The sequence below is a fragment of the Neisseria montereyensis genome (assembly GCF_024834045.1).
GTDB lineage: Bacteria > Pseudomonadota > Gammaproteobacteria > Burkholderiales > Neisseriaceae > Neisseria > Neisseria montereyensis.
In genome coordinates, this window is sequence record NZ_JANUXW010000012.1 from 1 (window position 1) to 52,926 (window position 52,926).

The window sequence follows — 52,926 nt, forward strand, 5'->3', positions numbered from 1 at the left end:
ATTTCACCTGAATTATTGGCATGGTTGTAAGCCGGCATGTGGGCACCGCGGGCGGAAGCGAAAGAAGTGGCTAAAGTAGCTAAAGCGGCGAAAGTAAGCATGGTTTTTTTCATGATAATTGTCCTCACGGTGTATTTTTATTTAAGTTCGATAGTTAGGAAAAGTTTTAAACTGCTGTTTGCTCTGTTGATGTGTGTATTGTATGAAATGCCTAAAAATTGATAAATACCGATTTTATTTAATATTCGTTTCTCAATAGGAAATCTTAACTCAATATGGGCACACAATATAAATACGACAACCACTCACCATATGTAGGGGCGGATTGCATATCCGCCCGCTGTTTGGGATTGCACTACCGATAAGATCAGGCTGAAATTGTGTGGGTTTGGCATGTATGATAAAGGATTGTATTGTCAAATAGGCAGACACGGGCGGATATATCATCCGCCCCTACAAAAAAGGCCGTCTGAAAGATTTCAGACAGCCTTTTGATAGTATTTATTCAATATATTTTAACGGTGCGGTTTACGCTGGCCTTTCATATATTGTTGCGCCATTTGGTTCATTTCTTGACGCGTCGGGCGTTTTTTCATCATTGCATGTGCTTCTTCTACCGAGCATTTTTGTGACACGCAAAGAATGGTTATTACATCTTTTTGTGCCTGCCCGCCGCTGTGATACATACGGCGCAGGTTGGCTTCGTTAACTTTGCCTTTTTCGGGGTCGATGTCGAATTTTTTCAAACGCTCTAGAAATTGGCGTTGTTGGCGGCGCGACGACCAAATCAGGCCGCCGATCACACCGGCCATCACGGCAACGGCAATCAGGATGGCTAACGGCCATGAATCGGTAAACAACACAAGAATCAGGCTCAAAACGGCGGTTGCCAATATTGCCAATCCGGCTAATTTGAGTTTGGTTTTATTATCCATACGGTAATGTTCCTAAGGTTTTATTGTAGGCCGTCTGAAACGCGTTCAGACGGCCTGAAATCAAATACGGTTAAGAAGTTTTATTATAGCGTAAATTAATCTGTTCGGCCTATGGTATCCGTTTTAAGCGGCCAAGCCCATGACCAAATGCTTAAATTCCGCCCAAGCATTGCCGTCTTCCGCGCCTTTAATCATTCGGTCGATACGGGCGCATTCTTGAAGCGCGGCAATCAGGCGGTTGATGCTGATACGTTTGACTGCCTGCGGTGCCAGTGTTTGCTTATCGCCCCACAAACGCAAACTGTTGCGCACGGCCTGAACGCTCTGCCCCTGTTTTAAAGCGGCGGTTAAGCGGATAAGCGTGCGGATGTCTTCGGCTAAGGCCCACAATAATAAAACGGGTTCTTCTCCGCCGGCTTCCAAGCCTTCCAATAGGCGGCCTGTACGGGCGCTGTCGCCGCTCATCCATGCGCCTGCCAATTGGAAAACATCAAAACGGGCGACATTGGCAACAGCCGCTTTCGCATCGGCCAGATTCACCAAATGGCCGGCCGGATACAATAAGGCCAGTTTGTCGATTTCCTGTTTGGCCGCCAATAAATTGCCTTCGACCCGGTCGGAAAACAAAGCCAGTGCATCGTGTTCGATATTCAGGTTTAACGCATTCAGACGGCCTCTTATCCATTCGGGCAAAGCCGCGCCGGTGATGGCTTTAGCTTCCAAAACCACACCGTGTTGCGCCAACGCGGTAAACCATTTGGCTTTAAGCTGGGTGCGTTCGAGCTTGGGCAGCATCACAATCACAACGGTATCTTCCGGCAGCCGCTCGGCCAAGGTTTGCAAAGCATCCCCGCCCTGTTTACCCGGCTTGCCGTTCGGAATATGCACTTCAAGCAGTTTGAGATCGGCAAACAGCCCGATACTGCCCGCCGATTGCAATAATTCGTTCCAATCAAACGCATTATCGGCGGTATAGACTTCGCGATTGAGATAACCCTGCTTTTTCGCCGCCGCCCGCAATGTATCCAATGCTTCGATTCTGAGCAGGTCTTCTTCCCCGTGTATCACATACAGCGGTTTTAACGGCAAATCGGGCGAAAGCTCGCCGATACGCATTACCGGCATTTATCGGGCTTTCAGAAACATCAGGCGTTGCACAATCTGATCGGCCGCATCGGCACGCATTTCCGACCAAATCGTGGCTTCTTCTTCCTGTTTGCCCAATACTTCGCTGTCGGCAAAATCCATTTTTCGCTCAACCACCACCTGAATCGGTGCACCAAACGCTTTGCCGTCTACGGCCGCTTGTGCTTCTACGCGCAAGATAAGCAAATATTCATTGATATCTGCCGCGCGGGTGATGGTGTAGATATCGCGGCGGGTTTGCAGATCGGTAATCATAATCGCCGCCTGCGCATCCGAAGGGGATACTCTGCGGCCGTCGGCACGCAATAAGGCTTTTTCCATCGGCAACTGCATGATTTCTACGCCGCCGACATACCAAGATTGATAAGGCAATGTGCCCAACAGGCCGTCGTGGCCTTTCAAATGGAAACCGCAGGCGGTGAGTATCAGTGCGGCAACGGTGATAAGGATTTTTTTCATAAATGTATTTTTCATTGAATACAGGACAGGCTGAGATTATAGCCCATGCAGGCAAATGATGGAAAAAGCCGTCTGAATTTTTTCAGACGGCCTATCAAGAAAACCAACCGTTAACAGGCGGATAATCTGTTTTATTAGATAGAAGCGTTTACAAAAGCAACCAATTGGCCTTTGGCTAATGCACCCACTTTAGTGGCAACGTTTTCGCCATTTTTGAACACCATCAGCGTGGGGATACCGCGTACACCGAATTGTGCCGGGATTTGTTCGTTTTCATCAACGTTGATTTTCACCACTTTCAGACGGCCTTCAAACTCGGCGGCTACTTCGTCTAAAACGGGGGCAATCATTTTACAAGGGCCGCACCATGCTGCCCAAAAGTCTAACAATACGGGAACATCTGATTTCAAGACGTCTTGTTCGAAAGTGCTGTCGGTAGTATGCACAATTAAATCGCTGCTCATGTTTTTTTCCTTAGTGAGTGATTTGTTAAACCGAAACCATTTGCTCGGATGATGTTTAACAGCATAGGGGCTGGCAAGCAAAATTTCAAGGGTTGTAATAAGACAATAGCTTTTGTGTATAGTCTGCATCGGGTTTTTCAAACACACTTTCCAATACGCCCTGCTCGACCACATGCCCGTCTTTCAACACCATCACCCGATGCGACAATGCACGGATAACGGCCAAATCATGGCTGATAATGATTAAACTCAAACCGTATTTTTTTTGCAAATCAGCCAACAATTCCAAAATCTGCTGCTGCCGTTGCACATCTAAGGCACTGGTCGGTTCGTCGAGTACCAACACTTTCGGCCGCACAATAATGGCGCGGGCAATCGCCAGCCGCTGCCGCTGTCCGCCCGAAAAAGCATGGGGGTAGCGGTCGAGGATATCATCGGGCAGGCCGACCTGTTGCAACACGGCAACCACACGCTCGCGCATGGCTTGGCGGCTCATTTCCGGTTCATGCACCCGCAAGGCTTCCGAAACAATATCAAACACATTCATACGCGGGTTAAACGCGCCGAACGGGTCTTGAAACACCATTTGGATTTCTTTGCGCAACAGCGGCTGCCAATCCTGCCCGTTGATTTTCAGACGGCCTTCCGAACGCATTAAGCGCATCACGGCTTTGGCAAGCGTGGTTTTGCCGCTGCCGCTCTCGCCGATGATACCCAAAGTTTCGCCCGCCTTTAAATCGAATGAAAGCGGATGCAACAATACTTTACTGCGCTTTTTCAACCACCCCGCCCGCTCGCTGACGGCCACGCTGATACGGTCGGCTTCCAATACCGTTTTCGCCTGTTCCGCCAGCGGCTGCACCTGCCGAACCGCACCCGCATTCAACAGCATTTTGGTGTATTCGTGTTGCGGATTGGTGAATACCGTTTCGGTGACGCCCTGCTCGACAATACGCCCGTTTTGCATCACGGCAATATCGTCGGCAAAACGGCGCACCAAGTTCAAATCGTGGCTGATATACACCAAGGTCATATTATGGGCAACTTGCAAACGGGCAAGCAAATCCAAAATTTGCGCCTGCACCGCCATATCAAGCGCGGTTGTCGGCTCGTCGGCAATCAATAATTTCGGCTCGGCCGCTACCGCCATTGCAATCATCGCCCGCTGCCGCTGCCCGCCGGAAAGCTGAAACGGAAAAGCAAATATCTTTTCTTCGGGGTCGCGGATACCGGTTTCCGCCAATAAAGCCACCGCCCTTTCCCATGCCTGCTTGGCCGGTAAACCCAGATGCAGCGTTAATACTTCGGCAATCTGTTTGCCGACCCGCATCACCGGATTTAAAGCCGTCATCGGTTCTTGAAAAACCATACCGATTTCACGCCCGCGCAGCTTCTGCAATTGGCGCGGGGATTTATCCAACAGGTTTTCCCCGTTGAATTTCAGACGGCCTGTAAACGATACGGCCGGATTCAGGCGCATAATACCTTGTGCCAACACGGTTTTACCGCTGCCGCTTTCGCCCACAATCGCCAGTTTGCGGCCGGTTTTCACCTTGAGATTAATGTCGTGCAAGACTTCGTTACCGGGAAAGGCGGCGTTTAGATTTTCGATTTCGAGAATATTCATTTATTTTTTAAACTTTCTCCTTAATAAGAATCCTTTTCCAAATAAATAAACTACGAATAACAGAATTAAAATAAATATTAGCTTCCCGTAATAATTATAAGGTGAATGTAACGTCTCTTTATCCGCATAAAATTGAATATAGATACCCCAAAAGCCCGCCGCAACAAGAGAATTAATACCGAGAACAATAAATATATTGAGCAACTCTAACAAAATATTCTCAATAATTTTCAAAATATTCTTAATAAATTTTTTCCAACATGAATTTTCATTGACACCAACAGGTAAACTTTCGTGTGGCAGGTTGGAGTTAGGTTTCTTCTTCAAATCCTGGTCCTGGGAGTTTTTAGTTTTATTGAATAATTGACAAATAAATTTAATAAATTCAATAATAAATTCAATAATAAATTTAATAAATTCAATAATAAATTTAATAAATTCAATAATAAATTTAATAATTTTATAATTAGTTTTAATGTTTTTAATAAGTAAATAATTATTTTTAATATTTTTAATAAACTCAGGAAGTAGTTTAATCAATAATTTACAACCAATCCAGAGTAATGGCAAAAAGAATATTAAAACGAATATTAAAACGAATATTAAAACGAAAATAATATCTATTTCAGAAATAGAATCCATTCTACTTTTCATAAATTCTATTATATTTAATTCTATTACATTTGATTTATCACCCAGATCCAGAAATTTAAGCACCCAATTAAGCACCCAATCAGGAATGTATATTAAAGTAAAAAAAATTAATGCTTGTACAATAATTTTTATAAAAAAATCACACACTTCTGTCTTTACAAACTGACATATAGTTACTTGATTATTTTCATTATCACATTTACTACCAGCCCCTTTCGCAATATCATTATTCACTTCAGATACCTCTTCACTATTATTTTTTCAATATCACCACTCATTTCATATATTCCTTTGTTATTAGCCAATCTTACTTAGCTCCGCGCCCGAACATCAAACGCATAGCGCAAACCCTCGCCAATCATCACCAATAACAACAACATCACCGTTAGCGTGCCGACGGCCGACAAACCTATCCACCACGCATCCAGATTGTCTTTGCCCTGCGCCAAAAGCTCGCCCAAGCTTGCCTGCGATGCGGGCACACCCAAGCCGAGAAAATCCAAGCTGGTTAACGCCAGCACCGCACCGGAAATACGAAACGGCAGAAACGCCAATACCGGCGTTAGGCTGTTGGGCAGAATATGCCGCCACATAATCGTGCGGTTGCCCACGCCCATGCTTTTCGCCGCCAACACATAATCGGCTTGGCGGTTTTTCAAAAACTCGGCGCGAACATAATCGGAAAGCCCCATCCAGCCAAACAGTGTTAATAACACCAGCAATATCAGCAGACCGGGGTTAAAAAACGAAGACAAAATAATCAGCAGGTAAAGTTCGGGCAGACCGCCCCAGATTTCCAAAAAACGCTGCATCACCAAATCGACCTTGCCGCCGAAATAGCCCTGCACCGCTCCGGCTAAAACACCGATAACGGTAGTAATCGCAGTAAGTGCCAATGCAAACAGCAGCGAATCGCGAAAACCGTACACCAAGCGCGCCAAAACGTCGCGGCCGCGGTCGTCGGTGCCGAGCAGATGGCGTTCGGAAGGTTTGGCCGGATCGGGATCGGTATCGAAATCGTTGAGGGTATTGGCGGCATAAGGATTAGGCAGATAAACCGCCTGATTGCCGTTGGACGTGATATTGCTTTTAATCAACGGGTCAAGATAATCGGCCGGCGTTTCGAAGTCGCCGCCGAATACGGTTTCGTTATAGGTGTGCACCAGCGGAAAATAATATTGCCCCTGATAACGCACCCATAAGGGTTTGTCGTTGCTCCATAAAGGCGCAAGCACGGCCAGAACGAATAAAACAATCAACAGGCGCCATGCCAGCCAGCCGCGTTTGTGCTGTTTGAATGCCTGCCATGCGTTTTGGGAAAAATTGGAATGCATAGGAAATGCGCAGTTAAATATAAAGTGGTCGGAAGCATAACGTTTTTATCGCCGTATGACCATACCGTAAAACCATGAAATTTTACTATTTGATACAACCGTCAAAACGTTACGGATAAAGCCGGCATAGCGCCGGCTTTGCTTAAAAGGTTGGTATATATCGTTTCAGACGGCCTTTCTTTATCCTACCGTCTCATGTTTTACCGCCTTGTTTTATTGTTATTCCGATTCGGCTTCTTTTTTGAATAGACGCTTTGATTCTGCCAATAATCTATTCATCGTGCCGTCAAATTCATCCAAATATTCTTTACGCAGATAAGGCCGCAACAGGCTGAGGGTGCGTTGGATACCGCGTACTTTCGAATCTTCGGTGAGCTTGGCGCGGCCGTGTATCGAGCCGTCGAAATCAAACCAGTATTTGGTAATCACCCACATATTCAAAGCCAAATCGTTCATGGCGATTTCATCGGCCTGCATAATGCCCAAACTGTTCAAACGAGCCAGCAAATTCACCAACAACGGCGACACTTTGGCTTGGGTAAAATTATTATGTTCGCCCAAAAGCTCGGCACTTCTGGCCAACAGGGTATTCACATCGTTAAACAAAAAGCGGTACCGCCACATAATATCGTAAACACCCGACATATAATCTATGGCATCGCACACGCCGGCCGGTAGCTTGGCATCATGCAGATAACTCAGCAAATCCTGACTATACCGTTTGAAAAGCTGGACGATAATTTCATCTTTATTGCGAAAATGATAATAAAGATTGCCGGGGCTGATATTCAAATAGGCCGCGATATGGTTGGTACTGGTATTGCGTTCGCCTTCTTCGTTAAACAGCACCAAGGCGGCATCGACAATGCGTGTGTATGTGCTCTGTTTATGTTCTTTAACCATGGTATATATCCTTTTTCATACCGGAAAACCGGATACGGCTTTTCGATATGATCATGATAAAAATATTCACTTCATAGAATATACCTTTAATTCAGACGGCCTGAAACAAGATAATATAAAAATAAGTGAGATTTAAAAATTTTCCGGCAGCCAATTGGGTTCGGTATCCAATAATACGCCGAACTTTTCGCTAACGGTATGGCGGATATAGCGTGCCAATGCATCCACATCTTCGGCGGTTGCCTGATGTTTATTCACCAAAACCAATGCCTGTTTATCATGTACCGCCGCACCGCCGATACAATGGCCTTTCAGACGGCATTGGTCGATTAGCCAGCCTGCTGCCAGCTTAACCGAGCCGTCTGCCAACCGATAATGCGGCATATCCGGATAAGCCGACAGCAAACGCTCCGCTTCTTCGGCGGCCACCACCGGATTTTTAAAAAAGCTGCCGACATTGCCTAATATTTTCGGATCGGGCAGCTTGCCGGAACGGATGGCGCACACGGCATCGGAAACATCTTGCGCGGTAGCCTGCCTGCCTGCGCATTTTTCTGCCAGCATCGCCGCCAAATCGCCATAGCCGGCATTGGCGGTAAACTGCTCTTTCAGCGCAAAAACCACCGCAACAATCACATAACGCCCTTTGCCCTGCTGCTTAAACAGGCTTTCGCGGTAGGCAAAACGGCAATCGGCATTACTCAGGGTAATAAACGTTGAGGTATCCAAATCAAAACAGCGCACGCTATCAATCACATCTTTTACTTCTACGCCGTATGCGCCGATATTCTGTACCGGCGACGCGCCGACCGTACCCGGAATCAGGCTCAGGTTTTCCAAGCCGCTCAAGCCCATAGACAAGGTTTTCAACACAAAATCATGCCAAGTTTCACCGGCTTGCGCTTCTATATAAACGATGCCGTCCGAACGGGAAAGTTCATCTATCCCTTTGTTTTGAATATGAACCACCAAGCCGTCATAATCTTTCATCAGCAAAATATTGCTGCCACCGCCCAGCCAAAGCACGCTGTTGCGGTTAAATTCGGGCAGTTTCACCAATTCGGGCAACTCGGCGGCATTTTCCAACACCACAAAATCACGCGCACGGGCTTTCAGGCCGAACGTATTCAACGGGGTTAAATCCACATGATGCAAAACCTGCATTACGACATCCTTTTTTGTAGCGCAAACGAACGGCTGTATCTTTCCAAATACCACACCAAACACACGGCGGCAAACGTGAGCGAGAAAACCAATGCCGTCCAAAAGCCGTAAATACCCATATCGGCATGAAAAGCCAACAGATACCCAGGCACCAAACCGATACCCCAGAAAGCCACCGCATGAATGATCATCGGTATTTTCGTTAATTTATAACCGCGCAACACATAAGAAGATACGCATTGGGTCGCATCGGCCAATTGGAAGACGGCGGCAAACAGCAATACCGTTGCCGCAATCGCCAATACCTGCGTATCGTTTGTATACATACCCGCCAAGCGGTAGCGGAAAACAACCAATAACAATGCGGTAATAGCCGCCAATATCCAACCCATCACCAACGATACGCCCGCGATATAGCGCGCCCGCATATATTCCCTGCTCCCAATCGTCTGCCCCACCCGCACCGTGCCGGACGAACCGACGCTTTGCGGAATCATATAAATCAAACTGGTTAAGCTGATCACCACCTGCTGCGCCGCCACATAATCCTCACCCAAACGCGACACTAAAAAAATGATGAAAGAAAACAGGCTCACTTCCAAGAAAAAAGACAATCCGGTCGGTATGCCGATTAACCAAATCTGTTTAAACATTTCGGCATCGGGGCGGTCGAATTTATCCATCAATCCGAACGGTTTAAAATATTGTTGCTTGGCCACATAAAGCCACAAAGCGGCCGCATTAAACCAAAACACGATTGCCGTAGCGACACCGCAACCCGCACCGCCTAAAGCCGGCATACCGAATTTGCCATACACAAACGCATAATTCAGCGGCACGTTTAAGAAAAGGGCGGCAAAGCTCACCAGCATAATCACGCGCGGCTTATTCAGGCTCGACGCATACGCATGCAGCGCACGGTGTATCATCGCCGCCGGCATCGCCAGGCCGGTGAAAAACATATACAGCGCCATCATGTCTTTAATATCGTTATCCAAGGGCAGATAATGTTTAAACGGCCATATTGCCACCCACATCAACAACATACCGATAATCCCCAGCATCAGGCCGAACCAAATACCCTGCCGCCCCGTTTCACCGACTTCGCGCTTTTTCCCCGCGCCGAAAAGTTGGGCGATAATCGGGTTTAACGCCGTCATAATGCCGAGAAATGTCACATAGATAATCACAAACACACTGCTGCCCAGTGCCACGGCGGCCAAATCGCTTTTACCGGCACCGCCCGCCATCACCGTATCCACGAAGCTGACCCCCACCTGCGCCACTTGCGCCAACAGCATCGGCATCGCCAAGAGTGCCAATTTGCGTGCTTCTTTTATAAATACCGGAAAAGTATAACGGTTTAAATCAAAAAGCATGAATGCTCCAAAAATTTCAGACGGCCTGTTTCAGCGCAGAACAACCGTATCCGCCCGTTTCGCCGTCATATATCGAAACCTGATAGTGTATCAAAAAACCACCGTGGTAGTTAGTGTGAAAACGGCCAATGTGTTTGACAGGCCGTCTGAAAGCATAGACACTTTAGCGCTTTAAGCCCCGCTGCCAAGATATGAACTGGAACACCCGCCTGCAAGCCGCATTAGACAAACAAGCCGCACAATCGGCCTACCGCCGCCGCAGCGCCCGCCGTGCCGACACCCTGCCGCCTTATATGGAAAGCGGCGGCGTGCGCTATCTGAATTTTGCCGGCAATGACTATCTCGGCCTCAGCCGCGACCCCGACGTGATTGCCGCATGGCAGCAGGCATTGGCGCAATACGGCACCGGTAGCGGCGGCTCGCCTTTGGTAACAGGTTATACCGACGTACACCAAGCCTTAGAACATCAATTGGCCGACTGGCTCGGCTACGAATCCGCGCTGCTTTTCCCCAGCGGCTATGCCGCCAATCAGGCCGTTTTATTGGGCTTGCTGCAAAAAGACGATATTTTATTGGCCGACAAACTCTGCCATGCCTCCATGCAGGAAGCGGCCATGCTCGGCGCCGCCCGCTACCGCCGTTTCCCCCACAACCGCTATGACATTCTCGAAAAACAATTAAACGACCACCCCGAAAGCGCCGTCCTCATTGCCAGCGAAGGCGTATTCAGCATGGACGGCGACAAAGCCGATATAGGCCGTCTGAAAACCTTAAGCGAACAATACGGCGCATGGCTGCTGATTGACGACGCCCACGGCATCGGCATACTTGGCGAAGAAGGCCGCGGCAGTGCGGCCGCCGTCGGCGTTTGCCCCGATATTTTGGTGGTCACCTTCGGCAAGGCGGTCGGGCTGATGGGCGCGGCGGTTTTATGCAGCCAAACCGTTGCCGAATACCTCACCCAAACCGCCCGCCACCTGATTTACAGCACCGCTTTCCCACCCGCACAAGCCGCCGCCCTTGCCGCCGCGTTGAGGCGCATCCGCCATGCCGATGACTTACGCGCCAAATTGCGGCACAATATCCGCCGTTTTCAGACGGCCTTGGCTCAGGCAGGATTGGCCGATTATTTAATGCCGTCTGAAACCGCCATCCAACCCTTTGTATGCGGCAGCAACGAGCGCGCCTTATCCGTATCGGCCGAACTGCGCCGTAACGGGCTGTATGTACCCGCCATCCGCCCGCCCACCGTACCCGTCGGCAGCGCACGTTTACGGATTACCCTCACCGCCGCCCATGAAGATACCCATATCGACACCTTGGTAAAAGGCTTGCAAGATGCCGTCTGAAACCCTACACAAACAACACATCGCCCGCGCATTCAGCCAAGCCGCCGCAAGCTACGACAACGCTGCCGTACTGCAACAACACAGCGGCCTGCACCTGCTGCGCCTGCTCGAACAACAGTTTTCAGACGGCCTCGATAACCGTACCATCCTCGATATCGGTGCGGGCAGCGGCTGGACAAGCCAGCAAATCCGCCGTTCCGGCGGCAAGGTATGGGCGCTCGATTTGGCCGAAGGCATGTTGCGCCATATTGCACAACACCAGCGCGCCGACGCCTGCATCCTTGCCGATGCCGAACGCCTGCCGCTGGCCGACCACAGCGTCGACGCCTGTTTCAGCAATCTCGCCGTACAATGGTGCAACCTCGACCAAGCCGCCGCCGAAATGCAACGGGTTATCCGAAAAAACGGCACCGCCGCCGTCGCCACCCTCGGCCACGGCAGCCTGCACCAACTCAAAACCGCATGGCAGTCGGTCGGACAACCCGCCCCCGTGAATCCGTTCCTCACCGAAAGTGAAATTCAGACGGCCTTTCAAGCCTTTGCCGATGTGCAGATACACACCGAAACCTACACCCAAACCTTTCCCACTCTCGAATCGCTGCTGCGAAGCCTGAAAAACATCGGTGCCAACCATGTTTTGCAACGCGGCAACAAAGGCCTAACCGGAAAACAAAGCTGGCAGCGTTTGCAGACGGCCTATGAACCCATGCGCGACCCAAACGGTATGCTGCCGCTGGATTATAAGATGGTTTATATTGTCGCGACCGGACACCGTTAAAGCCTTCCGATAGCAGAATCATTGTGCCGTCATTGTTCTCACCGGTATTTACCGCTACAATCCCCCAACTATAAAAACGTTTCAGGAACCGCCGTGCTACCGCTCGAATACTGCCGCCAAAAAGCCGCCGAAAGCCAATCCAGCTTTTTGGCGGGTTTTCGTTTTCTGTCGCCCCCGAAACGCGACGCGATGACCGTGTTATATGCGTTTTGCCGCGAGCTGGACGATATTGTCGACGAGCATTCCGACGCCCATGTCGCACAAACCACGCTCAATTGGTGGCGCGGCGATTTGGCAAAAGTGTTTTCCGGCGAAATGCCCGAACACCCCGTTTGTCAGGCATTAAAAATCGTGGCTGCCGATTTTTCGCTGCCGCACGAAGAGCTGGAAGAAATCATCAACGGCATGCAGATGGATTTGGAACAGGCGCGCTATGCCCGCTTTGAAGACCTACAACAATACTGCTACCGCGTCGCCGGCGTGGTCGGCCGTCTGATAACCCGTATTCTCGGTTTCACCCAAGCGGCCACCTTAGACTATGCCGAAAAAATGGGCTTGGCGCTGCAATTAACCAATATTATCCGTGATGTCGGCGAAGATACCCGCAACGGCCGCATCTATCTGCCTACCGAAGAAATGCAACGTTTCAACGTGCCCGCCCAAGTGATTATGCAGCACACCCCCACCCCGGAATTTGCCGCCTTAATGGCCTTTCAAACCGAACGCGCGCGCAATCTCTATCGCGAAGCTGTCGCCCTGCTGCCGCAACAAGACAAAAAAGCCCAGAAACCGGGCTTGATTATGGCCGGCATTTACTATGCCTTATTGAACGAAATCATTGCCGACGGTGCCGAAAACGTATTGAAATACAAAATCGCCATTCCCTCGCCGCGTAAAAAACGCATCGCCCTGAAAATATGGCTGTTCGGATTCAACCCATGAAACCATCCCCCCGCCCGCTGCCCAAAGTTGCCGTTATCGGTGCCGGTTGGGCGGGTTTGTCGGCCGCCGTAGCGCTGGCACCGCACACCCGCCTAACCTTATTCGAAGCAGGCCGACAGGCAGGCGGACGGGCGCGTACACTCAATACCGACAGCCACGGTTTCAGCTTTCTCGACAACGGCCAACATATCCTCATCGGCGCCTACCGCAGCGTAGCCGCCATGCTGAACAAAATCGGCGTATCCGAACAAGACGCCTTTCTACGCCTGCCCCTGCAATGGCATATTTCAGACGGCCTGCAATTTCAGACGGCCGCCCTACCCCCGCCGCTGCATATCCTCTACGGCCTGCTCACCGCCAACAATATCGGCTGGAAAGAAAAAATCAGGCTGATTAACGATATGCGCACCCTGCAAAGCCGACACCGTAGCCACCCTGCCGATACCACCGTCGCCGCATGGCTGCACAACCGCCGCGTTTCAAGCAAATTAACCGCCCAGTTTTGGCAGCCGTTGGTTTGGGGCGCATTAAACACCCCGCTGGAAACGGCTTCCTTAAATACCTTGTGCAACGTTTTGCAAGACGGCGTTTGGTCGGATGCCGCAGGCAGCGACTACCTATTGCCCAAACGCGATCTCGGCAGCCTTGTGGCCGAACCGGCACTGGCCTTTTTAGCGCAACACCATGCCGATATCCGTATGGAAACGCGGGTCGGCCGCCTCAGCACGCTGCCGGACGGCAAAGTATGCATCAACAACGAAACCTTTGATGCCGCCATTCTCGCCGTCGCCCCCTATCATGCCGCCGCCCTGATGCCGTCTGAAACGCCTGATGATATTCAGACGGCCTACCGCAATATGCGCTATCACGCCATCACCACCGTTTATCTGCGCTATGCCGAAAGCGTGCGCCTACCCGCCCCGCTCACCGGCTTGGCGGAAAACACCGCCCAATGGTTTATCGACCGCGGCGCATTAGGGCTGTCCGAACATGAAACCGCCGCCGTTATCAGCGTATCCGACCTTGTCGGCCCCTATAAAAACGAAGAATGGATAAAACGGGTACACCACGACCTCAAAACCCTCTGCCCCCATCTCGGCGAACCGACGGCCGCACAAGTGATTACCGAAAAACGCGCCACTGTCGCATCAAGCGTTAACCGGCAACTACCCGATTTGATGTATTTGCATCAACGGTATATATACCCCTGCGGTGATTACCTGCACCCGCGTTATCCCGCCACCCTCGAAGCGGCCGTACAATCGGGCTTAACCGCCGCCGAACAATCTATCAATGATTTAAACGGATTGAAAAATGCCGATCGGGCACCAAGCTGATAAAATACAGAATTATTTTTGCCGTACCCCCTCAAATAACCAACCACCCTACTTTCAGACGGCCTGCCGCCGATAGCGATTGAGACGAAAAGGAAGAGAAACATGCCCCAACTTCAAGACAAAACCATTCTGATAACCGGCGCATCGCAAGGTATCGGCGAACAAGTGGCCAAAGCCTATGCCGCCGAAGGCGCCACCGTGATACTGGTAGCCAGACATCAGAAAAAGTTGGAAAAAGTATATGATGACATTGTCGCCATCGGCGGCCCCGAACCCTTTGCCATCTGCTTCGATTTACTCACTGCCGAAGAAGCGGAATTCGAGCGCTTCGCCACCACCATCAACGAAGCCACCGGCGGCAAACTCGACGGCATCGTACATTGCGCCAGCTATTTCTACGCCCTATCACCGTTGGATTTCCAAACCGTCGCCGAATGGGTGAATCAATACCGCATCAATACCGTCGCCCCGATGGGCTTAACCCGCGCGTTCCTGCCCGCCCTCAAAGCCTCGCCCGATGCTTCGGTGATTTTTGTCGGCGAAAGCCACGGCGAAGACCCGCGCGCCTACTGGGGCGGTTTCGGCGCTTCCAAAGCCGCATTGAACTACCTATGCAAAGTTGCTGCCGACGAATGGGACCGCTTCCCCAATCTACGCGCCAACGTACTCATCCCCGGCCCAATCAATTCCCCGCAACGGATGAAAACCCACCCCGGCGAATCCCGCAGCGAACGCAAAAACTATGAAGACATTATGCCGAAATTCGTTTGGTGGAGCAGCAACGCCAGCCAAGGCCGCAGCGGTGAAATTGTTTATTTGTAGATTGTAAAAATGACAACATGAAATAGCTTAAAAATGCTGTTTCCATTTATTCTGTCTCTTTTATGCAAAAGGCCGTCTGAAATATTTCAGGCGGCCTTTAATCCAACACCCATTATTCATATGTACTATTTGAAATACAATAATATTTAAACATCATTTAATTTAAACAATTTATTCTCTCTGGAAAGCTATCTGAATATCAATTTATTTTCTATCAAAAGCCAACTATCCTCGACAAAACAATCACACTAAAAAAATTTTAACTATTTGACTAAAAATATCTTTTCTAAACTTTACAATATTCTAATGGCATTTCAAAAGTCATCCACACCGTTAACAGGCGTTACACCCCGCCCCGCAAACGATTCAATTTCAAATGTTCACACTGAAATATCAAATAATCATGATTTTTTATTACATATAAATAATCAATAATTAATTTAATTTTCTATATATTTATTTTTATACGTATGAAAATCATTTTTATTTACAAAATTTAAACTCTTTTGTATTATTTTTCCGCCATCCAGACAAATGGGGCGGTTATTTATCTGTTTTAAAGAGACTTTTCGTTCTTTCAAACTAAAATAATAATCGAAAATAAAATAAAAATTCAATTTAAAACAACATGGTATTAATCATTAAAATTCCATGTAAATAAAACCAGAAGCAATGGGAAAACGTATGCGGTACGCCCCGTACTGCCTTAACACTATTGGCTAATTTAAATATTCTGTTAAAAAATAGGTCATAACATGATTAAGCCAATCAAAAACATATCGTCTTCTGTTGCAGCCCTTTTCCTATTGTCTGCCTGCGCCGGCGGCAGCTTCGATACATTAAACGTCAACCCGGAACCAACACCTTTGCCCGAACCGCCTTCCGTAGAAAAAGTGCCGGAACCGAGACAAAATCCGGAAGAGCAAGAAGCCCTCAAACGCCCTGCCATGGGTTTTGTGATGGGCGGTGTGCGCCGTAATACTGCCAAGTATGATAAAGAAGGCGAGCCTGTTGTTGATGAAAACGGTCAAGACACCGATGCGGAAACTTATGTAGCGCTGGATCCGAATACCATTGAAGCCGTAGATGATTTAGATTCTATCACCCCTAAACAGGATGAAATGAGACTCGATCCGGATGTCCGCAGAGTCAGAACCTATGTAAACGGGTATGTGGGCGATAAAAAAGACTATAAATATATCCGTGTCGGACATGTTTACGACAACTTCCCCCGTGCCGTCGAAAACTCTGTATACCTAGACGATATAGGTGAAAGAAGATATTACGAAATCCGTGACGGTTGGAAGGTTTTTACGTTCTATCACGGCACTTCAGCCGCGTCCGCCCTACCGGTTGGCAAACAAGTCAACTACGAAGGTGAATGGTATTTCCATTCCGATGCCAAATTAGACAAAGCCCCCAGAGGCTCTTTCCAAAGCAATAACGGTTTTGAATCTTATGCTAACGGTGATGTGGCCAGTGCCGCCGGTATTACCAATAGCGGCGTACGCTCTGCCAAATATACTTCGCAATTCACCGTCAACTTCGATGATAAATCGCTGACCGGTTCATTGCGTGACCAATCCGAAATTCGAGTTGGTGAAAACCGTGATACCGAACTCTATACCATTGAAGCCCAACTCAACGGCAACCGTTTCACCGGTAAGGCCAAATCCGCCGTGAACGAAAACTCTTCCGATATCGAAAAAGCATTTTTCTATGCCGATTCCGATTTTGTGGAAGGTGGTTTTTACGGCCCTAAAGGTGAAGAGTTAGCCGGTAAATTCTTAACCAACGACAACTCTTTATTCGGCGTATTCGGCGCCAAACGTGACGATAAGACACCCGTCGATACCCGTACTTTGTTTGATGCTTACTATATTCCACGCCCCCGTGTAACCGAAATCGATTATGACCAGGCAGAAGAGTTTAATGAAGAAGGTGAAGAACTTTTATCATACGACCGCTTAACCGAAGCGGAAAGCAAACCATTGGGCAACTTCGGTTTCGCGATGAGATTACGTTTCGGCGGTAAAGTATTCGATTTAGATCGCAATGAATTGAGCGAAGCCTTCCTCAAAGACAACCCGGATGCCGAAATCAGTGTTGATGAAAACGGCAAAACACGCCTGATTACCTTTGATAAAAACTCCGAGGGCAGAGCCCGGCAAAGTATACAGGCTTGCTGTACCAATTTGAGCTATCTCACCTTCGGCCAATGGAATCTGGCTGAAAAAGAAGGCAGAAGCCCGACATCGGCCTTATTCATCCAAGGCGAACGTACCGCTATAAACGATATTCCTCAAACAGGTAAAGCCCGCTATATCGGCACTTGGTCCGGATTTATCAATACACTCAACCCAAGAGGCACGGATGCTCTGAGCAATCCGAACTTTGCACACAATGCCGATTTGTCTAACTTCGGCAAAGGCGGTGCAGGCAGCTTATCGGAATTTGATGTCGACTTCGGCAACAAATCGCTAACCGGTTCCCTTTATGCCAATGACAGCCGAAAAGTATTCGGTATCAATGCCACCATTAACGGCAACGGATTCAGCGGAACAGGTTCTACCGATGGCGCTTTCCCGTTCGACGCGGGTAACCAAACCAACGGCTACCGCGTCAATATTCAAAATGCACAAGTAAACGGCGGCTTCTACGGCCCGGGCGCACAAGAACTCGGCGGCACGTTGATCTATAACAGCCGTGCCGACGGTACTCGTGGTGAAGCCATCCGTGCCGGCGCCGTATTCGGTGCGCAAAAACAATAATCCGAACGAAACGGCTCATCAAGGAAATTAGGGCGGGTGCCATATACCCGCCCCGGCACGGCGTTTACCCTAAATTTGCTTCCCGCATGTTTCCAAGCCTTCATAACCCTCTATTTTTATTATTTAAATTAAAACGGATTCACACTATGTATATGACTTATCCGCAAAGAAAACCCAAAATCATCATTGCGGCACTGGCCGTGTGCTTTGCTTCTTTTCCCGCCATTGCAGCCGATCCGGTTGATAGCACCGCCGAATTAGGTACCGTTCGCGTGAATGCAGCCAAAAGAATCACCCGCCGAACCCAAGAAGTGACCGGTTTAGGCAAAATCGTGAAACAAGCCGAAGATTTGGAAAAAGAACAAATCATCAATATCCGCGACTTGGTACGCTACGATCCGGGTATTTCCGTAGTCGAACAAGGACGGGGCGGCAGCAGCGGTTTCTCTATTCGCGGCGTGGATAAAAACCGTGTATTGATTTCGGTAGACGGCATTCCCCAACTGCAATCTTATGCCGATACAACGTCTCAAAGCGGCGGCACCGGCTCGATGAACGAAGTTGAATTTGAAAACATTTCCGCCATTGAAATCAATAAAGGCAGCAACAGTGCGGAAGTCGGCAGCGGTAGTTTGGGCGGTTCGGTTAGCTACTACACCAAAAACGTGAGCGATTTTGTGCCCGAAGGCGACAACTGGGGTTTAACCAGTAAATCCGTATACAGCAGCCGTGATAAACGTTTCGCCCAAACAATAGGCGGCGGTTTCAGCTACAACGGCTTTGAAGGCTTATTGCAATATACCCACCGCGAAGGTGACGAAATCGGTGTTCACCATGATGCGGGCAATATCAACCAATCTTTCTTCAGACAAGATGCTTATGTAGACACATACGATTTGCGCGGCCAACCCAATCAGCCGGCCGATAACTTCTTCCGTTTTGAAGACTGTACCGATGCCGATTGTGTCAAACACAGATCCGCCCTCACTTCGGACAGACTATGGCAACCCGACAGCCGCATCCAACCTTACACGCCTGAAGAAGAACGCCAGCGTACCGAGCTGATGCGCCATCCGAAAGAAACCTTGTCTGCCGACGAATATACCGGTGAAAACCGCATCAAACCGAACCCGATGGAATACAAAAGCGGTTCGTGGTTGGCGCGTTTAGGCTATCACATTACACCCGAACATTATGTAGGCTGGCTGTTGGAGCGCACCCGCCAAAGCTACGATAGCCGCGATATGCGCTATGCCGCCTATTATGAACCGGGTACCGATATGTATGATATAGGCAGATTGCCGCGTTTAGACAAATACGCCGGCGACCCCAAATTTAATGGGGCCAATAACAGCAACGGTATTTGGCGTAATGATCCCCGCGAAGGTTTTGCCAACCTATTGTGGACACGCGCCCGTTTCTTAGAAGAAGAACACACCAAACTGCGTAACGGCTTTAGCTACCGCTATACCCCGCAAAACAGCGATTCATGGGCGGATAACTTTGAATTCAATGTCGACCGCCAAAATATTAAAATGAAATCGGCTACGATTTATGCCAACTGCTCACCCTACCCTAGTTACGGCACAACGCTGAATTGTAGTCCCGATTTAGATAAAGCCGGCTCTTATCTAAGCCGTGAAGATGTTGATTATAAAGAAAAACACTTACTATTCAGCACCAAGTGGAATAAAAAATTAGATTGGGGCTTCAGCAAACACGACCTCAATATCGGCGCCGGTTATGACGACTTCGATTCCGATTTCAACAAAGTAATTGAAGAAACCACCGTTTACAAACGCCAAGATTTTGTCGGCTTTGAAAACCGCGTAATCGACGGTCAAACACAACGGATCGATATTTACCGCGATTTAGGCAATGTGGCCGATACGGTTTACCCCTGTACCGATTGGGGTATTCCAACCTGCTCGCGCGAACCGATTAAAGGCAAGAGCTACTATTTATCCTTACGCGACAATATGTCCTTGGGCAAATACGTCGACTTAGGATTGGGCTACCGTATCGACCGCCACAGCTTCCATTCGGACGATACCGCCATACGCAGTAAAACCTACACCAACCGTTCATGGAATACCGGTTTAGTGATCAAACCGACCCCAAGATGGGCCATTTCTTACCGTATTTCCAACGGCTTCCGCGTACCCAGCTTCCAAGAGCTTTACGGTTACAACGTACCCGGCGTACCACGCGACAGCCGTTTCCACTACATTGCCGACCTAGAGCCTGAAAAATCACGCAACCAAGAGCTCGGCGTAGCCTTTAGAGGTGATTTCGGTAATATCGAATTGAGCGCATTCAGAAGCAAATACCGTGATTTGATTGCCCATGCGATTACCAAAGCCGATGAAAACGGCTATAACGATATCGGTAACTTCAACGTACAAAATGCCGACTTAGAAGGTATCAATATCAGCTCGATTATCGATTTGAACGGCTTGTGGTCGAAACTGCCCGAAGGCTTGTCGCTGAACTTAGCCTATAACCGCATCAGAGCCAAACGCCTGTTTAACAACACCCCTGATCGGTTTACCTGGCTTGCCGACTATCCCTTAGAAACCATCCAACCTTCACGTTATGTCGTCGGTTTGAATTACGATGCGCCGTCTGAAAAATGGGGGATTTCGGCCAACCTGATCCATTCCCGCGGTAAAGATCCGAAAGAATTGATTAGCAAAGCCTATTCAGGCAGCGGTTTAACCTTCAATCAGGCCGCCACCAATGCCGCTACCAAACCGTGGACAACATTAGACCTCATCGGCTACCTGCGCCCTTGGAAAAACGCTACCCTACGCGCCGGTGTGTATAACCTGATGAACTACCGTTACCTAACTTGGGAAACCGTACGCCAAACTTCGATTAACTCATTGGCCAGACAAGTACCCGGCTCCGACTATAAACAATTCGCTGCCCCGGGACGCAATGTCACCCTGAGCTTTGAAATGAAGTTTTAATAGATAAAACCAAGCGATAAGGCCGTCTGAATCCCATTATTGTTCAGACGGCCTGAATACGCAGTCAAAAAAGCGAATCCGCCACCGATAACAAACCCTTTTCACGGTATTTATTGTTTACCCGACAGGCCAGCCATGTTTTTTCCCTTTAAAAACCTGAAATACACAACCACATTTTTCCTGACTTTATTATGCTGCGCCGCACCCCTACAAGCAGCAGAAACAGTTGTGCCCCAACAACGCCCCGAACGGCCGGAACCCAAACTGCCGGAAATACAGCAACCCGAACAAAGCAGATGGCAGCCGGCCGTAACATCGGAAACCGAAATACAAGACATCGACGAAAAAACCCTGCTGCAACAGCCCAACCTGCTCAATCTGCTCTTAGATAAAAGCGTCATGGCCAACGATTTAGAAGGCATTAAAGTGCTGCTGCCCGTTTACCGTAAACTGCCCGACACACAACGCGACGATACCCTATTGCTGCTGGCCGAAAGCAAATTGGCCATGTTTGAGGGCAACTTCTCGCAAGCCGTTGACCTATTACGGCAAATTATTGCCGAACGCCCCGATTTAGATGTTATCCGCATGTATTTGGCGATTGCCCTTTTTTACGACCAACAAGACGTTGCAGCCCAAGACCAATTCGACAAACTATTGGCACAAGCCGAATTGCCCGAACAAGAAAAAGCCGTTATCGAACAATTTACCGAGCAATTACAACAACGCCACCGCTGGCAGTTTAACGGCGGCATCAATTATGCCCGCGAACCCAATATCAATAACGCCCCGATTGTTCGGGAACAAGGCAATATCAATACCGATATCGAACCCGAAAAAGCCACCGGTATCGTTTATCACTTCGGCGCCGAAAAAGACTGGGCGTTACCGCGCGGCTTTTTGCTGAAATCTTCGTTGGATATTTCCGGCAAATACTATCCGGGCAACCAGCGTTATAACGACTTATTGGCCGATGTCGGCTTCGGTGTCGGCTACCGCAATGCCCGTTTTGACGTTGCCCTCATGCCGTTTGTAACCAAACGCTGGTGGCAGGGATATAGCGAAAGCAGCGGTCAAAGCGGCCTGCAAAGCTATTCCGACAGCTTCGGTGCCACCTTGAGCGTACAAAGCCGGCTTTCTCGCCGCTGGCGTTCGTATCATTATGCCCGTATCGAAAAAACCCACCATGAAGAGCGCTTCCGCTTCGACGGTATCCGCCGCCAAATCGGTCAAACCCTGATTTACCAAGCCTCGCCGCAACAGGCTTGGTTCGGCGGCATCGACTACCAACAAGAAAAACTGCACGATACCGACAACAGCAACCATTTACTCACCGGCTCGCTCGGCTGGATACAGGAATGGCCCAAAGGCTTCAGCACCCGCAGCCGTATTGCTTGGGGCAAACAAAAATACCATGCGCCGATGCCATGGCCGATTTTAAAAACCCGTCAAGACAACAGCCTGCAAATGCAAGTATCGGTATGGCACCGCAATATCCACTTCTGGGGCATTACCCCAAGGCTGACCTGGCAGCGCATCCGCAATAAGAGCAATGTGTTTTTATACGACTATCAGAAAAACAATGTTTTCTTAGAGTTTTCCAAGCAGTTCTAATATTTAGGCCGTCTGAAAGATGAACTATCCCCCAAATCTTGGACAAACATAAAAGCCTTTTCAGACGGCCTTTTCAAATCTAGCCCTTGCTTTATTATGGAAACTTTATCTTATCAATACAGACTAAAGCCATATCGCTACTTTTTCTATACAATACGGGTTATCTGTTTCAGACTGCCTTACCTCTTACCATACGTTATTCATGCTTTATAAACCGAAACAAAGCAAGCTAAACGTAACAAAGGCCGTCTGAAATACTATTTTTTACTTTTTCCAGACAGCCTTTTATTTATGACCCAAAGCGCTAACCGTATTCGTGAGCTAACCAATCAACTCAATTACTATGACTATGAATATCATACTTTAAACGCCCCTTCAGTACCCGATTCGGAATACGATACCCTGTTTCGCGAACTCGAAGCCCTCGAAGCCGCCCACCCCGAACTGCGCTTGCCCGAAAGCCCGACCCTGCGCGTCGGCGGTGCGCCTTTGGAAGGCTTCGACAGCGTGCGCCATGTGGTGCCGATGCTGTCGCTGAATAATGCGTTTTCCCCGCCGAACGAAGACGGCACATTTGATCACAGCGAAATGCTGGCGTTTGACGAACGCGTCCGCAACGGCCTTTCCGGTGCCCAACCCGAGTACATTATCGAGCCCAAATTCGACGGCCTCGCCGTCAGCCTGCTTTATCAAAACGGCGTATTGGTTCAGGCCGCCACCCGTGGCGACGGCAGCACCGGCGAAGATGTGACCCGCAATATCCAAACCATCGCCAGTATTCCCTTGAAACTGCACGGCGACACACTACCCGAACTCATCGAAGTACGCGGCGAAGTATTGATGCTGAAAGCCGATTTTGCCGCATTAAACGAACATCAGGCCGCCAACGGCCAAAAAACATTTGCCAACCCCCGCAATGCCGCCGCCGGCAGCCTGCGCCAACTTGATTCGCGCGTTACCGCCAAACGGCGTCTGCACTTTTTCGCCTACGCCATCGCCCGCCTCGAAGGTGTCGAAGCACCGCAACGGCACAGCGACGAACTCGCTTATCTCAACCGATTGGGCTTCAGCCTGCCCGAAGGTAACTACCAAGTTTTCCCCGATATTCACGGCGTTTTGGCATTTTACGAACAAATGTCGAAAAAACGCCCTGATCTGCCATACGAAATCGACGGCATGGTGATTAAGGTGAACAGTTTGGCGCAACAGGAAACCTTAGGCTTCGTTTCCCGCGCCCCCCGTTGGGCCATCGCGCACAAATTCCCTGCCGAAGAAGCCTTAACCGTAGTCGAAGCGATTGACGTTCAGGTCGGCCGTACCGGCGCGGTAACACCCGTTGCCCGTTTGCAGCCGGTATTTGTCGGCGGCGTAACCGTCACCAATGCCACCTTGCACAACGAAGGCGAAACGCAAAGAAAAGACGTCCGCAAGGGCGATACCGTTGTGGTGCGGCGTGCGGGCGACGTTATTCCCGAAGTGGTGCGGGTTGTATTTGAACGCCGCCCGATGCAAACCGACACCACGGTTAGCGCGGCAGACGATTTATTTGCCGAAACCGTTGCCAAACCGCAGCCGCTCTATCCGCGCTACCGTTTACCGAAACGCTGCCCGATTTGCAACAGCCCGATTGAGCGCGAAGAAGGCGAAGCCGTCGCCCGTTGCAGCGGCGGCATGTTGTGCCAAGCCCAACGTGCGCAGGGCGTGATTCATTTTGCTTCGCGCAAAGCCATGGATATCGACGGCTTGGGGCAAAAACAAATCGAGCAATTGGTTGCCCAAGACTTGGTGAAACACTTTGCCGACTTATACCGCTTGGACATCCCCACCCTGCAACAAATGAAAGAAAATGCCGATGCCGAAGAAGCGGCGGAAAGCGAACCCGAAAAAGTTTCAGACGGCCCCAAAAAACCGCTGCCGACCAAATGGGCGGAAAACATCTTAGCCGGTATCGAAGCCAGCAAACACCCCGAACTGGCGCGCTTTTTGTTTGCATTGGGTATCCGCCATGTCGGCGAGCGCACCGCCAAAATACTTGCCCAAGCATTCGGCACATTGGAAAGCGTCCGCCACGCCCCCGAGCCGCTACTGGCCTGCCTGCCCGATATCGGCAGTGTGGTCGCCCGCTCTATCGCCCACTTTTTCGCCCAGCCGGAACAACAGGCGATGATAGACGAACTCTTGGCCGTCGGCGTTGCCCCGCAAACACAAAAAATCAGCCTGCCGCTGGCACAATATGCCGAACCGAAAAAATGGCTCAGCCGCCTGCCCGAATTTAAAATCAGCGAAACCAAAGCCGCCGCCCTATGGGATTTTGCCGGGCAAAATATCGACAACCTCATCAACGACCAAGCCCTGCCTGCCGACTGGCAACAATGGCACAACCAACCCGCCAACCACGCCATCCTACATGCGGTTAAAGATTTTCTCAGCCATATGCCGTCTGAAACCAACCCAGCCGATTCGGGCAACACCAATGCCGCCGTTGCCGGAAAAACCTTTGTGCTAACCGGCACCCTGCCCACCCTAAAACGCGACGAAGCGCAAGCGATGATAGAAGCCGCCGGCGGAAAAGTGTCCGGCAGCGTCTCGAAAAAAACCGATTATGTGGTGGTAGGCGAAGCGGCCGGTAGCAAACTGGAAAAAGCTCTCAGCTTGGGCATCACTGTATTAGATGAGGCACAATTTCTAGCACTAAATAATCTTTCCTCAAACTTACCAGTAAGGAACTCTCATATGAAACCCATTAAAAAAGCCGTTTTCCCTGTTGCCGGTATGGGCACACGATTCTTGCCTGCCACTAAAGCGAGCCCGAAAGAAATGCTGCCGATTGTCGATAAACCCTTGATTCAATATGCCGTAGAAGAAGCCGTTGCCGCCGGTTGTACCGAAATGGTATTTGTGACCGGACGCAACAAACGCAGTATTGAAGACCATTTCGATAAAGCATACGAATTAGAAAACGAATTGGCACAACGCCATAAAGACAAACTGTTGGCACACGTTAAAGATATTTTGCCGCCGGAAATCACCTGCCTATACATCCGCCAAGCAGAAGCATTAGGCTTAGGGCACGCCGTTTTATGTGCCAAAGCCGCCGTCGGCGACAACCCTTTTGCCGTGATTCTGGCCGACGACTTAATCGACGCTCCGCAAGGTGCACTCAAACAAATGGTCGATATCTATAACCAAACCGGCAACAGCGTATTGGGTGTGGAAACCGTCGCCCCCGAACAAACCGGCTCATACGGTATTGTGGAAATCGAAAACCTGAAAAACTACAAACGCATCACCAATATTGTGGAAAAACCGAAGCCCGAAGAAGCCCCTTCCGATCTGGCCGTGGTCGGACGCTATATCCTCACCCCGCGCATTTTCGACCTGCTCACCAATCTGCCGCGCGGTGCCGGTAATGAAATCCAGCTCACCGACGGCATCTCCCGCCTGCTCGACCACGAATTCGTACTGGCGCATGCCTTTGAAGGCACCCGTTATGATTGCGGTAGCAAATTAGGCTATTTGGAAGCCACCGTTGCTTACGGTTTGAAACACCCCGAAACCGGCGACGCATTCCGCCAGTTATTAAAAAACTATATCGATAAAACCGAATAACGTTTTATTCATACAAAAAGCCGTCTGAAACATTTCAGACGGCTTTTTGTATCTTAAATTTTCCGCTACCATTTAAAATAAGATTAATGAAGATTGGTTTCTTTTTCTTGTCGTTCTTCTTTTCTTTTAGACGCTCTCGCACCGGAAATCAAAATATACGCTACACTGAGCAGACCTATGCCGCCTAAGAATATGGTTCCTATAATGTTATTCATAATATCCCCTTTCTTGCCGGAGCAGTTATCAATTCAGAATATGCTCCATAATATAGCATAGAAGTTAATAATGATTTCAAATAAAGTAAAAATGAAACTAAAGGCAATATTTTGCGTCGTAAGCCTTATAAGTTTTTATAAAACTGTAGCGGTTGTCGGAAAATTGACAAAATATAACTGCCCGGCCAATAATTGAAAATAGGTATGGTGCTTGCTACTAAGCAATCTTTGTATTCACCAATAATAACAAAGGATTATAAAATGGATGATAATCACACTCCTCTTGATATTGGAATAGAAGAATATATAGACCCTATAAATATTAATGTCACAAAGAACTTTAATGATTTGACAAATTATCCAAAATTAAAAACTAACTATCCTAATCAGGTTTTGTACAGAATTCAATCTGCACAACCCAATAGAGATGTCAATAGCACAAATATTGCAATTATTGCTATTGCTACTGTTGTATTGTTAGCTTTTATCGCTTTGTGTGCCCATATTTGGTTTAATATTTTGCACTAAAAATAAAAAACCGTTTCGGTATAAGCTTTATTTCTTAAGCTATCGAAAACCATCATAAACCATCAAAAATTTCTATAAAAAAGCCGTCTGAAATATTTCTGACGGCTTTGATTTTAAATCAGCCTACACTAAAACGGCAATTACCCTAAAGCCTTACGCGCGCCGGCAAATAGGCGGTACCAGCCGGAAAGCTCGCTATCACGCCATGCTTCGGGTGCCCAACTCATTTGGGCGGTGCGGTACACCCGTTCGGGGTGCGGCATCATAATGGTAACACGGCCGTCGCTGTTGGTAACACCGGCAATCCCTTGCGGCGAACCGTTGGGGTTGAGCGGATAGGTTTGGGTAACCTGATTGAGGCCGTCTACATAGCTTAGGGCGATATTGAGGCCGTCTGAAACTTGGCCGCCGTGTTGGGCAAAATCAGCGCGCCCTTCGCCGTGACTCACTACCACCGGCAGGCTACTGCCCTGCATTTCGGCCAGAATCAATGAGGAAGACTTGGGCACGTTTACCATGCTCAAACGGGCTTCAAACTGCTCGCTCTCATTGCGTTTGAACTTCGGCCAAGCCGCCGTTCCGGGAATGATTTCCGCCAGATTGCTCACCATTTGGCAACCGTTGCACACGCCTAGCGTTAAGGTGTCGCCGCGTTTGAAAAAGGCTTCGAATTGGTCGCGCAGTTGCGGGTGGAACAAAATAGATTTTGCCCAACCCTCGCCGGCACCCAATACGTCGCCGTAGCTGAAGCCGCCGCAAGCCGCCAGCATTTTGAAATCGTCCAAACGGGTACGGCCTGCCATTAAATCGCTCATGTGCACATCGTAGGCATCGAAACCGGCACGGGTAAAGGCGGCCGCCATTTCCACCTGTCCGTTTACCCCCTGTTCGCGCAATACGGCGATTTTGGGTTTGGCGCCGCGATTGATAAACGGTGCGGCAATGTCTTCTTTCACATCAAAGGTTAAATCGGCAAACAGTTTGCTGCGTTCGTTGTCGGCCAATAATGCCCATTCGCTGTCGGCACAAGCCGGATTGTCGCGCAGGCGTTGGATTTGATGGCTGGTTTCCTGCCATGCTTGTTGCAGCTTCAGCGTGCTTTCGTCCAATAAAACGGTATCGCCGTTCAATACGCGGAACTGCGCATCTGCCTGCACTTGGCCGATACGGTGTACCGCATCGTTCAAACCCTGCCCGGTAAACACGGCGGCCACTTTATCGGCATCGGCGCCATGTACCTGCAATACCGCCCCCAATTCTTCATTAAACAGCACCCGCAAAGCCGCTTCATCGGCATTTTTCGCATTCGGCACGGCGGCAATCAGCGCAGAAACATCGGCCTGCACACCGCAACGGGCGGCAAAAGCCATTTCCGCCAGCGTGGCCAACAAACCGCCGTCGGAACGGTCGTGATACGCCAATAATTTATCTTCGGCCACCAATTGCTGCACCGCCGCATAAAAGGCTTTCAGACGGCCTGCTTCAATATCGGGCGCATCGCCGCTCAAGTTTTGATAAACCTGCCCCAAAGCCGAGCCGCCCATACGCGCTTTGCCGAAGCCTAAATCAACCGCCAGTAAAACACTGTCGGCCACATCTTTTAATTCGGGCGTAACGGTTTTGCGCACATCCTGTACGGGTGCGAAGCCGGTAATAATCAGGCTTAAAGGTGAAACAACAGCTTTTTGCGCACCGTTTTCCTGCCATACGGTTTTCATTGAGAGCGAATCTTTGCCCACCGGAATACTGATGCCCAATTGCTGACAGGCTTGCGACACCGCTTCAACAGTGCGGTACAGTTTTTCATCTTCGCCCGCATTGCCGCTGGCGGCCATCCAGTTGGCGGAAAGTTTGATATGGCCGATATCGCCGATATTGACCCCGGCCAGATTGGTTAATGCTTCGCCAATCGCCATCCGGCCGGAAGCCGGCGCATCAAACAAGGCTACCGTGGGTTTTTCACCCATCGCCATGGCTTCGCCCTTATCGGTGTTGAAACCCATAATGGTTACGGCGGCATCGGCAACCGGCGTTTGATATTTGCCGACCATCTGATCGCGGTGGGATAAACCGCCGACGCTGCGGTCGCCGATGGTAATCAAAAAGTTTTTCGCGGCAACCGTCGGTAGGCGTAATACGCGGTAAGCCGCTTCTTTCAATGCGATACCTTTGCCTGAGAAAACTTTTTCAGACGGCTGAAGCGGTTGGTCGTTACGGGTGGTTTTGGGTGGTTTGCCAAGCAAAACATTCAAGGGCAAATCCACCGGATCGTTGTCGTATAAATCATCGCGCACTTGCAAATGGCCGTCATCGGTTGCGGTGCCGACCACGGCAAACGGGCAGCGTTCGCGTGCGCAAATTTGGCGGAATGCTTCCAAATTTTCGGGCAAAATCGACAATACATAACGCTCTTGCGCTTCGTTACACCAAATCTGCATCGGGCTTAAGCCGTGTTCTTCCAAAGGTACATCGCGCAATTTGAACACCGCGCCGCGTCCGGCATCGTTCACCAGTTCGGGGAACGCGTTCGACAAACCGCCCGCGCCGACATCGTGAATGGCAATAATCGGGTTATTGCTGCCAAGCTGCCAACAGCGGTCGATCACTTCTTGAGCACGGCGTTCGATTTCGGGGTTGCCGCGCTGCACCGAGTTGAAATCTAAATCGGCGGCATTGCTACCGGTATCCATAGACGAGGCCGCGCCGCCGCCCAAACCGATCAGCATGCCGGGGCCGCCGAGTTGAATCAGCAATGCGCCTTCGGGAATACGGTCTTTATGGGTTTGCTGCGCCTGAATATTGCCCAAACCGCCGGCAATCATAATCGGCTTGTGATAACCGCGCATCTGGCCGTCGAACTCGGCTTCAAACGTGCGGAAATACCCCAGCAGATTGGGGCGGCCGAATTCGTTATTGAATGCGGCGCCGCCGATGGGGCCTTCAATCATAATATCCAACGCGCTGCTGATGTGCTCAGGCTTGCCATAGTTACCTTCCCACGGTTGTTGGTGGTCGGGAATATTGAGGTTGGATACGGTAAATCCGGTTAAGCCTGCTTTCGGGCGCGCGCCTTTGCCGGTTGCGCCTTCGTCGCGGATTTCACCGCCCGCACCGGTTGCCGCGCCTGCAAACGGGGCGATGGCGGTCGGGTGGTTGTGGGTTTCCACTTTCATTAAGATATGGGTTTCTTCTTCGCTGAAACGATAGCCTTGCGCTTCGTCGGCATGCGGATAGAAACGTTCGATGGTCGCGCCTTCGATAATAGAAGCGTTGTCTTTATAGGCAACCACCGTGCCTTCGGGGTGCGCTTTGTGGGTATCGCGAATCATGCCGAACAGTGATTTAGGCTGCTGCTCACCGCTTAAAATAAAATCGGCATTGAAAATTTTATGGCGGCAGTGTTCGCTGTTGGCTTGGGCAAACATCATCAGCTCAACGTCGCTGGGATTGCGTTTCAGCGCTTGGTAATTGTCGGCCAAATAGTCGATTTCATCGGGCGACAAGGCCAAGCCTAAGCTGCGGTTGGCTTCGATTAAAGCCGCTTTACCTTGTGCCAACACATCAACCGTTGCAAAGGTTTGCGCTTCGGGATGGGCAAACAGGCGTTCGGCCGTCTGAAAATCAGGCAAAACGCTTTCGGTCATGCGGTCATGCAATAAGGCCGCCCATTGTTGTTTTTGGCTTTCGCTAAGTTGGCCGTCCAACCATACCGCCATACCGCGCTCAATGCGTTCGATATCGTTCAAACCGCAGTTGTGGGCAATATCGGTGGCTTTGGAAGCCCACGGCGAAATCGTACCGATACGCGGGGTAATCAGAAATAAATGGCGGCCTGCATCGGCAGCCGGTGTTTCGCGCACATATTCGGCGGCCAATAAAGCTTGTAATTTTTCGATGGTTTCGGTATTTAAAGCGGCATCGCTGCCGACAAAATACCAATATTCGCTATGAAGTGCGGCTGTCGGCAAACCGGCGGCAGCCGCTTTTTGCAGTAGTTTTTCGATGCGGAAATCAGAAAGGGCGTTGGCGCCGCGCAAAGCTAAAACAACAGACATAGATTCGGGCTTTCAAAAGCAGTTGGAAAAGCCCGAATTGTACGCGAAAACCACTTCGGCTGCTGAGGTATTTTCATATATGGAAAGGCGTGAAAGTAGATTGAACAGCGCCCGTGTTTATGTTAAAACAAGGCCGTCTGAAACCCGATTACCATGCGAGAAAATTATGAAAAAAATCGAAGCCGTGATTAAGCCGTTCAAACTTGACGATGTACGCGAAGCACTCACCGAAATCGGCATCACCGGTATGACCGTATCCGAAGTGAAAGGCTTCGGCCGTCAAAAGGGCCACACCGAAATCTACCGCGGTGCCGAATATGCGGTGGATTTTCTGCCTAAAATCAAATTAGAGCTGGTGCTTTCCGATGCCGACGTCGAGCGCGCTATCGAAACCATTATCGAAGCGGCGCATTCCGGCAAAATCGGCGACGGTAAGATTTTCATTTTGCCGGTAGAAGAAGCCATCCGTATCCGTACCGGCGAGCGTTCCGACGCAGCGGTTTAATCAACCATAAATCCCAAAGTCCGTCTGAAAGCCTGTTTTCAGACGGACTATACCCTATTTTTCTAAACATCTTCCAAGCGCTGGAGGTATTTCATGTATCCGATTCAAGAGCCTTATCAAAGCGGTTTGCTGCCTGTATCCTATTTGCACGAAATCTACTGGGAAGAATCCGGCAATCCCGACGGCATTCCGGTGATTTTTCTGCACGGCGGGCCCGGTGCGGGCACATCGCCGCAAGTGCGCGGCTTTTTTAACCCTGCCCGCTACCGTATCGTGGTTATCGACCAACGCGGTTGCGGCCGCTCGCGCCCTTATGCCGAAACCCGTGAAAATACCACTTGGGACTTGATAGACGATATTGAAAAAATACGCACCATGCTGGATATCGACAGCTGGCTGGTATTCGGCGGTTCATGGGGCAGCACATTATCACTGGCTTACGCCCAAAGCCATCCGCAACGGGTACGCGGCTTGATTTTGCGCGGCATTTTTCTGGCGCGGCAGGCCGAAGTAGACTGGATTAACGAAGCAGGCGGCGCTTCCCGTATCTACCCCGAACAGTGGCAACACTATCTGGCGCCTATCCCCGAAGCCAAACGCGGCAAGCTGGTAGAAGCCTATCATGAATTATTATTCGGCAACGACCGTGCCGCCGCTTTGCAGGCCGCCAAAGCATGGGCGGAATGGGAAAGCTGGCTGATACAGTTTGAACCCAAGCCGGTAGAAGAAGATGCCGAACAAGCGCTAGCGATTGCGCGCATTGAAAACCATTATTTTACCCATCACTGCTGGCTGGATAACGAACGCGCATTATTGGCCAATATCGACAGCATCCGCCATATTCCCACCGTGATTGTGCAGGGTCGTTATGATTTATGCACCCCGATGCAAAGCGCATGGGATTTAAAACAAGTATTCCCCGAAGCGGATTTAAGAATCGTTCAAGGCGGCCACGCCTCCACCGAAGGCGAAATTGCCCGCGGCTTGGTGCAGGCCACCGACGAATTTGCCGAACGCAATATCTAAAGCGGCAGGCTATCCGGTCAAACAAGGAATAAAATGAACACCGTAACCGTGAAAAACCTCACCTTGGGCGATGGCATTCCGAAAATCGCCGTGCCTTTGGTTGCAGAAGATTCAGACGGCCTGAAAGCCGCACTGGCAGACATCCGCCGCGCCGATTTCGATATATTGGAATTTCGCGCCGATTTTTTCAAAGAAGCCCGCAATGCCGACTATATTATCGAACGCCTGCGGGAAACACGGCAGGCGCTGCCCGATACGCCGCTATTGTTTACCTTCCGCCGCGCCGAAGAAGGCGGCAGCTGCCCGATGCCTGAAAGCGCTTATTTCAACCTTATTCAGACGGCCATCTCTTCCGGCCTGATTGATATGATTGATATCGAACTGTTTGCCGCGGCCGACCAAGTGAAAGAAACCGTTGCCATAGCGAAGGCACAAGGCATAGCCGTTTTGATGTGCAACCATGATTTCGACAACACCCCGCCGAAAGCAGAAATCATAGGCCGTCTGAAAACCATGCAGGATTGGGGGGCGGATATTTGCAAAATCGCCGTGATGCCGCATTCGCCTGCCGACGTATTGGTCTTGCTCGATGCCACCCAAACCATGTTTCAAGAATATGCCGTTCAGCCTTTGGTCACCATTTCAATGGGCAAACTCGGCATCATCAGCCGTTTGGCCGGCGCCACTTTCGGCTCGGCCATCACATTCGGTACCGCCGGCAAAGCGTCCGCACCCGGCCAGATTGGTGCCGATGATTTACGCTTTATTTTAAACACGCTATCCGGCGAACATTAAATAAACAGGCCGTCTGAAAAACCTTTCAGACGGCCTAATCACTTATGCGCTCAAGTACCACAATACCACTTTAGCGCGGTTCGTATTGTTTTATTCCTCTTCTTCCGCCACGCTGCGGATAACCAACAACGGCAGATGGCTCTGACGCATCACGGTTTCGGCGAAGCTGCCCATCAGCAAATGCATTAAACCGCTGCGGCCGTGCGTACCCAATACAATCAGATCCGAGCCTTGCGAATCGGCATAATCCACCAATTCCTGCGCCATTTCGCGCGCACCTTTAGTGGCCACCAACAAATGTTTCACCACATCGGCAACGCCTTGTTCTTTGGAACGCGCTTCAGCAAAATCCAACACCTCGTTGCCTTGAGCGACCGCGGCGGCTTCATAACTCTCATGCTGTAAAAATTCAGGTGCCAATGCCATATATTCGGCAGGGTTGGCCACATGAACCAAAGTCAGTCTGGCATCACCCGCACGGGCAAGTTCCGCTGCATGTTTCAAAGCATTTAAAGAAGTCGCACTACCATCAACAGCAACCACTACATGTTTGTACATCATCAATCTCCTTTCCATAATCGGCTACCTACCGATTTTTTAGTGAAATGTGATTCATTACGCACCTTCAAGTATAATACCGCTGCGCCGTTTTGCCAGCATTTTTTTTATCGAATTTTGATTTACCACAAGGCTCCGTTTATGTCCGATTCCGTTTTCACTCCCTCGCGCCGCTTCGGCGGCATTGCCCGCCTATACGGCGATTCCGCCCTGCAACGTTTCGGGCAGGCGCATGTTTGCGTGGTCGGTGTCGGCGGAGTCGGCTCTTGGGCAGTGGAAGCTTTGGCGCGTTCGGGCATCGGCCGTTTAACCTTAATCGACTTGGATAATGTCGCCGAATCGAATGTGAACCGCCAACTGCCCGCGCTCACATCGGAATTCGGCAAAGCCAAAGTCACTTCTTTGCACGAACGCATTCTACAAATCAACCCCGACTGCCGAGTAATCGAAATCGAAGATTTTGTTAGCGAAGAAAATTTATCCGAATTATTCGGTCAGCCCTTTGATTTTGTGATTGACGCTATCGACCAAGTGCGGATAAAAGCCGCAATGGCCGCCTATTTCACCAAGCATAAACAACCGTTTATCTTAAGCGGCAGCGCGGGCGGGCAGAAAAACCCCGCCCTGATTCAAACTGCTGACCTCAGCCGTGTGACCCACGACCCGCTCTTGGCCAACCTGCGCTATACCCTACGCAAACGCTACGGCTTTTCGCGCGACACCAAGCAAAAAATGAACGTGCCCTGCGTTTATTCCACCGAAAACATCACACCGCCGCAAAGCGGCGAAGTTTGCGATACCGGCGATGCACCGCAAGGCTTATCTTGTGCCGGATACGGCGCCAGTATGTTGGTAACCGCCTCATTCGGCCTCTATTGCGCCCAAGCTGCTATCGAACACATAGGCGCCCGAAAATGACCGCCGACACCACCCACTTAGCCGAACCAACCGCCGCCGAAAACCCTCATGCCGTTGCTTGGATTTTCGGCCAACCGGTAGTGGATTTGCCGCAAGACTTATTCATTCCGCCCGATGCCCTCGAAGTTGTGCTGCACAGTTTTCAAGGGCCGTTGGATTTACTGCTTTATTTAATCCGCAAACAAAATATCGATGTATTGGATATTCCGATGATTAAAATCACCGAGCAATATCTGCACTACATCGCCCAGATGGAAGCCTACCAATTTGATTTGGCGGCCGAATATCTATTGATGGCGGCCGTATTGATTGAAATTAAATCGCGCCTACTACTGCCGCAACCCGAAAACATTGAAAACGAAGAAGAGGCCGACCCCCGCGCCGAGCTCGTCCGCCGCCTGTTGGCCTACGAACAAATGAAACTCGCCGCCGCCGGACTCGACGCCCTGCCCCGTGCCGGACGCGATTTTATTTGGGCGTACCTACCATTAGAAATCGCCGTCGAAGCCAAGCTGCCCGACGTGCACACCGCCGATCTCACACAAGCCTGGCTCTCGATTCTTTCCCGCGCCAAACACACCCGCAGCCATGCCGTCGTTCAAGAAACCATTTCCGTGCGGGCGCAAATGAGCAGCATCCTACGCCGCCTCAATCAAAGCGGCCAATGCCGTTTTTCCGAATTATTCAAAGCCGAACAAGGCATTGCCCATGTGGTCGTCAACTTCATCGCCCTGCTCGAATTGGCCAAAGAAGGCTTGGTGCGCATTATCCAACCCGAAAACTTCACCGAGATAGAAATCCATATTAAAAACGAAAACTTGGAAAGCCATGAAGCCGAAACGCCAATCGAAGCTTAAGCATCATTCAAACAAAGCCAACCAAACCCATTCTCATAAGAGATAAAAGGCCGTCTGAAAAATAAGCCATACGCTACCGTTTCAAACAAAATCCCCCACAAAAGCCGCCAAACATGGTTTAATGCCGTTTCAGCAAACAAGAAAACCGTTATCATGAAACCTCATGCTCCGATTATTCAATCACTGCTCGATACCGATTTATACAAATTCACTATGTTGCAGGTTGTCCTGCATAAGTTTCCCCAAGCACACGGCGTTTATGAATTCCGCTGTCGCAACAACGATGAAACCGTTTATCCGCTGGCCGAAATCCGCGAAGATTTGGAACGCGAACTGGATGAACTATGCCGCTTGCAATTAAGCCAAGACGAATTGGATTATTTGCGCAGCTTCCGTTTTATCAAAAGCGATTTTGTCGACTATATGGAGCTTTTCCAGCTCAAGCGCCGCTTTGTGACCGTAAGCACCGATGAAGAAGGCCGTCTGCATATCAAAATCGAAGGGCCGATGATACAGGCAATGTTCTTTGAGATTTATATTCTTTCTATCGTGAACGAGCTTTATTTCCGCCGCCTCGAAACACCGGAAGTACTGGCCGAAGGCGAGCGTAGGCTTCAGGCCAAAGCGGCCCGCTTAAAAGAGTTGGTTAAAATTCAAGATCCTAACGATCCGCCTTTTTTGATTGCGGATTTCGGCACCCGCCGCCGCTATAAATTAGACTGGCAGGAACACGTTATCAAAACCCTTTATGCAGCCGCCCCCGAAGTGGTACGCGGCACCAGCAATGTTTATTTGGCGAAAAAACTCGGCCTTATCCCAATCGGTACAATGGCACATGAGTTTTTACAAGCCTTTCAAGCCCTTGATGTGCGCCTGCGGGATTTCCAAAAAGCCGCGCTTGAAGCGTGGGTAAACGAATACCGCGGCGATTTGGGCATCGCGCTCACCGATGTGGTCGGCATGGATGCATTCCTGCGCGATTTCGACCTCTATTTTGCCAAACTGTTCGACGGTTTGCGCCATGATAGCGGCGATCCTTATGTGTGGGGTGACAAAGCCTACCGCCATTATCAAAAACTTAAAATCGACAGCCGTACCAAAATGCTGAATTTTTCAGACAGCCTAGATATAGAAAAATCGTGGGCTTTGCACCAGTATTTTAAAGACCGTTTTAAAACCAGTTTCGGTATCGGTACCAACCTCACCAACGATTTCGGGCATACTACGCTTAATATCGTGTTGAAATTGGTGGAATGTAACGGCCAGTCAGTAGCAAAACTTTCCGACAGTCCCGGCAAAACCATGTCTGATAATAATACCTTCCTTGCTTATCTGCGTCAGGTATTTGAAATACCCGAACCGAAAGATGAGCAATAAAAACAAGTCGTCTGAAAAACATCATTCGCTCGTTTCGACAGCAAAGGCCGTCTGAAACCCGATAAACAAAATAAAAGGAAATACAATGAGTTCACAAGATTTAACCGGAAAAATCGCGCTGGTTACCGGTGCTTCCCGCGGCATTGGCGCCGCTATTGCCGACACACTGGCCGCTGCCGGTGCGACGGTTATCGGCACAGCCACATCGGAAAGCGGTGCAAGCGCTATCGGTGAACGTTTGGCGCAATGGAAAGGCGAAGGCCGTGTTTTGAATACCGCCGAAGAAGACAGCATCGAAGAGCTCATTGCCGAGATTGAAAAAACATTCGGCAAACTGGATATTCTGGTAAACAACGCCGGCATCACTCGCGATAACCTACTGATGCGCATGAAAGAAGAAGAGTGGGACGACATTATGCAGGTTAACCTGAAATCGGTTTTCCGCACCAGTAAAGCCGTTTTACGCGGCATGATGAAACGTCGCCACGGCCGTATTATCAGCATTACTTCGGTCGTCGGCGCGATGGGCAATGCCGGTCAGGCCAATTATGCCGCGGCCAAAGCCGGCTTAATCGGTTTTTCCAAATCCATTGCGCGCGAAGTCGGCAGCCGCGGCATTACCGTGAATTGCGTCGCCCCCGGTTTTATCGATACCGACATGACCCGCACCCTCCCCGAAGAAACCCGCAAAACATTCGAAGCCGAAACGGCCTTGGGCAAATTCGGCGAAGCGCAAGATATTGCCGATGCGGTATTGTTCTTAGCCAGTGATCAGGCAAAATACATTACCGGCCAAACCCTACATGTTAACGGCGGTATGTTGATGCCTTAATCCGGATAAACTACTCAAACCTCAAAGGCCGTCTGAATCTATTTTTCAAACGGCCTTTTGTTTCTCTATACCTCAATGGTATAGATTTATGACATAAATTTTTGCAACATATCAAGTGGTTTTATACCACTTCAAGCCATGCAAAAAACATGTTTTTAAAGTCTTTTAAGCATAAACAACGCCGGTTTGCTATATAATCCGAACCTTATTTCCGGCAACCATTATTATTCAATTCACGACACTCACACTATGGAACACTTTTCTCTAGCACCAATTGTTATTGTTTTATCTGTTGCGGTTATTTCCGTTATTTTTTGCCGGAAGTTCAATATTCCTTCCATGCTCGGTTATCTGCTGTCCGGTTTTCTCGCCGGCCCCAGCGTTTTGCATCTGATACCGAAAAGTGAAGCCACCGATTATCTGGGTGAAATCGGTATCGTGTTTTTGATGTTTAGTATCGGTTTGGAATTCTCTCTACCCAAACTTAAAGCCATGCGGCGTTTGGTGTTTGGCTTAGGCGGTATGCAGGTGGTCATCACCATTATTGCGATTGTCGGTATTTTGATGATTAGCGGCGCCCAGTTTAATTGGGCCTTTGCCGTTGCCGGCGCATTAACCATGTCGTCCACTGCCATTGTAAGCCGCATTCTTTCCGAGAAAACCGAATTGGGGCAAACCCACGGTCAAATGACGATGGGCGTGTTGCTGATGCAGGATATTGCCGTTGTGCCGTTAATGATTTTGCTACCCGCCCTTGCCGGCGGTGCCAGTGGCAATCTATGGATTGAACTGGGCTTGGCCGTACTAAAAATGATATTGACACTCGGCGTACTGTTTGTGATTGGCAACCGTATTATGTCGCCGTGGTTCCGCTTGGTAGCCAAACGTAAATCTTCCGAACTGTTTATGATTAACGTGTTGCTGGTTACCCTTGGTGTAGCTTATCTAACCGACTTAGAAGGCCTGTCATTGGCGTTGGGCGCGTTTGTGGCCGGTATGCTGTTGTCTGAAACCGAATACCGCTTCCAAGTGGAAGACGATATCCGTCCTTTCCGCGATATCCTGCTCGGCTTTTTCTTTATTACCGTCGGCATGAAACTGGATATTCAGGCATTAATCAACGACTGGCAATCGGTGTTGATACTGTTGGGCATTCTGATTTTATTAAAAGCCGCAGTGATTTTTATTATTGCCCACCGTATGAAGCACACTGCGGCCGACAGCTTAAAAACCGCGCTTTATCTGGCTCAGGGCGGTGAGTTTGGTTTTGTAATGTTGGCGGTTTCCAGCAAAATCAATATGGTTTCACCTCAACTCGAACAGGCCGCAACCGCTGCGATTTTACTTTCCATGATTATCGCCCCGTTCCTGCTCAACAGCAGCGATAGATTGATTAATAAGTTTGTGAAATCCGACTGGGATATGAAAGCCGTCGATCTGCAAAATATGCTGATTGCTACTATGAACACTTCCGATCACGTGCTGATTATCGGCTACGGACGCGGCGGACAAACCATCGGTAGGATTCTGACGCAGGAAAATATTCCTTATTACGCTTTAGACTTAGATGTCGAACGCGTTCAAGTGGCCCGCAGTGCCGGCGAACCTGTATCGTTCGGCGATGCCAAGCGGCGTGAGGTTTTGGAAGCCGCCGGCTTAAACCGTGCCAAAATGGTGGTGATTACCCTTAGCAATATGCACGAAACCCAACACATATTGGATAATATTATGAGCATCCACCCCACCATGCCCGTGCATGTGCGTGCCGTGAGCGACGATTACATCCAAACCTTTACCCATATGGGTGCAGAAGAAGCCGTATCCGATACCAAAGAAACCAGCCTTGCCTTAGCCTCTTACGCCATGTTGGGTTCGGGATTATCGTATCACCACGTTCATCAAACCATTATGGATATCCGCCGCAACCGCTACGACATTCTAAAAGACTTGTTTGTCGGCAGTGACGATGAATCCGCATTCTATGATGAAGAAAACAATGTCAGCCGTTATGCATTTGCGTTGTCGCAAGAAGCGTACGCTATCGGCAAACACATAGACGAACTGCCGCTCAAGCATTTAAATATCAAGCTGCTGTTTGTCCGCCGCCATACCCACCGCATTCAAGAATTCGATAAAGATTTCCGATTGAATGACGGCGACATTCTGGTTGTAGCCGGAAACAAGGAAAAAATAATATCCTTTGAAAACTGGTCTCTACAAGGAAACGCTTAAAATGATGCAAAAAATACTTGCAGCGATAACCAAGTTTTGATTTAATCACGGCTTCACAGCGACACGGGTGATTAGCTCAGTTGGTAGAGCGTCTGCCTTACAAGCAGAATGTCGGCGGTTCGACTCCGTCATCACCCACCAAGTTTTTTGTGCGGAGTGGTAGTTCAGTTGGTCAGAATACCGGCCTGTCACGCCGGGGGTCGCGGGTTCGAGCCCCGTCCACTCCGCCAACCTTATTAAAAAAGCATCAATCTTCGGATTGATGCTTTTTTATTTACGTCATTCTCATAGGCCGTCTGAAACGTTTTCAGACGGCCTGATATATTTCTTTCAACCCATCCGTTCAAATAAAACCTTGAATAATCCAAGCCGTCTGAATAGCGCTCAATAAAATGCTACAATAACCAGCCTCAAAATACTGATTGACTGCTATTTATGAAAACCATCGAACATGTTCAGGCCATTGCCTTTGATTTAGACGGCACACTCTGCGACTCCGTGCCCGATTTGGCCGCTGCAGCCAATGCCGCACGCGAACACTTAGGCCTACCGGCACTTCCTATCGAAACCGTGAAAAGCTATGTGGGCGACGGCGTTGCCAAGCTGATACACCGCGTGCTCACCGAAACCTACGAAGAAGAAGCCGAACCCACCCTCTGGGAACAGGGATTCACCTTTTTTATCCGCTATTATCACGATCACTTAAGCGTTTACACCCGCCCCTATCCCGAAACCGAAGCCGGATTAAAACTGCTCAAATCTCTGGGCATTCCGTTAATTGTGATTACCAATAAAAACGAAGTTTTAGCAGTCGAACTATTAAAACAGCTCGGTTTGGCCGACTATTTCAGCCTGATACTCGGCGGCGACAGTTTATCCGAGAAAAAACCGTCCCCCTTGCCTATTACGCATGCCGCAGAAGTATTGAATATCCAACCGGCCGATATGATCATGGTCGGCGACTCTAAAAACGATATTCTGGCGGCCAAAGCGGCCGGTTGTCTAAGCGTCGGCGTTACATTCGGCTATGGCGATATGACCATGCTGTCACAAAACGAAGCCACCAAACCGGATTGGTTAATCGGTGCAATTCCGGAAATCTATGAAAACCTCCAACCTCAGAAAGAATCGGAAAATAGATAAAACCCATCCATAATATATAGGCCGTCTGAACCCCTTTCAGACGGCTTATTATCCAAAAGATACCTTATTTTAATATGAAGCAACCCCTATCCCTCCGCACCCGTGCCTTAAATATACTTGCCCGCCAAGAAATCAGCCGCGCCGACCTGAAACGCAAACTGGCACCTTATGCCGACAATGAAAACGAATTAAATCAGCTTTTAGACGAACTGGCCGAAAGAAACTGGCAATCGGACAAACGCTTTGCCGAAGCCTATATACACGGTAAAAGCAAACGACACGGTACCCTACGCCTGAAACAAAGCTTGCAGCAAAAAGGCATTGATAATGAAACGGCCGCATCTTTTCTGCCCAGCCGTGAGCAAGAATTGCAAACAGCAATTGACGTGCTGCATAAAAAATTCAAACAACCCGCGCAAGATATGAAAGAGATGCAAAAGCAAATGCGTTTTCTGGCTTACCGGGGTTTCGATAGCGATACCATCCGCGCCGCCTTGAAAAGCGACTGGCCTGAAGAAGAATAAATCCATTCCGATGATTGATCGGTTACCCATCGCATGATAAAAAATAAACAAGCAAAGGTAAATAATATATAAATAATCTTGAAAGCCATATAGCCATACCCATGTAGCCAATAGCTATCGGCAATGATTATATTCAGACAGACGGCCATATACGGCATAATATTTTTACAACGTTAACTTTTTAACCCAAGAAAGACCATTATGAAGACTTTAAAAGAAGCACTCGACTGGCGTTACACCACCAAAGTATATGATGCCGGCAAAAAAATATCGGCGGAAGACTTTGCCCAAATCGAGCACATCCTCCAATTCAGCCCGAGCAGCACCAATTTACAACCCTCTCATTTCATTATTGCCGACGATGATGCCGGTAAAGCACGCATTGCCAAAGCGGCAGAAGGCCCTTATGCCTACAATGCCCCCAAAATCAAGAATGCTTCCCACATTATCGTATTCTGCAGCAAAGTCTTCGCTGATGATGAGCACTTAGAAGCCGTTCTCGAACAAGAAGACAAAGACGGCCGCTTTGCCGAAGAAGCCAACAAAACCCAAATGCGCAATACCCGCAAGATGTTTTTAAATATCCACCGTTATAACTACAAAGACGAACCCCACTGGCATGCCCGACAAACCTATCTGACTTTCGGTGCCGTTTTGCTCGGTGCCGCCCAATTAGGTTTGGACGCTACGCCGATTGAAGGAGTGGATATGGCGAAAGTGGATGAAGAATTTGAACTGCATAAAAAAGGCTATTCCGCTCTGGCCGTAATCGCTTTGGGCTACCGCGACGAAGCAGAAGACTTTAATGCCCGCCTGCCCAAATCGCGTTTACCGAAAGAAAAATTGTTTACCAAAGCTTAATAAATGATTCAACATATTAGGCCGTCTGAAAAAAATTTCAGACGGCCTTTATCAAACAAAACCACCACACTAAGCCCCCTAGCCTGAGCAACCTGAGCATTATCTTCCGAGAAAATTTGAAACCCAATCCTGCCTGCGTTACAATTCGCCGCCGACGATATTTAAACGTCGGCAATATTTTCGAAAGCTTGTCGTCATTTATGTAGTCGGCAGTATTTCAACAACCGACCGACTCGGGCGATATAGAATTGATCTAGTCAAAACCATTTGGGAAACTCAGGGCTTATCCCCTTGTTTACGTTTGTTCCCACTGTCTTATTGCAGGTTTCAACAGATTCCGTTTAGCAGTACCGGTTCAAAACCGATCATCTTGTCTTTGCCTTTCCTTTATCTCAACCATTTTGAGTCATGGCTAGCCGGTCGGCCTATTGTTTTTTCAGACGGCCTTAATGAATAAATAAAAATCATCAGGAATTTAATGCTTACCTTTATCCAAAAAAACTTTTTTTCCAATATACGCGGTGATGTTCTTTCGGGAACCGTTGTCGCTTTGGCGCTCATTCCCGAAGCCATTGCATTTTCGATTATTGCCGGCGTCGACCCCAAAATCGGTTTATATGCCTCTTTCTGTATTGCCGTTGTTACGGCTTTTACCGGCGGCCGCCCGGCCATGATTTCGGCCGCTACCGGTGCGATGGCACTGCTGATGGTCACACTGGTTAAAGATCACGGCCTGCAATACCTCTTTGCGGCAACCGTTCTCACCGGCGTGTTACAAGTGGTCGCCGGTTATTTAAAATTGGGCAGTCTGATGCGCTTTGTTTCGCGCTCGGTAGTAACAGGATTTGTGAATGCACTGGCTATTTTGATTTTTATGGCACAACTGCCCGAACTCACCGATGTTTCTTGGCATGTTTATGCTATGACGGCAGCCGGTTTGGCCATTATTTACCTGTTTCCGCGCTTGCCTGTTGTCGGCAAAGTGATTCCCTCCCCGCTGGTGTGTATTGTCGTATTAACCGCTGTATCGGTGGCTTTAGGTTTAAATATCCATACGGTCGGCGACATGGGCGCATTGCCCGACACGCTGCCTGTTTTCCTAATACCGGATATTCCTTTGAATTGGGAAACCTTGTGGATTATCCTGCCCTACTCGGTCAGCCTCGCCGCCGTTGGTCTACTGGAAAGCCTGATGACGGCAACGATTGTCGATGAAATGACCGATTCGCCCAGCGATAAAAACCGCGAATGTAAAGGGCAAGGCGTTGCCAATATCGCCGCCGGTATGATGGGCGGCATGGCCGGCTGCGCCATGATCGGCCAATCGGTAATTAATGTAAAATCAGGCGGACGGACACGTTTATCCACCTTATTGGCCGGTATTTTTCTGATTATTATGGTGGTCTTTTTAGACGACTTAATCAAAATTATCCCGATGGCTGCTTTAGTGGCGGTGATGATTATGGTTTCTATCGGCACGTTTTCTTGGGTGTCTCTGAAAAACCTGTTTGTTTATCCGCTTTCAACCAATATTGTGATGTTGGCGACCGTTGCCGTGGTGGTGTTCACCCACAATCTGGCTTTAGGGGTGTTTGTCGGCGTATTGCTGGCCACACTGTTTTTCTCTAATAAAATCGGGCGGTTTATGGCGGTTCGCAGCGAATGGACCGAAGGCACCAACAGCCGCCGTTATCGTGTAATCGGACAGGTATTTTTTGCTTCGTCCGAACAATTTATCCGCTCTTTTGATTTTGAAGAAGCCGTTGACTCGGTGGTGATTGATTTAACTAATGCCCACTTTTGGGACATCACCGCCGTTTCCGCTTTAGATAAAGTGGTGATTAAAATGCGGCAGCAAGGCAAACAGGTGGACGTTATCGGCATGAACGAGGCAACCGCTACCGTGGTCGATAAATTCGGGGTATACAACGACCCTGAAGAAGTCGCCAAAATTATGGGCGGCGGTTCTCATTAAGCAATCAAATCAATAAGCCCTTTGCTTTGCGCAAAGGGCTTAGGCCGTCTGAAAGTGCTTATCAGCTATCTTTATTATTATAATCACTGCCGAATAAAGCATAATGCTTAGCTTTTAATCTTTCGGCATCATGCGCAAACGTCATTTCCTGCACAGAGCGTTGTAAGGCAATAGATGCCATTTCTGCCGCCGCTTGCGATATGGCAATATTATCGGTATTGCGCCAAATACCGGCCAATACTTTCTGCATTACCAAACCGACTTCTATCGTATTCGCGCCATCGCGTGCAATCGGATCAAAACTTTCCATTATCCATTTTTCACATGCTTCGGGTTTGATAGATAGCCGATTATATTTTTTAGATGATTCTTCATCTTGTTCGGGCTGCTCGGCAGTTAGCACTTCCATCATGCCCGTCATTACGCTAATGGCCGTGCCCGGATCGTTCACTGCGGGCGACAAAGCACGCTGCGCCACTTCGCTTAATACCACAAAGCCCCAGTTCGGATCTTGGGCATAACTGCGTGTGGTACCGAATACAAAACATTGGTTCAATGTATCCGTGTCGCCATGACCTTCCACCATCATCAGCGGCGTATCTTCCATCACTAATTCGCCCGGCCGCACTAAAATATGAATATGAAGATCCGCTTCCTCCGCTTTATCCTGCAAAGATGCCATATTAATATGGGTTAAATAGCCGCTATATCCGGATCTCACCAATTTGGCACGACTACTACACGCACCGCGCCAAGCCGCCCCCAATTGTGGGTCGGAAAAATAATGAGCTACCGATGTTTTCGTTGCCGATAGAATTTTCTGAATCGTATTGTCCATACGGCCCAAGTGCGACAAGGTATAAACCCAACGTATCAAAGTAGCAATCAGATAAATAAATACGGCAACCGTGCTCACAAACAAAATGAAAAGCTCGTTTTGCCCGTAAAAATCCATCCCTAAAGCGGTTCTGGCAATAATGGCATAGATAAAGGAAGACAAGAAACTGGCAATGGCCGTACGCGTATTGTCATCGCCCATCACCAATTCGGTGGCTCTCGGTGTCGCTCCGCCGGAAGCAGAGGCAAAAGCCGAAACCATAATAGACAGCGAAAAAGTGGTTACTGCCAACATGCTGGATGAAATGACATCCAACAGCCCTTCTAAAGTATCCAACTCTATTTCAGGCAAAGTATCATGCGGTATCCATACACCGACCAAACGGGTTGCAAAAATAAAGCAAACCACGCCTATCGCCCACAAAGCCGGTGTTACCCACAAGCGGTTGCTCGGCTGCTTTAACGCCAATAACCAACGATACAATATCATAATGAATGCTTTCTAAAAGATAATCACATTACAGGCCGTCTGAAAATATAACGGCATAAAACCTTTAATCCGAAATGCCGAAATGTTTATTTAAAACCGCTTTCAAATCGGCTTGAACTTCATCCCGCTCCCGATTACTGTTGATAACCGCATAACGCTCGGGCGCAGCGGCGGCACGGTTAAGATAAACTTCGCGAACCCGCGTAAAGAAGTCGGCATTTTCTTGCTCGAAGCGGTCTTTTTCACGGTTGGCATCGATCCGTTGCATAGAAACCGATAAAGGCACATCCAATAAAATGGTTAAATCAGGGCGGAAATCCCCTTGCACCCAATTTTCCAATATCGAAATGGCTTCCAACGGCACACCGCGCCCGCCGCCCTGATAAGCAAATGTGGCATCGGTGAAACGGTCGGAAACCACATGAATGCCCTTTTCCAATGCCGGCAAAATCACATCATCGAGATGCTGGCGGCGTGCGGCAAACATTAATAATGTTTCGGTGTGCAGTCCCGCTTTTGTAGCCGGATCCAATAAAATATCACGCAGCGCCTCGCCCACCGGCGTTCCACCCGGTTCGCGGGTAAATAAAACCGGCAATTGATGCGCTTCAAACCAATGTTTGATAACCGCCAGATTGGTAGACTTACCCGCACCGTCTATGCCGTCTAATGTAATAAATTGAGCACGCATAAAAGCTTTCCGAATGATTCAGACGGCCTTGAATCACTCAACAGGCCGTCTGAAATATTAACAACACATTATCAGACAAAGGCCGTCTGAAAATGTTTCAGACGGCATATTGACTCATCGCTTAAAACAACAATACCACTAAAGACAATATTATTTACTACCAAACCCATAACAAACATTTGGATATTATCAGAAAACCGATTGCCTTAAAGCAACAAGGGATAAACGGCCGGCATTATTTCCAAACCGAATATCCTGTTGCCTAACTATTTGAATTTAAAAAACTACATTATTACCGTGTTACCGGTTTATAACGAATCCGTTTCGGTTTGGCACCTTCCTCACCCAAACGGCGTTTTTTATCAGCTTCATATTCCTGATAGTTGCCATCAAAGAACACCCATTTCGAATCACCCTCGCAAGCCAAAATATGGGTTGCGATACGGTCTAAGAACCAACGGTCGTGAGAAATCACCATCACACTACCGGCAAATTCCAACAATGCATCTTCTAGGGCACGCAAGGTTTCTACGTCTAAATCATTAGATGGTTCATCCAACAGCAAGACATTGCCGCCGGCTAGCAAGGTTTTGGCCAAATGCAAACGACCGCGCTCACCACCGGATAGATTACCGGCAATCTTACTTTGGTCGCTGCCTTTAAAGTTAAAACGACCCAAATAAGCACGGGCGGGAATTTCAAACTGCCCCACCTGTAAAATATCGCGGCCGTCGGCAATATTGTCGAATACGGTTTTGTCGTTTTGCAAGCCGTCACGGCTTTGGTCAATCAACGACAGCTTCACGGTTTGGCCGATTTTCACTTCACCGGAATCCGGCTGCTCTTTCCCGGCAATCATTTTAAACAAGGTCGATTTACCGGCACCGTTAGGGCCGATAATGCCGACAATCGCGCCGGGCGGCACTTTAAAGCTCAAATCGTCTATCAACAGTTTGTCGCCAAACGATTTGCTCACATTGGTAAATTCAATCACTTCATTACCCAAACGCTCGGCCACCGGAATAAAGATTTCCTGCGTTTCATTGCGTTTTTGGTATTCGTAATTACTCATTTCTTCAAAACGGGCCAAACGGGCTTTCGATTTGGCTTGGCGGCCTTTGGCATTTTGGCGCACCCATTCCAATTCCTGTTTCATCGCTTTAATGCGGGCAGCTTCAGACTTGGCTTCATTTTCCAAACGTTTCTCTTTTTGTTCCAGCCATGAAGAATAATTACCTTTCCAAGGAATACCGTGTCCGCGGTCCAGCTCCAAAATCCATTCCGCCGCATTATCAAGGAAATAACGGTCATGCGTTACCGCCACCACGGTTCCGGGGAAGCGTACTAAAAACTGTTCCAACCATTCCACCGATTCGGCATCCAAGTGGTTGGTCGGCTCGTCCAGCAACAGCATATCCGGCTTGCTCAATAATAATTTACACAATGCCACGCGGCGTTTTTCACCGCCGGAAAGCTGACCGATTTTCGCATCCCATTCCGGCAGGCGAAGTGCATCGGCGGCAATTTCCAACTCATGTTCCGCACCGCCTGCCGTGCTTGAACCGGCAACAATCACCGCTTCCAAGCGCCCCTGCTCTTCAGCCAAGGCATCAAAATCGGCATCAGGGTCGGCATAGGCGGCATAGACTTCTTCCAAACGTTTTTGGGCGGCAGCAACCTCACCCAAGCCACTTTCGACTTCTTCGCGCACGGTTTTTTCAGGATCCAACTCCGGCTCTTGCGGCAGATAACCGATTTTAATCCCGCCCATCGGCACCGCTTCACCTTCAAATTCCTTATCCACGCCGGCCATAATGCGCAATACAGTCGATTTACCCGCACCGTTCAAACCCAACAACCCGATTTTCGCACCCGGGAAAAACGATAATGAAATATCTTTAATAATGGTTTTCTGCGGCGGAACCACTTTACTCACGCGCAGCATGGAATAAACATATTGACTCATTATTCTCTCTTTACTCAACTAATAAACTAAAAATAACTTTTCAGACGGCCTTGCGCCTCAAAAATATACGAAATCGATTTCTAAAAATAATATATTATTATTCAAACTACTGTAACTGAAAAACATAACCGCCTCATCACAACTTCAGACGGCCTCAATTCAAAGCAGTAAAAAATCATTGCCCATCATCGCTAATGTTTTCTTTACTGTATCACGTTCATTCATGACTTTACACAAAATCAGCATACCAATCATAAAGGCCGTCTGAAAATAAATGAACAATGCTCAGTAAAAGCGTTGATATTTTAACCGAAATGGGCAGTTGAAACACATTGGCAATCATAATGGCAACATTACTGACCTGTATTTCACCTGCCAGCAGTTTAATCTTAACTCCGCACCACTCATCACCACCGTAATACAGACACCTTCCTAAGTCTCTAGATATGCCATATTGATAAACATTTATATTTACATTATGATAATTCATCATTACTCATAAAAAACTCTCTGGTTTGCCCAAAATCACTCATTAGTAAGAGAGGGGTATGGAAATATTATTGTTATTACTGTTTTTTGCAGGGCTGCTGACCAATTCAAGCCAATACCGAACCCAAACTTTCAGAATTGACCTAACCTATTTATTAAGAAGGCTACCGTTTTATATCATCTCGATAATCGTTGGTTTCTTGATTTTCGCAGTTGTAACTGTCCTGTCCAACACATAACAAAAATACTGCACAAGTTAAGGCCGTCTGAAGTATTTTTCAGACAGCCTTAATTTTTGAGAGCCCACACAACTTTCGGCAGCAGCGCAGAAATAGTTACATAATGCTGCAATCATATTAGATTAGCCGTTTATTTTTTTATGCCTTATACCGTGGGTCAGCGTGTAAAGCGGCCATCAACTCAGATTTATAAGGGCGTATAGATTCGATTTTATCTGCAGCTTCTTCCACCCATTGGCAGGCTTGGTAGTATTCGGCAGCTGGCAGATGTGAAAACGGCATAATGTCGGCAATAAACAGACCTACAAAACAACCCGCATAATCCTTATCCGGGTTATGGTCATCTCGCCAATTATCCATAAAAAGTGGTTCGAGATAATCGTACAAATCCAATACAGCAACTCGACTCATATCAAAGCAATTACCGCTACTAATCAACAATCCAAAAGGCACACTCATTTTTACCCCTAACATCAAAGTGATTTTATGACATTGTTTTTATAACAATGATACTACATACGCAATAACTTTCACACAATTCCAAGCGTTACACGGCCATAAACCAATGTATATGCAAAAAATATATATGTTTAAACGGAACGACGAGTTACATGTCCAATACTGGCAACGACTTAATACACATACCTACCTTATAATCAAAGATAACACCCCCAAAAGCATATACCCAAATACAGATTTTGATTGAACACCGATGCTATTGCATTCTTCTTCTCAAACATACCCAAATAAAAAGGCCCTGCTTTTCAGCAGAGCCTTTTATCAAGCATTTAATTAACCAAGAAACTCAACATGGTTTTCCAAAATGCTGTTCAGCGTTTCACCTGAAGACATTCCGGAGAATGTAATGCTGTTTTGGTATGTAGCACCATCAGTACCCACACCGGTAAAGCTGAGTGTATGGGTTTGATCATTCCAAACGGCACCTTGTAGCTGCTGCGGGCTTACCAAGTCTGCAAATACCACTTTGTCCGAACCGGCTTGGAAATCCAAAATTTGATCATGGCCGCTATTGCTATTGGCTAAGAATACAAATTTATCGTCACCTTCGCCACCGGCCAATACATCATTACCGGCACCGCCAAACAGAATGTCATCACCGTCACCGCCGCGTAATGTGTCATTACCGCCATCGGCACGGCCATCCAACATTTCGGTCCAATGCTGTTGAACATACTCGACTTTTTGCTCGGTAGTAGCAGCCGAACCGTTGTTTTCACTCCAACGGATAAATTCATTCAATGCTTCCGAACCCATACCGTTATGATGGCCTGCTTCAAAGGTTGTACCGGTTGCAGTGTTTGTCCATGAGAGGTGATCCGTATTCATAGAATCGCCAAACAAGATATCGTTACCATCACCACCAGTTAATGTATCGTTGGATACGCCATCCAATACCGTTGTTGACGAACCGCGTTGTAAAGCTGCATCCAACTCTTGCGGGTTATCAATAATGGAAGCTTCACCGGCTTCACCATGATAAACCACATTAACATGTCTACGACCATTAATATGGTGAACCGTAGTCTCTTCATAATGAAGCGGTTGGCTGGAAGTCGTATCAAAATACTTCAGCGTATTTTGTTGAACACCTTTAGCAAAGCCTACTGCATGGACTTCTGATACTTTTGCCAGTTTTTCAAAGCTGTGTAAGCCTGCATTTACTGATCTTTGGGTAACGAATGAACCATGTTGTCTTTCACCGTTAGCACCATAAGTTGTCGGTTCGCCATCGGTTAAGAAGTAAGTCACATTGTGGTAACCCTGCTTGCTAACATTATTGAACCAAGCTGCCGTATCGTGGAATGCATCATCGTAGTTGGTTGCACCATTACCTTGTTGTGCATCAATACGATTCAGTAATCGGCCGACATTAGATTCATTTAAGTCTCTAATATCAATTACTTGATGCGCCGTTTTATCAAAAGTCATCAAGGTTACATTTACCTTACCATCATGGTTAGCCAAATCTTTAGACAACTTCAGTAAAGATATTTTTGCCATATCCAAATACGAATGACCGTCATGTGTTCTAAAGTTAGCCATACTGTTTGATGTATCCAGCAAGATGGCAATATTGTAGTTCTCACCTTTGGTAATAATGGTTTCGGTACCACCGGTATCACCGATTAATACATCGTTACCACCACCGCCTTGGATGTGCGGATTAGAACCGTTATCACCGATTTTTATCTTATCGTTGTCAACACCGTCAATTGTAATATTCAACTTCGCAGTAGAAGTATCACCATCGGCATCACGAACGGTATAAGTAAAGCTATCGGTCAGTTTTTCACCGTTATTCAGTGCTTTAACAGCTGAATTGTCATTATCTAAAACATAAGTGTAATGACCATCCGTACCCAAGACCAGTTTACCGTAATGACCATTTTGATTACCTGATATCACGGTTACAGGCGTATCCGCACCAGTGTGATCATTATCGAACACATTACCGCTAACTCGGGTCTCTTTCTCTCCAATATGATTACTATCATTTACAGCCGTCGGTGCGGTATCGGTAATCTTAATATCCAAGCGATCCATCGCGGTATTACCGGCAGCATCTTTCACACGGACAACAAAGTTATCGACTACAGAGTTATCACCGCCGGAATGGTCTTTACGATGTCCGTTTTCAGTATAAGTATAAGTTACTTCACCTTTAGACGGATTGTAGCCATTGATGCTCAATGTACCTTTATCTGTTTTAATCACAACAGGATGAGATTCAGATGCAGAAGTGACATCTTTACCACCTACAGTAATCGTTGCTACGCCACCGGCATCACTAACTTTAATAACACCGCTGACTTTGGCAGAACTGGCTTCAACCACTTCTTGATCTACAGCTTTAACCATAGGATCAATCGTATCTACCGAACCGTTGTCTGTAGCATTGCCTTCGTTACCGGCCGGATCTTTCACTTTCGCATCTACAGTGTAGTCACCGTCAGGCAATTCACCCGGTACGTCTACGCTGAAGCTGCCGTCACCGTTTACGGTGGTGGTAACGGTTTGGGTGGCGCCGTTGGCATCGGTAATAACAACAGTCACTTCCGAACCTTCCGGTGCGTCGGTTTTACCGGTAATGGTCGGGGTATTGTCACCGGTGTTGTCCGGAGCATCTACGTTAATGCTCGGACCGGTGGTATCAACCACATTGCCGTTATTGTCTTCGGCAGTGGCGCTGTTACCGGCTTTGTCGCTAACGCTGGCTTTAGCAGTGTATTCGCCGTCGGCCAACGGATTCGGTACGTCTACGCTGTAGCTGCCGTCCGCTTTAACGGTCGTGGTGATGGTTTGGGTCGCACCGGTGCTGTCGGTCACCACCACGGTTACTACTTGGCCTTCTTCCACATCTTGGGTGGTGCCGGTAATGGTCGGAGTGTTGTCACCGGTTAAGTCAGGCGCTTCTACGGTAATAGATGCAGTGGTGTCTACCGAACCTTTGTCGCTGGCATTGCCTTCGTTACCGGCCGGATCTTTCACTTTGGCATCTACACTGTAGTCGCCGTCAGGCAATTCACCCGGTA

42 protein-coding genes, 2 tRNA genes and 1 pseudogene are annotated in these 52,926 nt (G+C 48.6%); 26 read left to right on the top strand and 19 right to left on the bottom strand.

Translation table 11 applies throughout. The features are described 5' to 3' along the window. Positions 1-515 precede the first annotated feature (515 nt). The 10 genes from NXS09_RS09915 to NXS09_RS09960 form a co-directional block, all read right to left on the bottom strand. Positions 516-935 (bottom strand): LapA family protein, encoded by a 420-nt coding sequence (locus NXS09_RS09915; RefSeq protein WP_151051392.1) that lies wholly within the window; start codon positions 933-935, stop codon positions 516-518. Between the two features lie 123 nt (positions 936-1,058). Beyond that, complete coding sequence (holA, locus tag NXS09_RS09920; RefSeq protein WP_259292362.1) at positions 1,059-2,060, bottom strand: DNA polymerase III subunit delta; 1,002 nt, start codon at positions 2,058-2,060, stop codon at positions 1,059-1,061. Beyond that, positions 2,061-2,540, bottom strand: a complete 480-nt coding sequence (locus NXS09_RS09925) for an LPS-assembly lipoprotein LptE (protein ID WP_259292363.1) — start codon at positions 2,538-2,540, stop codon at positions 2,061-2,063. It lies immediately after the preceding gene. Between the two features lie 134 nt (positions 2,541-2,674). After that, on the bottom strand, positions 2,675-3,004 hold the full coding sequence (trxA, locus tag NXS09_RS09930; RefSeq protein ID WP_259292364.1) for a thioredoxin TrxA: 330 nt from the start codon (positions 3,002-3,004) through the stop codon (positions 2,675-2,677). 85 nt (positions 3,005-3,089) lie between these two features. Next, complete coding sequence (locus tag NXS09_RS09935) at positions 3,090-4,631, bottom strand: ABC transporter ATP-binding protein (protein ID WP_259292365.1); 1,542 nt, start codon at positions 4,629-4,631, stop codon at positions 3,090-3,092. Further along, positions 4,632-5,519, bottom strand: a complete 888-nt coding sequence (locus tag NXS09_RS09940) for a hypothetical protein (protein WP_259292366.1) — start codon at positions 5,517-5,519, stop codon at positions 4,632-4,634. A gap of 77 nt (positions 5,520-5,596) precedes the next feature. Next, complete coding sequence (locus tag NXS09_RS09945; protein ID WP_259292367.1) at positions 5,597-6,619, bottom strand: ABC transporter permease; 1,023 nt, start codon at positions 6,617-6,619, stop codon at positions 5,597-5,599. Positions 6,620-6,838: 219 nt separating this feature from the next. After that, entirely contained in the window at positions 6,839-7,522 is a 684-nt protein-coding gene (locus NXS09_RS09950; protein ID WP_259292368.1) for a TetR/AcrR family transcriptional regulator, read from the bottom strand. Positions 7,523-7,654: 132 nt separating this feature from the next. Then, entirely contained in the window at positions 7,655-8,686 is a 1,032-nt protein-coding gene (gene murB, locus NXS09_RS09955) for a UDP-N-acetylmuramate dehydrogenase (RefSeq protein ID WP_259292369.1), read from the bottom strand. Further along, entirely contained in the window at positions 8,686-10,065 is a 1,380-nt protein-coding gene (locus NXS09_RS09960; protein ID WP_259292370.1) for an MATE family efflux transporter, read from the bottom strand. The genes murB and NXS09_RS09960 overlap by 1 nt, the downstream gene beginning before the upstream one ends. On the opposite strand from NXS09_RS09960, the gene NXS09_RS09965 reads away from it, so the two are divergent. The 11 genes and pseudogenes from NXS09_RS09965 (at position 10,064) to galU (ending at position 26,259) form a co-directional block, all read left to right on the top strand. Next, positions 10,064-10,240 (top strand): hypothetical protein, encoded by a 177-nt coding sequence (locus NXS09_RS09965; protein WP_259292371.1) that lies wholly within the window; start codon positions 10,064-10,066, stop codon positions 10,238-10,240. The genes NXS09_RS09960 and NXS09_RS09965 overlap by 2 nt on opposite strands. A gap of 16 nt (positions 10,241-10,256) precedes the next feature. Next, positions 10,257-11,414 (top strand): 8-amino-7-oxononanoate synthase, encoded by a 1,158-nt coding sequence (gene bioF, locus NXS09_RS09970; protein WP_259292372.1) that lies wholly within the window; start codon positions 10,257-10,259, stop codon positions 11,412-11,414. After that, positions 11,404-12,192 (top strand): malonyl-ACP O-methyltransferase BioC, encoded by a 789-nt coding sequence (gene bioC / locus NXS09_RS09975; RefSeq protein ID WP_259292373.1) that lies wholly within the window; start codon positions 11,404-11,406, stop codon positions 12,190-12,192. The genes bioF and bioC overlap by 11 nt, the downstream gene beginning before the upstream one ends. 93 nt (positions 12,193-12,285) lie before the next feature. Then, complete coding sequence (hpnD, locus tag NXS09_RS09980; RefSeq protein WP_259292374.1) at positions 12,286-13,134, top strand: presqualene diphosphate synthase HpnD; 849 nt, start codon at positions 12,286-12,288, stop codon at positions 13,132-13,134. Further along, entirely contained in the window at positions 13,131-14,471 is a 1,341-nt protein-coding gene (gene hpnE / locus NXS09_RS09985; protein WP_259292375.1) for a hydroxysqualene dehydroxylase HpnE, read from the top strand. The genes hpnD and hpnE overlap by 4 nt, the downstream gene beginning before the upstream one ends. Before the next feature lie 102 nt (positions 14,472-14,573). Next, positions 14,574-15,293, top strand: a complete 720-nt coding sequence (locus NXS09_RS09990; RefSeq protein WP_259292376.1) for an SDR family oxidoreductase — start codon at positions 14,574-14,576, stop codon at positions 15,291-15,293. A gap of 755 nt (positions 15,294-16,048) precedes the next feature. Next, positions 16,049-18,064, top strand: a complete 2,016-nt coding sequence (locus NXS09_RS09995) for a transferrin-binding protein-like solute binding protein (RefSeq protein WP_259292377.1) — start codon at positions 16,049-16,051, stop codon at positions 18,062-18,064. Between the two features lie 146 nt (positions 18,065-18,210). Continuing rightward, entirely contained in the window at positions 18,211-21,036 is a 2,826-nt protein-coding gene (locus NXS09_RS10000; protein WP_259292378.1) for a lactoferrin/transferrin family TonB-dependent receptor, read from the top strand. Positions 21,037-21,171: 135 nt separating this feature from the next. Next, a complete protein-coding gene (locus NXS09_RS10005) occupies positions 21,172-22,650 on the top strand; it encodes a surface lipoprotein assembly modifier (protein WP_259292379.1) in 1,479 nt (492 codons plus the stop codon). A 291-nt stretch (positions 22,651-22,941) separates the two neighbouring features. Beyond that, a pseudogene (gene ligA, locus NXS09_RS10010) lies at positions 22,942-25,344 on the top strand (NAD-dependent DNA ligase LigA); the annotation flags it as partial. 39 nt (positions 25,345-25,383) lie between these two features. Beyond that, on the top strand, positions 25,384-26,259 hold the full coding sequence (gene galU / locus NXS09_RS10015; RefSeq protein WP_259292399.1) for a UTP--glucose-1-phosphate uridylyltransferase GalU: 876 nt from the start codon (positions 25,384-25,386) through the stop codon (positions 26,257-26,259). 83 nt (positions 26,260-26,342) lie between these two features. On the opposite strand, the gene NXS09_RS10020 is transcribed toward galU, so the two are convergent. Continuing rightward, positions 26,343-26,474 (bottom strand): hypothetical protein, encoded by a 132-nt coding sequence (locus NXS09_RS10020; RefSeq protein WP_259292380.1) that lies wholly within the window; start codon positions 26,472-26,474, stop codon positions 26,343-26,345. Positions 26,475-26,735: 261 nt separating this feature from the next. On the opposite strand from NXS09_RS10020, the gene NXS09_RS10025 reads away from it, so the two are divergent. Further along, positions 26,736-27,002: a hypothetical protein gene (locus NXS09_RS10025; RefSeq protein WP_259292381.1), complete on the top strand. Its 267-nt coding sequence runs from the start codon at positions 26,736-26,738 to the stop codon at positions 27,000-27,002. Between the two features lie 140 nt (positions 27,003-27,142). Here the strand turns inward: NXS09_RS10025 and purL are convergent, their stop codons facing one another. Beyond that, the gene (purL, locus tag NXS09_RS10030) at positions 27,143-31,057 is read right to left on the bottom strand and encodes a phosphoribosylformylglycinamidine synthase (RefSeq protein WP_259292382.1); all 3,915 of its coding nucleotides are present in this window, start codon (positions 31,055-31,057) and stop codon (positions 27,143-27,145) included. Positions 31,058-31,223: 166 nt separating this feature from the next. On the opposite strand from purL, the gene NXS09_RS10035 reads away from it, so the two are divergent. The 3 genes from NXS09_RS10035 to aroD all read left to right on the top strand — a co-directional run bounded on the left by NXS09_RS10035 (position 31,224) and on the right by aroD (position 33,383). After that, complete coding sequence (locus tag NXS09_RS10035; RefSeq protein WP_259292400.1) at positions 31,224-31,562, top strand: P-II family nitrogen regulator; 339 nt, start codon at positions 31,224-31,226, stop codon at positions 31,560-31,562. Between the two features lie 93 nt (positions 31,563-31,655). Then, positions 31,656-32,588 carry a prolyl aminopeptidase gene (pip, locus tag NXS09_RS10040; RefSeq protein WP_259292383.1) on the top strand — a complete coding sequence of 311 codons (933 nt, stop codon included), beginning with the start codon at positions 31,656-31,658 and terminating at the stop codon, positions 32,586-32,588. 33 nt (positions 32,589-32,621) lie between these two features. Beyond that, positions 32,622-33,383 (top strand): type I 3-dehydroquinate dehydratase, encoded by a 762-nt coding sequence (aroD, locus tag NXS09_RS10045; RefSeq protein WP_259292384.1) that lies wholly within the window; start codon positions 32,622-32,624, stop codon positions 33,381-33,383. Between the two features lie 90 nt (positions 33,384-33,473). Here aroD and NXS09_RS10050 read toward each other — a convergent pair whose 3' ends face one another. Further along, positions 33,474-33,941: a universal stress protein gene (locus tag NXS09_RS10050; protein ID WP_259292401.1), complete on the bottom strand. Its 468-nt coding sequence runs from the start codon at positions 33,939-33,941 to the stop codon at positions 33,474-33,476. 141 nt (positions 33,942-34,082) lie between these two features. Between NXS09_RS10050 and NXS09_RS10055 the strand changes: the two genes are divergently transcribed. The 11 genes from NXS09_RS10055 to NXS09_RS10105 all read left to right on the top strand — a co-directional run bounded on the left by NXS09_RS10055 (position 34,083) and on the right by NXS09_RS10105 (position 44,660). Further along, positions 34,083-34,859 carry a tRNA threonylcarbamoyladenosine dehydratase gene (locus NXS09_RS10055; RefSeq protein ID WP_259292385.1) on the top strand — a complete coding sequence of 259 codons (777 nt, stop codon included), beginning with the start codon at positions 34,083-34,085 and terminating at the stop codon, positions 34,857-34,859. Next, positions 34,856-35,716 (top strand): segregation and condensation protein A, encoded by an 861-nt coding sequence (locus NXS09_RS10060; protein ID WP_259292386.1) that lies wholly within the window; start codon positions 34,856-34,858, stop codon positions 35,714-35,716. The genes NXS09_RS10055 and NXS09_RS10060 overlap by 4 nt, the downstream gene beginning before the upstream one ends. A 153-nt stretch (positions 35,717-35,869) precedes the next feature. Beyond that, entirely contained in the window at positions 35,870-37,093 is a 1,224-nt protein-coding gene (pncB, locus tag NXS09_RS10065; RefSeq protein WP_259292387.1) for a nicotinate phosphoribosyltransferase, read from the top strand. Between the two features lie 85 nt (positions 37,094-37,178). Next, positions 37,179-37,925 (top strand): 3-oxoacyl-ACP reductase FabG, encoded by a 747-nt coding sequence (fabG, locus tag NXS09_RS10070; protein WP_259292388.1) that lies wholly within the window; start codon positions 37,179-37,181, stop codon positions 37,923-37,925. 249 nt (positions 37,926-38,174) lie between these two features. Next, positions 38,175-40,157, top strand: a complete 1,983-nt coding sequence (locus NXS09_RS10075; protein ID WP_259292389.1) for a cation:proton antiporter domain-containing protein — start codon at positions 38,175-38,177, stop codon at positions 40,155-40,157. 65 nt (positions 40,158-40,222) lie between these two features. Next, a tRNA-Val gene (locus NXS09_RS10080) sits at positions 40,223-40,298 on the top strand. Between the two features lie 12 nt (positions 40,299-40,310). Continuing rightward, positions 40,311-40,387 (top strand) — tRNA-Asp (locus NXS09_RS10085). 205 nt (positions 40,388-40,592) lie between these two features. Further along, a complete protein-coding gene (locus tag NXS09_RS10090; RefSeq protein WP_259292390.1) occupies positions 40,593-41,300 on the top strand; it encodes a phosphoglycolate phosphatase in 708 nt (235 codons plus the stop codon). A gap of 74 nt (positions 41,301-41,374) precedes the next feature. After that, positions 41,375-41,824, top strand: coding sequence for a recombination regulator RecX (recX, locus tag NXS09_RS10095; RefSeq protein ID WP_259292391.1), 450 nt, complete (start codon positions 41,375-41,377; stop codon positions 41,822-41,824). Between the two features lie 201 nt (positions 41,825-42,025). After that, on the top strand, positions 42,026-42,685 hold the full coding sequence (nfsB, locus tag NXS09_RS10100) for an oxygen-insensitive NAD(P)H nitroreductase (RefSeq protein ID WP_259292392.1): 660 nt from the start codon (positions 42,026-42,028) through the stop codon (positions 42,683-42,685). Between the two features lie 478 nt (positions 42,686-43,163). Beyond that, a complete protein-coding gene (locus NXS09_RS10105; protein ID WP_259292393.1) occupies positions 43,164-44,660 on the top strand; it encodes a SulP family inorganic anion transporter in 1,497 nt (498 codons plus the stop codon). A gap of 61 nt (positions 44,661-44,721) precedes the next feature. Here NXS09_RS10105 and NXS09_RS10110 read toward each other — a convergent pair whose 3' ends face one another. The 6 genes from NXS09_RS10110 to NXS09_RS10135 form a co-directional block, all read right to left on the bottom strand. Next, positions 44,722-45,987 carry a DUF2254 domain-containing protein gene (locus tag NXS09_RS10110; protein ID WP_259292394.1) on the bottom strand — a complete coding sequence of 422 codons (1,266 nt, stop codon included), beginning with the start codon at positions 45,985-45,987 and terminating at the stop codon, positions 44,722-44,724. Between the two features lie 64 nt (positions 45,988-46,051). After that, a complete protein-coding gene (tmk, locus tag NXS09_RS10115) occupies positions 46,052-46,678 on the bottom strand; it encodes a dTMP kinase (protein WP_259292395.1) in 627 nt (208 codons plus the stop codon). A gap of 292 nt (positions 46,679-46,970) precedes the next feature. Further along, on the bottom strand, positions 46,971-48,647 hold the full coding sequence (ettA, locus tag NXS09_RS10120) for an energy-dependent translational throttle protein EttA (RefSeq protein ID WP_259292402.1): 1,677 nt from the start codon (positions 48,645-48,647) through the stop codon (positions 46,971-46,973). A 226-nt stretch (positions 48,648-48,873) separates the two neighbouring features. Then, the gene (locus tag NXS09_RS10125) at positions 48,874-49,137 is read right to left on the bottom strand and encodes a hypothetical protein (RefSeq protein WP_259292396.1); all 264 of its coding nucleotides are present in this window, start codon (positions 49,135-49,137) and stop codon (positions 48,874-48,876) included. A gap of 373 nt (positions 49,138-49,510) precedes the next feature. After that, positions 49,511-49,783, bottom strand: a complete 273-nt coding sequence (locus NXS09_RS10130) for a hypothetical protein (protein ID WP_259292397.1) — start codon at positions 49,781-49,783, stop codon at positions 49,511-49,513. 381 nt (positions 49,784-50,164) lie between these two features. Then, the coding region (locus NXS09_RS10135; protein WP_259292398.1) for an Ig-like domain-containing protein at positions 50,165-52,926 on the bottom strand (2,762 nt) is incomplete at its 5' end.

Coding starts and splice junctions, on each gene's coding strand:
- trxA (WP_259292364.1), bottom strand. CDS start 3,004: ATGAGCAGCGATTTAATTGTGCATACTACCGACAGCACTTTCGAACAA.
- NXS09_RS10000 (WP_259292378.1), top strand. CDS start 18,211: ATGTATATGACTTATCCGCAAAGAAAACCCAAAATCATCATTGCGGCA.
- NXS09_RS10050 (WP_259292401.1), bottom strand. CDS start 33,941: ATGTACAAACATGTAGTGGTTGCTGTTGATGGTAGTGCGACTTCTTTA.
- NXS09_RS09960 (WP_259292370.1), bottom strand. CDS start 10,065: ATGCTTTTTGATTTAAACCGTTATACTTTTCCGGTATTTATAAAAGAA.
- hpnE (WP_259292375.1), top strand. CDS start 13,131: ATGAAACCATCCCCCCGCCCGCTGCCCAAAGTTGCCGTTATCGGTGCC.
- NXS09_RS09950 (WP_259292368.1), bottom strand. CDS start 7,522: ATGGTTAAAGAACATAAACAGAGCACATACACACGCATTGTCGATGCC.
- galU (WP_259292399.1), top strand. CDS start 25,384: ATGAAACCCATTAAAAAAGCCGTTTTCCCTGTTGCCGGTATGGGCACA.
- holA (WP_259292362.1), bottom strand. CDS start 2,060: ATGCCGGTAATGCGTATCGGCGAGCTTTCGCCCGATTTGCCGTTAAAA.
- NXS09_RS09945 (WP_259292367.1), bottom strand. CDS start 6,619: ATGCATTCCAATTTTTCCCAAAACGCATGGCAGGCATTCAAACAGCAC.
- murB (WP_259292369.1), bottom strand. CDS start 8,686: ATGCAGGTTTTGCATCATGTGGATTTAACCCCGTTGAATACGTTCGGC.
- recX (WP_259292391.1), top strand. CDS start 41,375: ATGAAGCAACCCCTATCCCTCCGCACCCGTGCCTTAAATATACTTGCC.
- NXS09_RS09935 (WP_259292365.1), bottom strand. CDS start 4,631: ATGAATATTCTCGAAATCGAAAATCTAAACGCCGCCTTTCCCGGTAAC.
- NXS09_RS10110 (WP_259292394.1), bottom strand. CDS start 45,987: ATGATATTGTATCGTTGGTTATTGGCGTTAAAGCAGCCGAGCAACCGC.
- NXS09_RS09925 (WP_259292363.1), bottom strand. CDS start 2,540: ATGAAAAAAATCCTTATCACCGTTGCCGCACTGATACTCACCGCCTGC.
- NXS09_RS09915 (WP_151051392.1), bottom strand. CDS start 935: ATGGATAATAAAACCAAACTCAAATTAGCCGGATTGGCAATATTGGCA.
- nfsB (WP_259292392.1), top strand. CDS start 42,026: ATGAAGACTTTAAAAGAAGCACTCGACTGGCGTTACACCACCAAAGTA.
- NXS09_RS10035 (WP_259292400.1), top strand. CDS start 31,224: ATGAAAAAAATCGAAGCCGTGATTAAGCCGTTCAAACTTGACGATGTA.
- NXS09_RS09965 (WP_259292371.1), top strand. CDS start 10,064: ATGAATGCTCCAAAAATTTCAGACGGCCTGTTTCAGCGCAGAACAACC.
- fabG (WP_259292388.1), top strand. CDS start 37,179: ATGAGTTCACAAGATTTAACCGGAAAAATCGCGCTGGTTACCGGTGCT.
- bioC (WP_259292373.1), top strand. CDS start 11,404: ATGCCGTCTGAAACCCTACACAAACAACACATCGCCCGCGCATTCAGC.
- NXS09_RS10105 (WP_259292393.1), top strand. CDS start 43,164: ATGCTTACCTTTATCCAAAAAAACTTTTTTTCCAATATACGCGGTGAT.
- NXS09_RS10055 (WP_259292385.1), top strand. CDS start 34,083: ATGTCCGATTCCGTTTTCACTCCCTCGCGCCGCTTCGGCGGCATTGCC.
- NXS09_RS10025 (WP_259292381.1), top strand. CDS start 26,736: ATGGATGATAATCACACTCCTCTTGATATTGGAATAGAAGAATATATA.
- NXS09_RS10090 (WP_259292390.1), top strand. CDS start 40,593: ATGAAAACCATCGAACATGTTCAGGCCATTGCCTTTGATTTAGACGGC.
- purL (WP_259292382.1), bottom strand. CDS start 31,057: ATGTCTGTTGTTTTAGCTTTGCGCGGCGCCAACGCCCTTTCTGATTTC.
- pip (WP_259292383.1), top strand. CDS start 31,656: ATGTATCCGATTCAAGAGCCTTATCAAAGCGGTTTGCTGCCTGTATCC.
- NXS09_RS10060 (WP_259292386.1), top strand. CDS start 34,856: ATGACCGCCGACACCACCCACTTAGCCGAACCAACCGCCGCCGAAAAC.
- pncB (WP_259292387.1), top strand. CDS start 35,870: ATGAAACCTCATGCTCCGATTATTCAATCACTGCTCGATACCGATTTA.
- bioF (WP_259292372.1), top strand. CDS start 10,257: ATGAACTGGAACACCCGCCTGCAAGCCGCATTAGACAAACAAGCCGCA.
- NXS09_RS10130 (WP_259292397.1), bottom strand. CDS start 49,783: ATGAGTCGAGTTGCTGTATTGGATTTGTACGATTATCTCGAACCACTT.
- aroD (WP_259292384.1), top strand. CDS start 32,622: ATGAACACCGTAACCGTGAAAAACCTCACCTTGGGCGATGGCATTCCG.
- NXS09_RS09995 (WP_259292377.1), top strand. CDS start 16,049: ATGATTAAGCCAATCAAAAACATATCGTCTTCTGTTGCAGCCCTTTTC.
- NXS09_RS10125 (WP_259292396.1), bottom strand. CDS start 49,137: ATGATGAATTATCATAATGTAAATATAAATGTTTATCAATATGGCATA.
- tmk (WP_259292395.1), bottom strand. CDS start 46,678: ATGCGTGCTCAATTTATTACATTAGACGGCATAGACGGTGCGGGTAAG.
- NXS09_RS10020 (WP_259292380.1), bottom strand. CDS start 26,474: ATGAATAACATTATAGGAACCATATTCTTAGGCGGCATAGGTCTGCTC.
- NXS09_RS10075 (WP_259292389.1), top strand. CDS start 38,175: ATGGAACACTTTTCTCTAGCACCAATTGTTATTGTTTTATCTGTTGCG.
- NXS09_RS09990 (WP_259292376.1), top strand. CDS start 14,574: ATGCCCCAACTTCAAGACAAAACCATTCTGATAACCGGCGCATCGCAA.
- NXS09_RS10005 (WP_259292379.1), top strand. CDS start 21,172: ATGTTTTTTCCCTTTAAAAACCTGAAATACACAACCACATTTTTCCTG.